The 57,671-nt window shown below is 70.9% G+C and carries 44 protein-coding genes (2 of these 44 cut by a window edge); 23 read left to right on the forward strand and 21 right to left on the reverse strand.

The genetic code is table 11. From position 1 onward, the window contains the following. Together OG965_RS27925 and OG965_RS27930 are read left to right on the forward strand one after the other, a co-directional pair. A protein-coding gene (locus OG965_RS27925; RefSeq protein WP_371654802.1) for a DUF3817 domain-containing protein crosses the window boundary here: on the forward strand, positions 1-210 show its 3' portion. 129 nt of this gene lie to the left of the window's left edge; 210 of the gene's 339 nt are visible here — the last part of the coding sequence; its start codon lies off the left edge, out of view; its stop codon occupies positions 208-210. Between the two features lie 73 nt (positions 211-283). Further along, positions 284-1,984 carry a methylmalonyl-CoA mutase gene (locus OG965_RS27930; protein ID WP_371654803.1) on the forward strand — a complete coding sequence of 567 codons (1,701 nt, stop codon included), beginning with the start codon at positions 284-286 and terminating at the stop codon, positions 1,982-1,984. A gap of 191 nt (positions 1,985-2,175) precedes the next feature. Here the strand turns inward: OG965_RS27930 and OG965_RS27935 are convergent, their stop codons facing one another. Both OG965_RS27935 and OG965_RS27940 read right to left on the reverse strand, forming a co-directional pair. Next, on the reverse strand, positions 2,176-3,552 hold the full coding sequence (locus OG965_RS27935; protein WP_371654804.1) for a sensor histidine kinase: 1,377 nt from the start codon (positions 3,550-3,552) through the stop codon (positions 2,176-2,178). Next, positions 3,549-4,256: a response regulator transcription factor gene (locus OG965_RS27940; protein ID WP_371654805.1), complete on the reverse strand. Its 708-nt coding sequence runs from the start codon at positions 4,254-4,256 to the stop codon at positions 3,549-3,551. The genes OG965_RS27935 and OG965_RS27940 overlap by 4 nt, the downstream gene beginning before the upstream one ends. A 63-nt stretch (positions 4,257-4,319) precedes the next feature. Between OG965_RS27940 and OG965_RS27945 the strand changes: the two genes are divergently transcribed. After that, positions 4,320-5,468: a glycosyltransferase gene (locus OG965_RS27945; RefSeq protein ID WP_371654806.1), complete on the forward strand. Its 1,149-nt coding sequence runs from the start codon at positions 4,320-4,322 to the stop codon at positions 5,466-5,468. Continuing rightward, a complete protein-coding gene (locus tag OG965_RS27950) occupies positions 5,465-6,448 on the forward strand; it encodes a GDP-mannose 4,6-dehydratase (protein ID WP_371654807.1) in 984 nt (327 codons plus the stop codon). Before OG965_RS27945 ends, OG965_RS27950 begins: the two co-directional genes overlap by 4 nt. Positions 6,449-6,825: 377 nt before the next feature. On the opposite strand, the gene OG965_RS27955 is transcribed toward OG965_RS27950, so the two are convergent. Beyond that, on the reverse strand, positions 6,826-7,452 hold the full coding sequence (locus OG965_RS27955) for a TetR/AcrR family transcriptional regulator (protein WP_371654808.1): 627 nt from the start codon (positions 7,450-7,452) through the stop codon (positions 6,826-6,828). Between the two features lie 276 nt (positions 7,453-7,728). On the opposite strand from OG965_RS27955, the gene OG965_RS27960 reads away from it, so the two are divergent. The 4 genes from OG965_RS27960 to OG965_RS27975 all read left to right on the forward strand — a co-directional run bounded on the left by OG965_RS27960 (position 7,729) and on the right by OG965_RS27975 (position 11,971). Next, the gene (locus tag OG965_RS27960) at positions 7,729-8,703 is read left to right on the forward strand and encodes a tetratricopeptide repeat protein (RefSeq protein WP_371654809.1); all 975 of its coding nucleotides are present in this window, start codon (positions 7,729-7,731) and stop codon (positions 8,701-8,703) included. Positions 8,704-9,341: 638 nt separating this feature from the next. Next, complete coding sequence (locus OG965_RS27965) at positions 9,342-10,013, forward strand: DUF6230 family protein (RefSeq protein WP_371654810.1); 672 nt, start codon at positions 9,342-9,344, stop codon at positions 10,011-10,013. 97 nt (positions 10,014-10,110) lie between these two features. Continuing rightward, entirely contained in the window at positions 10,111-10,665 is a 555-nt protein-coding gene (locus tag OG965_RS27970; protein ID WP_371654811.1) for a DUF6114 domain-containing protein, read from the forward strand. After that, positions 10,655-11,971, forward strand: coding sequence for a hypothetical protein (locus tag OG965_RS27975; protein WP_371657082.1), 1,317 nt, complete (start codon positions 10,655-10,657; stop codon positions 11,969-11,971). The genes OG965_RS27970 and OG965_RS27975 overlap by 11 nt, the downstream gene beginning before the upstream one ends. Positions 11,972-12,908: 937 nt before the next feature. On the opposite strand, the gene OG965_RS27980 is transcribed toward OG965_RS27975, so the two are convergent. Then, positions 12,909-13,130: a DUF397 domain-containing protein gene (locus OG965_RS27980; RefSeq protein ID WP_371654812.1), complete on the reverse strand. Its 222-nt coding sequence runs from the start codon at positions 13,128-13,130 to the stop codon at positions 12,909-12,911. Beyond that, the gene (locus tag OG965_RS27985; protein WP_371654813.1) at positions 13,127-13,996 is read right to left on the reverse strand and encodes a helix-turn-helix domain-containing protein; all 870 of its coding nucleotides are present in this window, start codon (positions 13,994-13,996) and stop codon (positions 13,127-13,129) included. The genes OG965_RS27980 and OG965_RS27985 overlap by 4 nt, the downstream gene beginning before the upstream one ends. A 29-nt stretch (positions 13,997-14,025) precedes the next feature. Here OG965_RS27985 and OG965_RS27990 point away from each other — a divergent pair, with 29 nt between their 5' ends. Next, complete coding sequence (locus OG965_RS27990; protein WP_371654814.1) at positions 14,026-14,466, forward strand: ATP-binding protein; 441 nt, start codon at positions 14,026-14,028, stop codon at positions 14,464-14,466. Between the two features lie 179 nt (positions 14,467-14,645). Further along, positions 14,646-15,215, forward strand: a complete 570-nt coding sequence (locus OG965_RS27995; RefSeq protein WP_371654815.1) for a Uma2 family endonuclease — start codon at positions 14,646-14,648, stop codon at positions 15,213-15,215. A gap of 11 nt (positions 15,216-15,226) precedes the next feature. Here OG965_RS27995 and OG965_RS28000 read toward each other — a convergent pair whose 3' ends face one another. From OG965_RS28000 to pta, 4 genes are all read right to left on the reverse strand, one after another. Next, the gene (locus tag OG965_RS28000) at positions 15,227-16,450 is read right to left on the reverse strand and encodes a D-alanyl-D-alanine carboxypeptidase family protein (RefSeq protein WP_371654816.1); all 1,224 of its coding nucleotides are present in this window, start codon (positions 16,448-16,450) and stop codon (positions 15,227-15,229) included. Positions 16,451-16,611: 161 nt separating this feature from the next. Beyond that, entirely contained in the window at positions 16,612-18,042 is a 1,431-nt protein-coding gene (gene pyk / locus OG965_RS28005; RefSeq protein WP_371654817.1) for a pyruvate kinase, read from the reverse strand. 101 nt (positions 18,043-18,143) lie between these two features. Next, positions 18,144-19,388, reverse strand: coding sequence for an acetate kinase (locus OG965_RS28010; RefSeq protein WP_371654818.1), 1,245 nt, complete (start codon positions 19,386-19,388; stop codon positions 18,144-18,146). After that, positions 19,385-21,478 carry a phosphate acetyltransferase gene (pta, locus tag OG965_RS28015; protein ID WP_371654819.1) on the reverse strand — a complete coding sequence of 698 codons (2,094 nt, stop codon included), beginning with the start codon at positions 21,476-21,478 and terminating at the stop codon, positions 19,385-19,387. Before pta ends, OG965_RS28010 begins: the two co-directional genes overlap by 4 nt. Positions 21,479-21,817: 339 nt before the next feature. On the opposite strand from pta, the gene OG965_RS28020 reads away from it, so the two are divergent. Further along, positions 21,818-22,843, forward strand: a complete 1,026-nt coding sequence (locus OG965_RS28020) for an ATP-dependent 6-phosphofructokinase (RefSeq protein WP_371654820.1) — start codon at positions 21,818-21,820, stop codon at positions 22,841-22,843. Between the two features lie 57 nt (positions 22,844-22,900). Here OG965_RS28020 and OG965_RS28025 read toward each other — a convergent pair whose 3' ends face one another. The 6 genes from OG965_RS28025 to OG965_RS28050 form a co-directional block, all read right to left on the reverse strand. Continuing rightward, entirely contained in the window at positions 22,901-23,551 is a 651-nt protein-coding gene (locus OG965_RS28025) for a helix-turn-helix domain-containing protein (RefSeq protein WP_371657083.1), read from the reverse strand. A gap of 143 nt (positions 23,552-23,694) precedes the next feature. Next, positions 23,695-24,573 (reverse strand): carbohydrate ABC transporter permease, encoded by an 879-nt coding sequence (locus tag OG965_RS28030; RefSeq protein WP_371654821.1) that lies wholly within the window; start codon positions 24,571-24,573, stop codon positions 23,695-23,697. Between the two features lie 2 nt (positions 24,574-24,575). Continuing rightward, entirely contained in the window at positions 24,576-25,433 is an 858-nt protein-coding gene (locus OG965_RS28035) for a carbohydrate ABC transporter permease (protein ID WP_371654822.1), read from the reverse strand. Next, complete coding sequence (locus tag OG965_RS28040; RefSeq protein WP_371654823.1) at positions 25,430-26,782, reverse strand: extracellular solute-binding protein; 1,353 nt, start codon at positions 26,780-26,782, stop codon at positions 25,430-25,432. Before OG965_RS28040 ends, OG965_RS28035 begins: the two co-directional genes overlap by 4 nt. 115 nt (positions 26,783-26,897) lie before the next feature. Next, entirely contained in the window at positions 26,898-27,602 is a 705-nt protein-coding gene (locus OG965_RS28045) for a response regulator (RefSeq protein ID WP_371654824.1), read from the reverse strand. Beyond that, positions 27,599-29,191, reverse strand: coding sequence for an ATP-binding protein (locus OG965_RS28050; protein WP_371654825.1), 1,593 nt, complete (start codon positions 29,189-29,191; stop codon positions 27,599-27,601). The genes OG965_RS28045 and OG965_RS28050 overlap by 4 nt, the downstream gene beginning before the upstream one ends. Before the next feature lie 170 nt (positions 29,192-29,361). Between OG965_RS28050 and OG965_RS28055 the strand changes: the two genes are divergently transcribed. The 3 genes from OG965_RS28055 (at position 29,362) to OG965_RS28065 (ending at position 31,968) form a co-directional block, all read left to right on the forward strand. Then, complete coding sequence (locus tag OG965_RS28055) at positions 29,362-30,768, forward strand: cation:dicarboxylate symporter family transporter (RefSeq protein WP_371654826.1); 1,407 nt, start codon at positions 29,362-29,364, stop codon at positions 30,766-30,768. Between the two features lie 73 nt (positions 30,769-30,841). Next, positions 30,842-31,615: a DUF2127 domain-containing protein gene (locus OG965_RS28060; RefSeq protein ID WP_371654827.1), complete on the forward strand. Its 774-nt coding sequence runs from the start codon at positions 30,842-30,844 to the stop codon at positions 31,613-31,615. Between the two features lie 14 nt (positions 31,616-31,629). Continuing rightward, on the forward strand, positions 31,630-31,968 hold the full coding sequence (locus OG965_RS28065) for a hypothetical protein (RefSeq protein ID WP_371654828.1): 339 nt from the start codon (positions 31,630-31,632) through the stop codon (positions 31,966-31,968). A gap of 12 nt (positions 31,969-31,980) precedes the next feature. Here the strand turns inward: OG965_RS28065 and OG965_RS28070 are convergent, their stop codons facing one another. Next, on the reverse strand, positions 31,981-32,856 hold the full coding sequence (locus OG965_RS28070) for an aldo/keto reductase (RefSeq protein ID WP_371654829.1): 876 nt from the start codon (positions 32,854-32,856) through the stop codon (positions 31,981-31,983). Between the two features lies 1 nt (position 32,857). Continuing rightward, a complete protein-coding gene (locus OG965_RS28075) occupies positions 32,858-33,772 on the reverse strand; it encodes an NAD-dependent epimerase/dehydratase family protein (protein ID WP_371654830.1) in 915 nt (304 codons plus the stop codon). A 44-nt stretch (positions 33,773-33,816) separates the two neighbouring features. On the opposite strand from OG965_RS28075, the gene OG965_RS28080 reads away from it, so the two are divergent. From OG965_RS28080 to OG965_RS28100, 5 genes are all read left to right on the forward strand, one after another. Next, the gene (locus OG965_RS28080) at positions 33,817-34,335 is read left to right on the forward strand and encodes an Lrp/AsnC family transcriptional regulator (protein WP_371654831.1); all 519 of its coding nucleotides are present in this window, start codon (positions 33,817-33,819) and stop codon (positions 34,333-34,335) included. Positions 34,336-34,477: 142 nt separating this feature from the next. Further along, complete coding sequence (locus OG965_RS28085) at positions 34,478-35,338, forward strand: NAD(P)-dependent oxidoreductase (RefSeq protein WP_371654832.1); 861 nt, start codon at positions 34,478-34,480, stop codon at positions 35,336-35,338. A 339-nt stretch (positions 35,339-35,677) separates the two neighbouring features. Further along, positions 35,678-36,109, forward strand: a complete 432-nt coding sequence (locus OG965_RS28090) for a MerR family transcriptional regulator (RefSeq protein ID WP_371654833.1) — start codon at positions 35,678-35,680, stop codon at positions 36,107-36,109. Next, a complete protein-coding gene (trxA, locus tag OG965_RS28095; RefSeq protein ID WP_371654834.1) occupies positions 36,106-36,441 on the forward strand; it encodes a thioredoxin in 336 nt (111 codons plus the stop codon). The genes OG965_RS28090 and trxA overlap by 4 nt, the downstream gene beginning before the upstream one ends. A 160-nt stretch (positions 36,442-36,601) precedes the next feature. After that, positions 36,602-38,833 carry a helicase gene (locus OG965_RS28100; protein WP_371654835.1) on the forward strand — a complete coding sequence of 744 codons (2,232 nt, stop codon included), beginning with the start codon at positions 36,602-36,604 and terminating at the stop codon, positions 38,831-38,833. 1 nt (position 38,834) lies between these two features. Here the strand turns inward: OG965_RS28100 and glgB are convergent, their stop codons facing one another. From glgB to OG965_RS28120, 4 genes are all read right to left on the reverse strand, one after another. Next, the gene (gene glgB / locus OG965_RS28105; protein WP_371654836.1) at positions 38,835-41,129 is read right to left on the reverse strand and encodes a 1,4-alpha-glucan branching enzyme; all 2,295 of its coding nucleotides are present in this window, start codon (positions 41,127-41,129) and stop codon (positions 38,835-38,837) included. 37 nt (positions 41,130-41,166) lie between these two features. Beyond that, positions 41,167-42,504, reverse strand: coding sequence for a maltokinase (locus OG965_RS28110; protein ID WP_371654837.1), 1,338 nt, complete (start codon positions 42,502-42,504; stop codon positions 41,167-41,169). Between the two features lie 201 nt (positions 42,505-42,705). Beyond that, positions 42,706-44,433 carry a maltose alpha-D-glucosyltransferase gene (gene treS, locus OG965_RS28115; RefSeq protein WP_371654838.1) on the reverse strand — a complete coding sequence of 576 codons (1,728 nt, stop codon included), beginning with the start codon at positions 44,431-44,433 and terminating at the stop codon, positions 42,706-42,708. After that, positions 44,430-46,427, reverse strand: coding sequence for an alpha-1,4-glucan--maltose-1-phosphate maltosyltransferase (locus OG965_RS28120; protein ID WP_371654839.1), 1,998 nt, complete (start codon positions 46,425-46,427; stop codon positions 44,430-44,432). The genes treS and OG965_RS28120 overlap by 4 nt, the downstream gene beginning before the upstream one ends. A 506-nt stretch (positions 46,428-46,933) precedes the next feature. On the opposite strand from OG965_RS28120, the gene glgP reads away from it, so the two are divergent. From glgP to OG965_RS28140, 4 genes are all read left to right on the forward strand, one after another. Continuing rightward, positions 46,934-49,570: an alpha-glucan family phosphorylase gene (glgP, locus tag OG965_RS28125; RefSeq protein WP_371654840.1), complete on the forward strand. Its 2,637-nt coding sequence runs from the start codon at positions 46,934-46,936 to the stop codon at positions 49,568-49,570. A gap of 67 nt (positions 49,571-49,637) precedes the next feature. After that, positions 49,638-49,994, forward strand: coding sequence for a hypothetical protein (locus OG965_RS28130; protein ID WP_371654841.1), 357 nt, complete (start codon positions 49,638-49,640; stop codon positions 49,992-49,994). Further along, positions 49,991-50,623: a BMP family ABC transporter substrate-binding protein gene (locus OG965_RS28135; protein ID WP_371654842.1), complete on the forward strand. Its 633-nt coding sequence runs from the start codon at positions 49,991-49,993 to the stop codon at positions 50,621-50,623. The genes OG965_RS28130 and OG965_RS28135 overlap by 4 nt, the downstream gene beginning before the upstream one ends. 305 nt (positions 50,624-50,928) lie before the next feature. Further along, a protein-coding gene (locus OG965_RS28140) for a LamG-like jellyroll fold domain-containing protein (RefSeq protein ID WP_371654843.1) crosses the window boundary here: on the forward strand, positions 50,929-57,671 show its 5' portion. 3,829 nt of this gene lie beyond the right edge of the window; 6,743 of the gene's 10,572 nt are visible here — the first part of the coding sequence; its start codon is at positions 50,929-50,931; its stop codon lies beyond the right edge, outside the window.

The following is a 57,671-nucleotide window of genomic DNA, read 5'->3' on the forward strand; positions in this document are numbered from 1 at the left end:
ATCGTGGGCATCGCGCACGGCTGGCTGTACGTCCTGTACCTCGTCTGCGCCTTCGACCTCGGCTCCAAGGCGAAGTGGCCGGTCGGCAAGCAGCTCTGGGTCCTGCTCGCGGGCACCATTCCCACCGCCGCGTTCTTCGTCGAGCGCAAGGTCTCCCGCGAGGTCGAGGCCCTGGTCACGGACCCGGAGCCGGCCGCGGCCCAGGCGTAACCCCACCGCCCGCGGAGAACCGTGGGCGGCTGGCCATCGACATTTACTAGGACGTCCTAGTAAATTCGAAGGTATGGACGCTGACGCCATCGAGGAAGGCCGCCGACGCTGGCAGGCCCGTTACGACAAGGCCCGCAAGCGGGACGCGGACTTCACCACGCTCTCCGGGGACCCGGTCGACCCGGTCTACGGGCCCCGCCCCGGCGACACCTACGAGGGCTTCGAGCGGATCGGATGGCCCGGCGAGTACCCGTACACCCGCGGTCTCCACGCGACCGGCTACCGGGGCCGGACCTGGACCATCCGGCAGTTCGCCGGGTTCGGCAACGCCGAGCAGACCAACGAGCGCTACAAGATGATCCTCGCGGCGGGCGGCGGCGGCCTCTCCGTCGCCTTCGACATGCCGACCCTGATGGGCCGCGACTCCGACGACCCGCGCGCGCTGGGCGAGGTCGGCCACTGCGGTGTCGCCATCGACTCGGCCGCCGACATGGAGGTCCTGTTCAAGGACATCCCGCTCGGTGACGTCACGACGTCGATGACGATCAGCGGTCCCGCCGTGCCGGTGTTCTGCATGTACCTGGTCGCCGCCGAGCGGCAGGGCGTCGACCCGGGCATCCTCAACGGCACGCTCCAGACCGACATCTTCAAGGAGTACATCGCGCAGAAGGAGTGGCTCTTCCAGCCCGAGCCGCACCTGCGCCTCATCGGCGACCTGATGGAGCACTGCGCGGCCGGCATTCCCGCCTACAAGCCGCTGTCCGTCTCCGGGTACCACATCCGCGAGGCCGGGGCGACGGCCGCGCAGGAGCTGGCGTACACCCTGGCCGACGGCTTCGGATACGTGGAGCTCGGCCTCTCGCGCGGTATGGACGTGGACGTCTTCGCGCCCGGCCTCTCCTTCTTCTTCGACGCGCACCTCGACTTCTTCGAGGAGATCGCCAAGTTCCGCGCCGCGCGCCGGATCTGGGCCCGCTGGATGAAGGAGGTGTACGGGGCGAAGTCCGACAAGGCGCAGTGGCTGCGCTTCCACACCCAGACGGCCGGTGTCTCGCTGACCGCCCAGCAGCCGTACAACAACGTGGTGCGCACGGCCGTGGAGGCGCTCTCCGCGATCCTCGGCGGCACCAACTCGCTGCACACCAACGCCCTGGACGAGACGCTCGCCCTGCCCAGCGAGCAGGCGGCCGAGATCGCGCTGCGCACCCAGCAGGTGCTGATGGAGGAGACGGGTGTGGCCAATGTGGCCGACCCGCTCGGCGGTGCCTGGTACGTGGAGCAGCTCACCGACCGCATCGAGGCCGAGGCCGAGAAGATCTTCGACCAGATCAAGGAGCGCGGGACGCGGGCGCACCCCGACGGCAAGCACCCGATCGGCCCGATCACCTCCGGCATCCTGCGCGGCATCGAGGACGGCTGGTTCACCGGCGAGATCGCCGAGTCGGCGTTCGAGTACCAGCGGTCCCTGGAGAAGGGTGACAAGCGGGTCGTGGGCGTCAATGTGCACCACGGGTCCGTCACCGGTGACCTGGAGATCCTGCGGGTCAGCCATGAGGTGGAGCGGGAGCAGGTGCGGGTTCTGGCGGACCGCAAGGGTGCGCGCGACTCGGCGCGCGTGAAGGCCGCTCTGGACGCGATGCTCTCCGCCGCGCGCGACGGTTCGAACATGATCGCGCCGATGCTGGACGCGGTGCGGGCCGAGGCGACCCTGGGTGAGATCTGCGGGGTGCTGCGGGACGAGTGGGGCATCTACACGGAGCCGGCGGGGTTCTGAGCGCGGTACCGGGTTGTTGTTCGGGTGCGGGTGGACTGCGGCTGGTCGCGCAGTTCCCCGCGCCCCTGAATGCGCCCCTTCGGAGCGCCCAAGGGATTGCCGCGCAGCGGCATTTAAGGGGCGCGGGGAACTGCGCGACCAGCCCCCACCGGCCCGCAGCCGAGATCCGTGAACTCCCCGCGAAAGCGGGGCTACGTGGACCACGTCACGCGGAACTCCGCACCCCCGCCCGCCGCGTTCCGGACCGACAGTTCCGCCCCGTGCGCCCGGGCGATCTGGCGGGCCATCGCCAGGCCCAGGCCCGAACCCGGTAGGGCTCGGGCGCGGTCGGCCCGGTAGAAGCGGTCGAAGACGTACGGGAGGTCCTCCTCCGCGATGCCGGGGCCGTGGTCCCGTACCGTCAACTCGCGGGCCGAGAGCGTCACTTCGATCTCCGCGCCCGGTGGGCTGAACTTCGCCGCGTTGTCCAGGAGGTTGGACAGCAGCCGGGCCAGGCGGGCCGGGACGCCCGGGAGCGTGGCGGACGCGTCCGCCAGGTCCAGGCGGAACGGGGTGGACGGCCAGTGCGCGCGGGCCGTGTCCACCGTGTGCGCCACCAGCGGGGCGAGGCGCACCTCCTCCAGGAGCGGGGTGGGCTCCTCGTCCCTGGCCAGGTCGATCAGGTCGTTCACCATGACCGTGACCTCCCGGATCTGGCGGCCCAGTGCTGAGGACGCCCGAGTGCGCTGAGCCTCCGTCAGGCGATCGGCGCGGGCGAGGAGTTCGGCGTTGGTGCGCAGTGCGGTGAGCGGGGTGCGCAGCTCGTGGGAGGCGTCCGCGACCAGCCTGCGCTGGGCGGTCACCGACTGCTCCAGCTCGCCCAGCATGGTGTTGAAGGACGCGGCGAGCCGGGTCACCTCGTCCTCCTTGCCCGACGGGCCCGGCGGCAGCTCGATGCGGTGGCTGGGGTCCCGGGTGGCCGCGATGTGCTCGGCGGTCGCGGTGAGCCGGGCGACCGGGGCGAGGCCGGTGCGCGAGACCCAGTAGCCGAGTCCGGCGGCGAGCAGCACCCCGGCCGCGCCGACCCCGGTGAGCAGCTGGGCCGCCTGCCGTACGCCCTCTTCCACCGTGTCGGCGCGCAGGGCGACCTGGAGCGCCTCGCCGTGCGGCAGCGTGGTGGTGAGCATGCGGGCCGGGTGGCCGGAGATCCTGATGTTGGTGAAGTACGGGCGGCGCTGCCCGGCCGCCACCTGGCGGGCCTGGGGCGGGACCGGCAGCAGATACGGCTTGGCCGGGTCCTTCGCCGGGTCCTTCGGGACGATCTGGGCGCAGGCCGGGGAGGAGAGGAAACGGCACTCGCCGTTGAGCACGCCGGGTGCCTCGCCCCGGTTCCGCTGGGCGGCCAGGGTCGCGGACTGGGTGAGGTTCAGATTGAGCTGGTGGAACAGCTCGTAGCGGATCACGAAGAACGCGGCCGCGCAGACGCCGAGCGCGACCAGCGCCACCGCCGCCGAGGCGGCCACGGCGAGCCGGGTGCGCAGCGGACGGCGGCGCCGCCAGCGGGCGCCGAGGCGGTGGCGGGCGCTCACGCGGTGTCCAGCCGGTAGCCGACGCCGTGGACGGTGTGGACGAGCCGGGGCTCGCCGCCCGCCTCCAGCTTGCGGCGCAGATAACCCACGTACACCGCGAGGGAGTTGGAGTCCGGACCGAAGTCGCGGCCCCAGACGAGCTCCAGGATCATCTCGCGCGGCAGGACCTGGCCGGGGTGGCGCATGAGCAGTTCGAGCAGGGCGGACTCGGTGCGGCTGAACTCCAGCGGGCGTCCGGCGCGGTGGCCGGTCCTGGTGGCGGGGTCGAGGACCAGGTCCGCGAAGACCAGCCGCTCCGGATCCGGCTCCTCGGGCGCCGCCCTGCGCAGCAACGCCCTTACCCGCGCGATGAGTTCGTCCAGTGCGAACGGCTTGACGAGGTAGTCGTCGGCGCCCGCCTCCAGGCCGTCGACGCGTTCGCTCACCGAGTCGAGCGCGGTCAGTACGAGGACGGGGGTGCGGTCACCGAGCGCCCGCAGCTGACGGCAGACCGCCAGCCCGTCCAGGACCGGCATCATCACATCGAGGACCACCGCGTCCGGCTGCCAGGCGGCGATCTCGGCGAGCGCCGCGAGCCCGTCGGCGGCGCCCCGCACCTCGTACCCCTCGACGGCGAGGCCGTCCTCCACGGCGGCCCGCACCTCCGGCTCGTCGTCGACGACGAGGATGCGGGCCGGGGGCCGGGTGTGTGCGCTGCTGCTCATGGGCAAAGAGTGCCAAACACCGCTCTTAGAAGCCTCTTAAGCCACCCCGCGAACCTTCGGGGCATGCGCACACCACTCTCTGTCGTGATCGGTGCGGGCGGCACCGGCGGCCACATCTACCCCGGGCTCGCGCTCGCCGAGGCGCTGCGCCGGGCCGTCCCGGACGCGGTGATCTCTTTCGTCGGTACGGAGCGGGGCCTGGAGGGCGAGCTCATCCCCGCCGCCGGGTACCGGCTGCACACCGTCGACATGATCCCCTTCGACCCGGCGCTCGGCGCCCGCCGCTATCTGCTGCCCGCCGCGCTGCTGAAGTCCGGCGCGCAGTGCCGGGCGATCCTGCGGGCGCAGGGCGCGCAGGTCGCCGTGGGGATGGGCGGCTATCCCAGCGCGCCCGTCATCGTCGGCGCCAGACTCGCCGGACTGCCCAGCCTGATCCACGAGTCCAACGCGGTGCCGGGCCGGGCCAACCAGTTCGCGGCCCGGCTCACCCGGAACATCGCGGTCGCCTTCGACCGCAGCCGGGCGCACCTGGCGGGCGGCGCCGACGCCGTCACCACCGGGATGCCGATCTCCTCGGCGCTGGCCCGGCTCGACCGGCCGTCGCTGCGGGCCGAGGCCCGGCGGGCGCTGGACGTGCCGCCCGGGGCGCGGCTCGTGCTCGTCAACGGCGGCAGTCTGGGCGCGGCCCGGCTCACCGAGGCGGCGGTCGGACTGGCCCGGCGCTGGCAGGGGCGCGACGACGTCCACCTGCTGATCAAGACCGGTCCCGCGGCGCTCGACGAGACCCGGCGGCGGCTGACCGGGCTGTGGGGCGCGCGGGCCGTGCCGTACCTCGACCGGATGGACCTCGCGTACGCGGCCGCCGATCTGGTGGTGTGCCGGGCCGGTTCGGCGACGGTCGCGGAACTGGCCAGCACGGGCGTACCGGCGGTCCTCGTCCCGTATCCGCACGCGCCCGGCGACCACCAGACGCACAACGCGCGGGTGCTCTCGGACGCCGGGGCGGGGCTGCTGCTCCCGGACGCCGAGACCACCGCCGACCGGCTGGCCGAGCTCGTCGAGCCGCTGCTCGCCGACCCGGCGCGGCTCGCCGCGATGGCGGGGGCGGCGGATCCCGGGTGCCATGCGCGGGCGGCGGAGCTGCTGGCGGCGCGGGTGCTCGAACTGGCCGCACACACGACGATTTCTTCCATGAAGGAGCACGCAGTATGAGCTGGAACAACCGGACCGTCCTGGTCACCGGAGCCGAGGGCTTCATCGGCTCGACCCTCGTCGACCTGCTGGTCGAACAGGGCGCGCGGGTGCGGGCGTTGGTGCACTACAAGCCGTACGCGGAGAAGGGCTACCTCGCGCATCTGCTCGACCACCCGGCGGTCGAGATGATCGCGGGCGACGTGCGCGACGCCGGGCGGGTCTCGGACGCGGTCGCCGGATGCGACACCGTCTTCCACCTCGCCGCGCTGATCGGCATCCCGTACAGCTACGACTCGCCGGGCGCGTACGTCCAGACGAACGTCGTCGGCACGGAGAACATCGCGGAGGCCTGCCGCCGGCACTCGGTGCGGCGGCTTGTGCACACCTCGACGAGTGAGGTGTACGGGACGGCGCGGACGGTGCCGATCGCGGAGGACCACCCGCTCCAGCCGCAGTCGCCGTACTCCGCGTCGAAGATAGGCGCGGACATGATGGCGCTGTCCCACTGGCACGCCTTCGAGCTGCCGGTGACGGTGGTGCGGCCGTTCAACACGTACGGCCCCCGGCAGTCGGCGCGGGCGGTGATCCCGACGATCCTGTCCCAACTCCACGCGGGGGTGAAGGAGATCCGGCTCGGCTCGCTCACTCCGACGCGTGACTTCACGTACGTGACGGACACCGCGCGGGGGTTCCTGGCGGTGGCGTCGTGCGACCGGGCGGTGGGGGAGGTGGTGAACCTGGGGTCGGGCCGGGAGATCTCGATCGGGGACCTGGCGGAGTCCCTCATCGCGGCGTCCGGCCGGTCCGCGCGGATCGTGGTCGACCCGGCGCGGCTGCGGCCCTCGGGCAGCGAGGTGGAACGCCTGCTGTCCGACAACTCGCGGGCGCGGGAGTGGGCGGGGTGGGAGCCGGAGGTGTCCCTGGGGGAGGGGCTGAAGCGGACGTCCGAGTGGGTGGAGGCGAATCTGGGGGCGTTTGGGGGCGGGTACGCGGTGTGACCCCCACCCCGCCCGTTCCCGCTGAGACATTTGCGGCTCCGCCGCGTGGCCTCCGGGGGTGGGTGGGGGTGGAGGTGGGTTTCCCGGGGGCTACGCCCCCGGACCCCCTGGCGGGGCCTGCGGCCCCTGCACCCCGCTTCGGGGCTCCGCCCCGGACCCCGCTCCTCAAACGCCGGAGGGGCTGAATTTTCCCGGGCCCCGCTCCTCGTACACCGGAGCGGCTGGAGTTACCTAAGGGGCGCGGGGAACTGCGCGAGCAACCACAGCCGACCCGCAGACGAACACCGGGCCGAAAAGGGGCGCGGGGAACTGCGCGACCAGCCCCCACCGGCCCGCAGGTGAACAGGGGTTCGGGGGCGTAGCCACCGAGGGTGGGATCAGGCCGTCGCCTGCAAGCCCGTGCAGATCAGCAGCGTGAACTCCCGCGCCCACTCCCGATCCACCGGCTCCGCGCTCACCAGCGCCCGATGCACCACCGCCCCCGCCACCACATCGAAGATGAGGTCGGCATGGCGCGCGGAGGTCGCCGGGTCGTCCTCGTACGGGAGTTCCCCCCGCACCTGCGCCCGCTCGCGGCCGATCAGTACGAGCCGTTTCTGGCGGTCCACGATCGCCGAGCGGATCCGGCCGCGCAGGGCGTCGTCGCGGGTGGATTCGGCGACCACGGCCATCAGGGCCGTCTGGGTCTCGGGGCGCTCCAGGATGGACGCGAACTGGAGCACCACGCCCTCCACGTCCGCCGCGAGGCTGCCGAGGTCGGGGAGTTCGAGCTCGTCGAAGAGGACCGCCACCGCGTCCACGACCAGCTCGTTCTTGCCCGCCCAGCGCCGGTACAACGTCGTCTTGGCGACGCCCGCGCGGGTCGCCACATCCCCCATCGTCAGTTTCGACCAGCCCAGCTCGACCAGCGCCTGCCGGGTCGCCAGCAGGATCGCCGCGTCCGCCTCGGGGCTGCGGGGGCGGCCGGGGCGCGCGGTTCTGCCGGGGCTGGATTCGGAACACATGACGTACGACCATACCGGCCGGTAAGGAATGCGCTGTGGGAGAGATCACGGCGCGTTCGGGGCCGTCCCGTACCGACTCCAGTTACGCTACGACTCGTAGCGAAAGGCTCCAGCGGCCTTTGAGCGACGACCACGAAGCAGTGACAAAACAACAGGAGACGCAGCAGCGGACGCAGCTGCGCACGCAGGGCCGCAGGCGCCGGGTGGGGACCCGGGTGCGCCGGGATCCTGCCACCGGTTGACCACACACGCGCGCGGAAGGGGGAGGATGTACGCATGCAGCCTAGGAACATGTCCATGAGCGGCGTCGTCGACCTCGCCGCGGTGAAGGCGGCCGGTGAGGCCAAGGCCAAGGCGGAGCAGGCCCGAGTCGAGGCCGCCCGCCAGGGCGGGGGCGCGGCCGTACCGCCGTCGGCCCTCGTGATCGATGTCGACGAGGCCGGATTCGAGCGCGACATCATCCAGCGTTCGGCCGAGGTGCCGGTCGTCATCGACTTCTGGGCCGAGTGGTGCGAGCCGTGCAAGCAGCTCGGCCCGCTGCTTGAGCGCCTCGCGGTGGAGTACAGCGGCCGCTTCCTTCTGGCCAAGATCGATGTCGACGCCAACCAGATGCTGATGCAGCAGTTCGGGATCCAGGGGATCCCGGCGGTCTTCGCGGTGGTCGCCGGGCAGGCGCTGCCCCTGTTCCAGGGCGCGGCCCCCGAGGCGCAGATCCGCGAGACCCTCGACCAGCTGATCCAGGTCGCCGAGGAGCGCTTCGGTCTCACCGGCATCGCCGTCGACGCGGACGCGAACGAGGACTCCGCGCAGGCCCCCGCCGCGGTCGCGGCCGGTCCTTATGACGCCCTGCTCGAAGCGGCCGTGACGGCCCTGGACTCCGGCGACCTGGCCGGCGCGGTCCAGGCGTACAAGAACGTGCTCGCCGACGACCCCGGCCACCCCGAGGCCAAGCTCGGCCTCGCCCAGGCCGAACTGCTGCGGCGCGTCCAGGACATGGACCCGCAGCAGGTCCGCAAGGACGCGGCGGAGAAGCCGGCGGACGTCACCGCCCAGATCGCCGCGGCGGATCTGGACCTGGTGGGCGGACACGTCGAGGACGCGTTCGGCCGGCTCGTCGAGGCCGCCCGGGTCACCTCGGGCGACGACCGCGACGCGGCGCGGATGCGCCTGCTCGAACTCTTCGAAGTGGTCGGTTCCGACGACCCGCGGGTGACCAAGGCGCGGAGCGCGCTGGCGCGAGTTCTTTACTGAACCAGGGGCCCGAGTGCGGGCCGCTCCAGGGCCGCTGAGCTGTCATCGCGTGCATGTGCACCGCTGACGATTTGGCGACACGGAGACAAGCGGCGACCGCGCTTTACCAAAACTTGGTAAACGCGGTCGCTGTTACTGGCAGTAAATTGAACCGCTTCTTACGTCCGTATTGAGACGTCTAAATCCCCTTCTGTCCAGTGACTTGGGGGTACCAAGTGTGGCGGCCCGATGCCGGGCTGTCGCGCCACGGTTATCCCTCCGTTACTGGCAAGTAACGAACCCCCTTGCGCCCCTCCTCCGAATGGACCACGATCGGCCACGCTCGGTCCAATAACGAACCAGCCCGACAGCCACTCGGGGCTGGGCGTTTCCTGGGTCCCCACCGAGCCGGTCGACGGCCCTGCCGTCGACTGTGGACAGGGGGGTCTCCGCTCATCGGCGGGGCCTGTCCAGCAGGTTGTGCGTGATACGCGTCAGGCGCGACCAGTGGTTGTCGCTCGGGGGTGATCGCCGGTGATTCGGACGCGGTACGCGCCTGAGACTCGGGCGCTCCTTCCCGAGGGCGTAGCACTTCTCCCATCCCTGGACAGCCTGCGAGGGTCCGTCCCGGAGATGTACGTCCGAGAAGGAGGAAAGTCATGGAGTCCCAAGTTCGTGGCGGGACCAGATGGAAGCGGTTCGCGCTGGTCATGGTGCCCAGCGTGGCTGCCACGGCGGCGATAGGCATCGGGCTCGCCCAGGGTGCGCTGGCGGCGTCGTTCAGTGTGTCCGGGGTCGACTTCAAGGTCACGGCGGACCAGCTGGTCGGCCACAACATGCTTCAGTACGGGTCGATCGACAGCGGCGCGGGCAAGAACCACCCAGTGGTCGTGTCCGGCTTCAACCACGCCGAGATCACCAACATGTGCCAGTCCGTTGTGACGCCGCTCCCGTTCGATATCCCGGGCATCGGCAAGGCCGTCACGATGAAGATCGAGGCGGGCACGGAGGCGGGCAAGCCCGTCGTAGCGGACAACATCTACCTTGATGTGACCCAGCTCGACACCGACGCGACGTTCAAGAACATCGACATCGGTGTCGCGGCGGGCGAGGGTCAGGGCACGGGCGACGAACGCGTCGAGATCCAGCCCGGCAAGAAGGGCACGCCGGGCGAGAGCCCCAGCCAGTACGGCTTCGCGCAGCGCGCCAAGGAGGTCGTTCTGGACAAGGTGCAGCAGCGTGCGTGGGCAACCACAGCGGCCAGCTTCAAGCTCAATGGCCTCAAGCTGCGGCTGTCCGGTGGCTCCAACGAGTGCGAGTTGAAGCACTAGCAGGCACCTCACCCGGTGGCCGACGGAGTATGGCTCTCTCGGCCGCCGGGAAACTCTTTCTTCTTACAGCAACAGCGGTACCAGGGAGCTGTTTTCCATGAGCGCCGAGACCACAGGTTCCCGAGGGTTCACCTACTGGCGGCTTCGTTACCGGGCCTGGCGGGGCAGCCGGCCGTTCTGGGCAGGGCTGTTCACCATCGCGGGCGGCGTGCCCATCATGTACTTCCCGTACGCCAACATGCACCTGGGCAACATCACGCTGGCCATGTCGACCACGGCCGGGGCGGGTTCGCTGATCATCGGCGTACTTCTGGTGACGCTGGGCGTGACGATGTGGTTCCACCACATTGTCCGGGTGTTCGCCGGTATCGCGTCCATCCTGCTGGCGCTGATCTCCCTGCCCGTCGCGAACTTCGGCGGCTTCGTCATCGGCTTCCTGTTTGCTCTGTTCGGCGGGGCGCTCGCAGTTGCGTGGGTGCCCGCAAAGCCCAAACGGCGTGATCTCCGCGGCAAGGCCGCCGAGCCCTCGGGCGATGAGCCGGACGCACTCCCGGAAGAGGGAAGCGTCCCCGGCCCGCGCGAGGAGGGGCACGGAACCGCCATCACCGAAACGACAGTCGACGCCAATGGCGGGAGGAACAGTGCGGGGTGACGAGACGCGGCTGGACTCGACCGGAGGCGGCGACTCCCGTGAGAGAGGCGGGCCGCGCCACGCGGCTCCGAGGAAGTCGCTGCTGACCAAGCTGCACATGCCCGCGGGGAAGGCGATGGCGCTGGCCGCCATGCCGACGGCCATGTTCGTCGGGATGAGCCTCACGCCCAAGTTGGCGATGGCGGACGACAAGACGGACATCCCGTTCGCGCCGGGCCCCTGTGTGACGCGCTCCGACCAGCCGAGCGAGTCGCCCAGCCCGTCGTCGAGCAAGTCGACCACGCCGACGCCGAGCCCGTCGTCTTCTGCTTCTCCCTCGTCCTCGGACAAGGCCAAGGAGCCGACCCCGACGACCATTCCGTCGGCGGACAAGGCGCAGCAGCAGTCCGGCTCCTCGGGGAAGACCTCCACGCAGGCGCCCACGACGAAGCCGTCCACGACGCCTCCGGCACCGGCACCCACCAAGTCCACGAACCCGCTGGACCCGTTGGGCCTGGGGGACGTACTGGGCGACATCCTGGGCGTGAACCCGAGCAAGTCGTCGACACCGGTGACCCCGAAGCCGTCCTCGACCGCGACGTCCACGCCGACGGCGAAGCCGACCACCAAGGCTCCGACACCGAAGACGACGCCGAGCAAGACGGCGACGAAGTCGGCCACGAAGCCCGTGGACAAGACGGCCGACGCGATCCGTGACGCGGCCAAGCAGGCGGGCCAGAAGGTCGAGGACCTGGCGGACAACGCGAAGGGCCTGGACGCCAAGAAGGACACCAACGTCCCCGACGGCGCCAAGCAGCCCTTCCCGTGCCCCACGGCGGACCCGAAGGCCCTGGCCAACGCCAAGCTGGCCGCGGACGTCCCGCTGCTGCCGGACCAGCCGTGGATCCTGAAGACTTCCAAGCTGACCCTCGGCGGCCTGAACTACGAGGGCATCGTTGAGGTCAAGACGGGCAGCGGCAAGGTCAAGAAGGTCCTGAAGTTCACGGCGAAGACGGTGGACATCGACAACCTGCACCAGCTGGTGTACGGCCCGGAGGTGAACGGCAAGCCGACCACCGCCCACGTCAAGGCGCGCGCGGGCTCGACGTCGGAGATCCGCAACGGCACGGTGACGATGTACACGGAGGAGCTGAAGGGCAACCTCTTCGGCCTCATCCCGATCACGTTCAGCCCGCAGACCCCGCCGCCCCTGAACATCCCGTACGTGTTCTTCACGAATGCGACGGTCCATCAGGCGGGCCAGTTCGGCGGCACGCTGACGGTCCCGGGTCTGCAGAACTACTACACGGACGGCAGCCCCGAGTAGCTGCACCGTCTCAAGATCCCTTCCGGGAGCCGCAGTTAGGCAGTGGGCCCACACCGATGGCCGGTGTGGGCCCACGGCTGTTTGATGGCCAGGGAGAAGTTCACAACTGGCTCAAAAGGCAGCCGACGAGGCGATTTCGGTCGGATCCCCTTACCAGGACCTCGATGCCTCGGCCGCCTTTGCCGTCCTCGTCGGCCAGAGTTCCAAGACGCTGGCCGAACAGCAGGCATCGGCAGCCGAGGCCAAGAGCAAGGAGGCTGCGAAGGCCGCTGCAGATGCCAAGGCTCTTGCGGAGAAGGCTGTTGGAGATGCCAAGATCGCAGCCCAGGCAGCAGCGACAGCAGCAGCCGATGCGGCTAGGGCAGTGGCGGCGGCAGCTGCCCGCGTATCGGCAGCGGAAGCCGATACGGCGGCCAAAGCCGCTAAGAAGGCCGATGACAAGGCCCAGAACTATGCCGTGCAGGCTGGCACCGACGCACTGTATGCGGGTATGGCCGCGAATGACGCGAGCAAGGCCGCAGTTCAGGCAGACCGTGACGCCACAGACGCCGAGAAGGACGCCGCCAGCGCCAACTCGGCTGCCACGGCCGCTGAGTCCGACGCGGCCAGTGCCCGCGACAGGGGTCGGTCTCCGAGATTTGGTTGTGGTTTTGGAGGCCGACGTCGGAATTTGGGGATGGCGCCGAACGTCGATGCGTCCGGCCGTGGGCTTCCGCGGTTCCCGGATGAGTGGGGCACGGTCGATGGCCGGGCGCGGGCCCGTTTACAGCTTCAACTATGCGGGGCTGCCCACGTCGACCAGGTCAATTCCGGTCGGACGTCATCCCTGTGCCAACTGTGGAGGTACCTGGGAACGACTGTCGCCCGTACCCCGTACCCTGTGGCGCGTTGTTGGTCCCGAAAGCTCTCGCTCGAAGGGGACAGCCAGGGCTGGCCCTCACCTGTGGCTGCGGTGTTCCGCCCGTATACCAGTGAGAAACGCGCCCCAACCCCCAGCCGCGAACAGCAGAGCCGGTCCGGTCGGCCGCTTCGAGTCGCGTACCGCGAAGCGGCCGTCGTCGAGTGTGGCGGCTTGGACGCAGTCGTTGCCCCCGCCGCTGTACGAGGAAGTGACCCATCGGGCCCGCAGGGTCTCGGCGTTGGGGACGTGCGTCGTCATGAGAGTTCCTTTGCCGCCTTCTTGAGCAGGGTCACGGAGGCGCGAGGTGAGGCCGCGATCGCTGTGAGTTGGTTGAAGGCCCACTGGTAGCGGCGTAGTTCGCGCTTGTCCTCGAAGTAGAGGCTACTCGTGAGGTTCTCCGTGAGCACCACGTCCGGATCGTCATCGCCGGCGAAGCCGAGGATGGTGAAGGGGCCGTTGAGGCCAGGGTGCGCGCCGGCGGCGTTCGGGAGTACTTGCAGAGTGACGTTGGGCTTGCGGGCGACCTCGACCAAGCGGTTCAGCTGTGCCTCCATGGTCTTCTGGCTGCCGATGCGCTGTTGGAGGACCGCCTCGCACAGGATGACCTTCAAGCCGACCGGTTCGTCCCGGGTGATCAACTCCTGGCGGAGCGTGCGGACCTCGACGAGGCGCTCCACCTGCTCCGGTCCCTCTGTGTCCCAGGCCTCCGTGATGACCGCGCGTGCGTAATCCGGAGTCTGAAGCAGGCCGGGAACCAGGATGGTCTGGAAGCTGTTCAGTCGGGCCGCGTCCGCTTCCAGGCCGATGAAGTCCGCGTACGCCGGTGGAATCACGCCTGTGTAGGACTGCCACCAGCCTTGGGTCTTGGCGCTGCGAGAGAGTTTGATCAGCGCGGCTCGGCGCTGTTCGTCCTGGAGTCCGTACAGGTCGAGCATCGCCTCCAGATCTAGGCGCTTTATGGGGGACTGGCCCAGTTCGATGCGGCTGATCTTCGAGATGTGGCAGTCGAGCCGCTCGGCCACCTGCTCGGCGGTCACCTTGCTCTCATCCCGCAGTCGTCGCAGTTCAGAACCCAGGCGCCGCTGTCGGACAGTCGGCTGGAGTGCGTACCGTGAGCGAGGCAAGGGAACCGTAAGCGCCCTCCGAGGTCGCCATGCCAGAGCAAACCCCCCACCGCGAAGAGGAGTTCACCCGACTCTTCACCTCCACGCGCAGAGGCGCTCACCTCGCCCGTGCCAGCGCTACCCAGCACCTGGCCACCTGGGGATACTCGACCGACGCAGCCACGCTCGTCGTAGCCGAACTCGCGGCCAACGCGGTCGCCCACGGCAGCGCCTCCAGCCAGGACTTCCTTCTCCATGTCGCGGTACATCCCGATCGCCCAGCCACCGTCCGGGGCGAGGTATCCGACGCTTGCGCCGACCAGCACCCGCAGCCGCATCCGTGCCTCCCGGACAACGATGCCGAGAGTGGCCGAGGCTTGGTGCTCGTCGAGGCTCTTGCCCTCGCGTGGGGCGTCGCCTCCCGTCCGTACGGCAAGACGGTCTGGGCCGTCGTCGCGCTCGGGTGGGGCTTCGATGTCGAGGATCGGTGAGACGGCTGGATCCTGTGGCAGCTTCCCGACGGCCGCTACCCTGGACGACCTGCGCCGCCGGCGCACCCGCAGCCGTCAAGACGGCTGAACAGGGCCTCGACCCGGCAGTCGGGACCGCCCCAAGACAGCAGCCGCCTGGCAGGCCACACTGGTCAGTGCCACGCGAGGAGGAGGAAGGAATGAGTGTTGCCAGCTTTACGCACCACAACGGGCCCTGGACCGTCGTCGACGTCCTGGCCCTGCCCGAAGACCGCAAAGTGCGCTACGAACTGGTCGGGGAGTCGCTCGTGATGTCTCCCGCCCCCGGGCTGCGCCACCAGAGGGCCAGCCGCCGGCTCGCGAACCTCCTGGAGGCTGCGGCTCACGCTTCCGGCGCACCGGTCGAGGTCCTCGAAGCCATCAACGTCACCCTGCCCAGCGGCCTCGTGGTCCCCGACATCGTCGTCGCCGACCAGGGCGCGACCATCGAGGACGCCGTCAGCATCGACGCGGAAGCGGTCCAGCTCGTCATCGAGCTGGTCTCACCCGGCAACAAGACCATGGACCGCAAACTCAAGCCGCTGCTGTACGCGGAGGCCGCGATCCCGCACTACTGGCGCCTGGAATTCGACCCGGCCCCCCGGCTGATCGTCAGCGAGCTCGATGCCGGCCGGTACACCGAGACCACCATCGCGCTCCCCGGGGTCGTCACCCGGATCGAGGCGCCGTTCCTCCTTGAGATCGACCCTGCCGGGCTCGCCCGGCAGTAGTGCCCGGCCCCCTAGACGCGCCTCCGCTTAACCGGCCGCCTCTTCAGCACCACATAAGCCACCCCCGCCGCGACCGCCGCTCCCGCGCCCAGCCCCGTCCAGCCCAGGACGCCCATCCCGGACGAGTCCGTGGTCGCCGCCGCCGTGCCCTTCGGCTGGGACGGGGTGGTCGGCTTCGGCGCGTCCAGCGTGCCCACCGGCTTTGCCTTGCCGACCGCCGCGAACCCCCAGTCCAGCAGCGCGCGCGTCTCCGTGTAGACCTTGTCGTGCTTGTTCTCCTGGGGGTTCATCACCGTCACCAGGATGGTGTGGCCGTCGCGGGTGGCGGCCTCCGCGAGGGTGTTGCCCGCGTGGGTCGTGTAGCCGTTCTTGCCGCCGATCAGGCCGGGGTACTTGGCCACGCCGCCGATGCCGGACAGCATGCGGTTGGTGTTGGAGATGCCGAACGGCTTGCCCTTGGTGTTCGGGCCGCCCGGGAACTTCGCGTCCGCCGTCGCGCAGTACTCCTTGAAGTCCTTGTTCTTCAGGCCCGAGCGGAGGAACAAGGACAAGTCGTACGCGGACGACACCTGGCCCTCCGCGTCGTAGCCGTCGGGGCTGCGGACGTGGGTGTCCTTCGCGCCCAGCGCGTCCGCCTTCGCCTGCATGTCCGTCACGGTCTTCGGTACGCCGCCGTTCATCGACGCCAGCACGTGCACCGCGTCGTTGCCCGAGCGCAGGAACACGCCCCGCCACAGGTCCGCGCCCAGATATGTCTGGCCCGGGACGATGCCCACCGCGCTGCTGCCGTCGCCCATGCCGGTGAGCTCCGCCGGCTCCACCTTGTGGCTCGCCGTGCCCGGCACCACGGGCAGCACCGTGTCCGCGAAGAGCATCTTCAGGGTGGAGGCGGGCGGCAGCGGCCAGTGGGCGTTGCTGGCGGCAAGGACCTGGCCGGTGTCCGCGTCCGCGACCATCCAGGCGAGGGCGGACAGGCCCGCGGGCAGCGCGGGGGCGCCCTCGCCGGTCTGCGGGCCCGGGAGGCCCAACCGCGCGCCGCCGAGCGTGGACATGGACGCCGGGGGCTGCTTGGGGGCTCCGGCGCGCGGTACCCCGGGGCTCGGCTTCCCGGGCGACGGCGTGCCCGGCTTCACTGGGTGGGCCGCCGCGGGGGCGACACCGGAGACCACCGCCGCCGCGGTGAGGGCCGCGATGGCCAGCGGGCGGCTGAACTGCACAGTTATCGGGGCACGCATGAACGCGAACGTACCCCACGGAATGTGTAGATCCTGTTGCGGGCACTCCGCGACTGGGCAACGGACTTCGGACGACGGTCCCCGGTTGCCCATACGCGAGGGCGGCACCTCGGAGGAATCCGTGGTGCCGCCCTTTACCCTCACGTACTGCTGAGGACGCGTCAGCCCTGCTGGCCGCCACCCAGGTGGTGCACCCGCACCATGTTCGTGGTGCCGGGGACGCCGGGGGGCGAGCCCGCCGTGATGACCATCGTGTCGCCCTCGTTGTACCGCTTGAGCTTCAGCAGCTCCGCGTCCACGAGGTCGACCATCGCGTCCGTGTTGTCCACGTGCGGGACGACGAAGGACTCGACGCCCCAGCTCAGCGCCAGCTGGTTGCGGGTGCCGGCGTCCGTGGTGAAGGCCAGGATCGGCTGGGCCGCGCGGTAGCGCGAGAGGCGGCGGGCCGTGTCACCCGACTTGGTGAACGCGACCAGCGCCTTGCCGTCCAGGAAGTCCGCGATCTCGCAGGCCGCGCGGGCCACCGAACCGCCCTGCGTACGCGGCTTCTTGCCCGGGACGAGCGGCTGGAGGCCCTTGGAGAGGAGCTCCTCCTCGGCGGCCTCGACGATGCGGGACATCGTCTTGACCGTCTCGATCGGATAGGCGCCGACCGAGGACTCGGCGGAGAGCATGACCGCGTCCGCGCCGTCCAGGATGGCGTTGGCCACGTCGGAGGCCTCGGCGCGGGTCGGGCGCGAGTTGGTGATCATCGATTCCATCATCTGGGTCGCCACGATCACCGGCTTGGCGTTGCGGCGGCACAGCTCGATGAGGCGCTTCTGCACCATCGGGACCCGCTCCAGCGGATACTCGACGGCGAGGTCGCCACGGGCCACCATCACACCGTCGAACGCCATGACGACGCCCTCCATGTGCTCGACGGCCTGCGGCTTCTCGACCTTGGCGATGACCGGCACGCGGCGGCCGACCTCGTCCATGACCTTGTGGACGTCCTTGACGTCGTCGGCGTCCCGGACGAAGGAGAGGGCGACCAGGTCGCAGCCCATCCGCAGGGCGAACCGCAGGTCCTCGATGTCCTTCTCGGACAGGGCCGGGACGTTCACCGCCGCGCCGGGCAGGTTGATGCCCTTGTGGTCGGAGATGACACCGCCCTCGATGACGATGGTCTTGACCTGGGGGCCCTCTACCGAGGTCACCTTGAGCTCGACGTTGCCGTCGTTGATCAGGATCGGGTCGCCCTTGGAGACGTCGCCCGGCAGCCCCTTGTAGGTGGTGCCGCAGATCGACTTGTCGCCCGGGACGTCCTCGGTGGTGATGACGAACTCGTCACCGCGCACCAGCTCGACGGGGCCCTCGGCGAAGGTCTCCAGGCGGATCTTCGGTCCCTGGAGGTCGGCGAGCACGCCCACCGCGCGACCGGTGTCCGCGGCGGCCTTGCGGACACGGTCGTACCGTTCCTGGTGCTCTGCCTGGGATCCGTGGCTGAAGTTGAAGCGGGCCACGTTCATACCGGCCTCGATCAGAGCAGTCAGCTGCTCGTAGGAGTCGACGGCGGGGCCCAGTGTGCAGACGATTTTGGAACGGCGCATGAGGCGATCCTATCGGTTTGTTTCGCTCCGGAATATTCCGTCTGGTGGAATGTACAAATGGGCGGAGGGGCGCTCAGGCGTGGCCCGGGAACCGGTCCTTTTCAGGCGCCCGCACCGCTCGCGCCGTCACCGGACCGGACCAGCGCGTACGTCTGCGTCGCGATCTCCAGCTCCTCGTCCGTGGGTACCACCGCCACGGCCACCCGCGCGTATTCCGGCGAGATCAGCCGCGGCGCGTCGGACCGTACGGCGTTGAGCTCGCCGTCGACCGCGAGCCCCAGCTCCTCCAGACCCGTCACGGCGGCCTCGCGCACCGGCGCCGCGTTCTCGCCCACCCCGGCGGTGAAGGCGACGGCGTCCACCTTGCCGAGCACCGCGTAGTAGGCGCCGATGTACTTCTTCAGCCGGTGGATGTAGATGTCGAAGGCGAGCGCCGCGCGCTGGTCGCCCTCGTCGATCCGGCGGCGGATCTCGCGCATGTCGTTGTCGCCGCAGAGCCCGACCAGACCGCTCTTCTTGTTGAGCAGGGTGTCGATCTCGTCCGTGGACATCCCGGCGACCCGCTCCAGGTGGAAGGTCACCGCCGGGTCGATGTCGCCCGAGCGGGTGCCCATGACCAGGCCTTCGAGCGGGGTGAGCCCCATCGAGGTGTCCACGCACGTCCCGCCCCGGACCGCCGACGCCGAGGCGCCGTTGCCCAGGTGCAGCACGATGACGTTGACCTCGGAGGGGTCCTTGCCGAGCAGCTTGGCGGTCTCGCGCGAGACGTACGCGTGCGAGGTGCCGTGGAAGCCGTAGCGGCGGATGCGGTGCGCGTCGGCGGTCTCCACGTCGATCGCGTACCGGGCCGCGTGCTCCGGCATCGTGGTGTGGAACGCGGTGTCGAAGACGGCCACCTGCGGCAGGTCCGGGCGCAGGGACTGCGCGGTGCGGATGCCGGTGATGTTCGCCGGGTTGTGCAGCGGGGCGACCGGGACGAGCCGCTCGATCTCCGCCATGACCTCCTCGGTGATGACGGTCGGCGCGCAGAACTTCAGCCCGCCGTGCACCACCCGGTGGCCGATCGCGGCGAGCTGCGGCGAGTCCAGGCCGAGCCCGTCCTTGGCGAGCTCCTCGGAGACCGCCTTCAGGGCGGCCCCGTGGTCCGCGATCGGGCCGGTCAGCTCGCGCTTGTCGCCGCCGGTCAGCGGGGTGTGCACCAGGCGGGAGGTCTCCTCGCCGATCCGCTCGACCAGGCCCACCGCGAGACGCGCTGAGTCCGCCATGTCGAGCAGCTGGTACTTCACCGACGACGAGCCGGAGTTGAGTACGAGGACGCGCGACGGAGTCGGGTCGGTGCTGGTCATGCGGAGGTCTCCTGCCCCTTTGCCTGCGCCTGGGCCTGGATGGCCGTGATGGCGACGGTGTTGACGATGTCCTGGACGAGGGCGCCGCGCGAGAGGTCGTTGACCGGCTTGCGCAGACCCTGGAGCACCGGGCCCACGGCCACGGCGCCGGCCGAGCGCTGCACGGCCTTGTAGGTGTTGTTGCCGGTGTTGAGGTCCGGGAAGATCAGGACGGTGGCCTGCCCGGCCACCTCCGAGCCCGGCAGCTTGGTCGCGGCCACCGACGGCTCCACGGCCGCGTCGTACTGGATCGGGCCCTCGATCCGCAGGTCGTCGCGTGCCTCGCGGACCAGCTTGGTGGCCTCGCGGACCTTGTCGACGTCGGCGCCCGAGCCGGAGGTGCCGGTCGAGTACGAGAGCATCGCGATCCGGGGGTCCACGCCGAACTGGGCGGCGGTGGCGGCCGCCTGGACCGCGATGTCGGCCAGCTGCTCGGCGTTCGGGTCCGGGTTGACCGCGCAGTCGCCGTACACGAGCACCTTGTCGGCGAGGCACATGAAGAAGACGGACGACACGATCGAGGCGTCCGGCTTGGTCTTGATGATCTCGAAGGCGGGGCGGATGGTGGCGGCGGTGGAGTGCACCGAGCCGGAGACCATGCCGTCGGCCAGGCCCTCCTGGACCATCAGGGTGCCGAAGTAGTTGACGTCCGCGACCACGTCGTACGCGAGCTCCACCGTCACGCCCTTGTGCGCGCGCAACTCGGCGTAGCGCTCGGCGAAGCGCTGGCGCAGCTCCGAGGTGTGCGGGTCGATGATCTCGCACTTGGTGACGTCGATGCCGAGGTCGGCGGCCTTCTTGCGGATGACCTCGACGTCGCCGAGCAGGGTGAGCTCGCAGACGTCGCGGCGCAGCAGGACGTCGGCGGCGCGCAGCACGCGCTCCTCGGCGCCCTCGGGGAGCACGACCCGGCGGCGGTTCGCCCGGGCCTGCTCGATGAGCTCGTGCTCGAACATCATCGGGGTGACGCGGCCGCTGCGGGCCACCGACATCCGGGCCAGCAGGTCGGCGGTGTCGGTGTGCCGCTCGAAGAGGCCGAGCGCGGTCTCCGCCTTGCGCGGCGTCGAGGCGCTCAGCTTGCCTTCGAGGGCGAAGAGTTCACCGGCCGTCGGGAAGGAGCCGCCGGTCACGGCGACCACCGGGGTGCCGGGCGCGAGCCGGTCGGCGAGCTTGAGGATGGCCTCGCCGGGCCGCTCGTCCAGGGTCAGCAGGATGCCCGCTATCGGGGGCGTCCCGGCGCTGTGCGCGGCCAGCGAGCCCACCACCAGGTCGGCGCGGTCGCCCGGGGTCACCACCAGGCAGCCCGGGGTCAGGGCGTTGAGGAAGTTCGGCAGCATCGCGCCGCCGAAGACGAAGGCGAGCGCGTCCCTGGCGAGCCCGGCGTCGTCGCCGAGCAGCACCGTTCCGCCGAGCGCCGAGGTGATCTGGGCGACGGTGGGCGCGGCGAGCGCGGGCTCGTCGGGCAGTACGTAGCAGGGCACCGGGAGACGGGCCTTGAGCCGCTCCGCGATGGCCTCGCGGTCCTGCGGGTTCACCCGGTTGACGACCATCGCGAGCACGTCGCAGCCCAGTGCCTCGTAGGCGCGGTGGGCGTTGCGCGCCTCGGCCCGCACCGACTCGGCCGGCTGGCCCTTGCCGCCGACCACCGGGATCACGGACGCGCCGAACTCGTTGGCCAGGCGCGCGTTGAGCGCCAGCTCGTCGGGGAGCTGGGTGTCGGCGAAGTCGGTGCCGAGGACCAGGACGACCTCGTAGTCGCGGGCGACCTTGTGGAAGCGCTCGACCAGCTGGGAGACCAGCTCGTCGGTGCCGCGCTCGGCCTGGAGCGCGGAGGCCTCGTGGTAGTCCATGCCGTACACGGTCGCGGCGTCCTGGGACAGCCGGTAGCGGGCGCGGAGCAGGTCGAAGAGGCGGTCCGGGCCGTCGTGCACGAGGGGACGGAAGACGCCCACCCGGTCCACTTGGCGGGTCAGGAGCTCCATGACTCCCAGCTCGACGACCTGTCGGCCGTCTCCCCGGTCGATCCCGGTCACGTACACGCTGCGCGTCACGCGTGCTCTCCCCTGTCTGTGTCGTCGTAGCTGGTGGGCGGCTCGGGTGGGGCCTGCGGGGGGCGGCTCCGGCGGGCGAAAAAAATCGCGACGGGGCAGCCTCGCCCTCTTGACAATACCTCTGTGGGTGGTTAGAGCGCCCGCCGGGCGGAGGTGTGGACGAAGGTCCCGGACCAAGGGACACGAAGGTCCCGGACCCAAGGGGCGAAAGGCCTCCGGCCGGAGCAGCGCGGCGGCGCTGGGAGGGCGGGGGCCGTGAGGTGCGTGTGACAATCGGGACGTCGGCCCGGTTCCTCGCGCCGGCGGGCACGGCACCACAGAGCAGGAGACTGAGTCACGATGCGCATCGGAGTCCTCACCGCGGGCGGCGACTGCCCCGGCCTGAACGCAGTGATCCGGTCGGTCGTGCACCGGGCCATGACCGGCCACGGCGACGAGGTCATCGGCTTCGAGGACGGGTTCAAGGGCCTGCTCGACGGCCACTTCCGCCCGCTCGACCTGGACTCGGTCAGCGGCATCCTCGCGCGCGGCGGCACCATCCTCGGCTCGGCCCGCCTGGAGCGCGCCCGGCTGCGCGAGGCCGCCGAGAACTGCGCGGAGCTGGCCCGCCGTTACGGCATCGACGCGCTCATCCCGATCGGCGGCGAGGGCACGCTGACGGCGGCCCGGATGCTCTCCGACGCCGGGATGCCGGTGGTCGGCGTGCCGAAGACCATCGACAACGACATCTCCGCGACCGACCGCACCTTCGGCTTCGACACGGCCGTCATGGTCGCCACCGAAGCCATCGACCGGCTGAAGACCACCGCCGAGTCGCACCAGCGCGTGATGGTCGTCGAGGTCATGGGGCGGCACGCGGGCTGGATCGCGCTGGAGTCCGGCATGGCGGGCGGCGCCCACGGCATCTGTCTGCCCGAGCGGCCCTTCGAGGTCGAGGACCTGGTCAAGATGGTCGAGGAGCGCTTCGCGCGCGGCAAGAAGTTCGCGGTGATCTGCGTCGCCGAGGGCGCGCACCCCGCCGAGGGCGCCATGCCGTACGAGAAGGGCGCGATCGACCAGTACGGTCACGAGCGGTTCGCCGGCATCGGCAACCGGCTGGCCATCGAGCTGGAGCGGCGGCTCGGCAAGGAGGCCCGCCCGGTCATCCTCGGCCACGTCCAGCGCGGCGGCGTGCCCACCGCGTACGACCGTGTCCTCGCCACCCGGTTCGGCTGGCACGCGGTGGAGGCGGTGCACCGGGGCGACTTCGGCAACATGACGGCGCTGCGGGGTACGGACGTGGTGATGGCGCCGCTGGCGTCGGCGGTCACCGAGCTGAAGACGGTCCCGGCGGACCGGATGTTCGAGGCGGAGTCGGTGTTCTGAGGGTTTCCCGGGGGCTGCGCCCCCGGACCCCCTGGCGGGGCTGCGCCCCTGCACCCCCTACACCTGCGCCAGCGCCCAGAAGTGATCCACGATCCGGTCCAGGAACTCGCGGCCCGCGTCGCCCGCCGTCGACTCGGTGGTGGAGCCGCTCGTCCCCCAGCTCATCGTCGACACCATCCGGCCCTGGTAGTCGGTGTGCAGCTGCTCCAGGACGTCCTGGAGGTGGTGGCGCGGGAGCGGCAGCAGTTTGGACGCCGGGCGGACGTACGCCTGCCAGCGCGTGGTGACCGCGCTGCGCAGCAGCTCCGCCAGGTCCTCGTGCTGCCCGGTCGCCGTGACGTACTCGCGCAGCGACAGGCCGAGCGCCTCGGCCAGCGCCTCGGACTGGCGCTCGTTGCCGCGCCACCGGCCCGCCTCCTCCATCCGGAGGTACGCCCCCGCGTCGAGTCCCACGCGCCGGGCCAGGTCCTCCGGGCTGAGCCCGCGCGCCATCCGGTGCTCGCGGAGTGTGGCGGCCGCGGCCATCAGATCGCCGGGCGAGCACCACAGCACTCCCGCCAGCGCGGTCAGCTCACGGGCGTCGGGCGTTTCGAAGCCCCGTTCCCAGGAGGAGACGGTCTCGGGGGAGACCCGCAGCCCGTACTGGGCGTACAGGCCGTAGGCGACATGGCCGGGCGCCATGCCCAGCGCCTCGCGCAGACGGCGCATGGCGGGGGCGTTGAACGGCGGGGTGGGGTGCACGCGCACACCGTAGATGCACAGGGTGACGGCTGACCACGGTGTGTTCACCCAAATCTGTCAGTCCGTAGGAAGGTACGGCTCCATTTATCGGGTGCATCACAAACCTCTCCTTACCCCTTGACCGCCCCGCCCAGCGCGAAACCGCCGCCGAGGCGCTGGGCGATGACCACGTAGAGCAGCAGTACCGGCGTCGAATAGAGGATGGAGAACGCCGCCAGCTCGCCGTAGACCACCGAGCCGTAGTTGCCGAAGAAGGTGAAGATCGAGACCGAGGCGGGCAGCCGGTCCGGCGAGAGCAGCAGCATGAAGGGGACGAAGAAGTTCCCCCACAGCATGATGAAGGTGTAGATCGTCACCACCGCCACGCCGGGACCCATCAGCGGCAGCACCACCCGCCACAGCGTCTGCGGCATCGACGCCCCGTCCGTCCACGCCGCCTCCTCCAGGACCCTGGGCACGCCGTCCATGAAGTTCTTCATCAGCCAGATGGCGAACGGGAGCTGTGCGGTGGCCAGGAACAGGGCCGTGCCGTACACCGTGTCGATCAGGTCGACCTGCACGAAGAGCCCGTACACCGGGACCATCACCGCGGTGATCGGCAGACACGTGGTGAAGAGGATGGTGAGCAAGTAGGGGCGGGTCAGGCGGGAGCGGTAGCGCGAGAGCGGATACGCGGCGAGCACCGCGCACACCACCGTCAGGACCGTCGCGCCGCCGCACAGCACCAGGCTGTTGAGCATCGGTGTGAAGGTGATCTCGTCGGTCCACACGGCGGAGAAGTTGTCCAGGGCGGGGTTGCCCGGCACCCGCACCCGCAGGTCCGCGTCCGTGTCGAGCGAGGAGAGCAGCAGCCACAGCAGCGGCAGCGCGAACGCGGCGGCGACCGCGAGCAGCGCGGCGTCGGCGGCCAGCCGCTCCCGGGTCCGGCGGCGCGGCCCGCGGCGGGGCACGGGGCGGGGCACGCGTCCGGGCACCGTGCGTCGGGGCACCCTCACACCTCCACCTTCATCAGCCGCAGATAGACGACCGAGAACAGCGCCCCCACCAGGAGCAGCAGCAGCGCCACCGCCGTCCCGTACCCGATCAGGCTCTTCAGGAACGCCTGGTCGTACATGAACACCGGGAGCGTCTGGCTGCGCCGGCCCGGGCCGCCCCGGGTCATCGCCCAGATCAGCCCGAACACGGAGAGCGTCTGGAGGGTGTTGAGCATCAGATTGGTGCCGATGGAGCGGCGGATCATCGGCAGCGTGATGTGCCACAGGCGGCGGAGGCCGCTCGCGCCGTCCACCTCTGCCGCCTCGGTGATCTCCTGCGGGATCTCGGCGAGCGCGGCCGAGTAGATCAGCATGGAGAAGGCGGTGCCGCGCCAGACGTTGGCGAAGGAGACGGCCAGGATGGGGAGGCTGAACAGCCAGTTCTGGGTGGGCAGATGGAGCCAGTGGAGGATGGCGTTGAGGGTGCCCTCGCGGCGGAAGAAGGCGTACAGCAGGAACGCTGCGACGATCTCCGGCAGCACCCAGGCCGCGATCACCAGCGTCCCGGTGAGCGTGCGCACCGGCCGCGAGGCGCGCCGCATCAGGGCGGCCAGGGCGAGGCCCAGGGTGTTCTGCCCGAGGATCGAGGAGAGGACGGTGAACACCACCGTCAGCCACACCGCGTTGCGGAAGCCGGGGTCGGCGAACGCCCGCCGGAAGTTGTCGAACCCGACGAAGCTGGTGCCGGACGAGCCGGTCAGCTGCATGTCGGTGAAGGCGATGTAGACGCAGTAGCCGATGGGTCCGGCGAGGAAGATCAGCAGGAGGAGGGTGGCGGGGGCGAGGGGGAGCCAGCGGGCCGGCCGGGCCCTCACCGGGTCACCGCCCCCTCGGCGATCGTCCGCAGCTGCCCGTCGTACGCCTTGGCCGCCTTCTCCGTCGACGAGTCGCCCGTGGTCACCGCCTCCATCGCCTCCCCGATCGCGGAGGAGACCTGCGGGTAGACCGGCAGCGCCGGGCGGTAGTGGGTGTACTTCACCAGGCCGGTGAAGAAGTCGATGCCCGGCATGGACTTCAGATACGCGGGGTCCTTCGCCACGTCGTCGCGCACCGCGATCTGCGCGTCCACCACGTCCCACTTCACCGCGTTGGCCGGGGTCTGCATCTGCTTGAGGAACTCCCAGGCCAGCTCCGGGTTCCCGGCCTTCTGCGGGATCGCCCAGGTCCAGCCGCCGGAGAGGGAGACCCGGCCGGGCGCCTGCCCGTTCTGGGTCGGCATCGCGGCCTGCCCGAGCACGGCCGGCCAGTCGGGCCACTCCTTCGCGCCCTTGGCTCCCCAGAACTGGCCCAGCCACGAGCCGTCCAGCGCGATCGCGAGCTTGCCCTCGGGCAGCCACTCGGTGGCGACGCGGGTGTTCACATTGGGGTCGAGCGCGTCGGAGACGTCCGGGCCGAGCTTCTCCCCGTACACCGTCCGTACGAAGTCCAGCGCGTCCTTGAAGCCCTGCGAGCCGGTGACCCACTTCTTGGCGGCCGGGTCGTACAGCGGGTTCTCGCCGGTTCCGTACAGCAGCATCTCGAAGCCCTGCATCACCGCCGCCTCGCCGACCGCCTTGCCGGTCAGGACGTTGAGCGGGATGACGCCGGGGACCTTCTTCTTGACCGTACGGGCCGCGTCGAGGATGTCCGCCCAGTTCCGGGGCTGCCAGTCGACGGGCAGGCCCGCCTTGGCGAAGAGCTGCTTGTTGAACCACAGGCCCCGGGTGTCGGTGCCGTCCGGGACGCCGTAGGTCCTGCCGTCCTCCGCCTTGGCGGCCGCCTTCGCCGTGGGGACGAAGCGGCTCCAGGCGTCCCACTTGGCCAACCGGTCGTCCAGTGGTCTCAAGTACCCGGCCTTGATGTCGGAGTTGATGCGGAAGGTGTCCTCGTAGACCAGGTCCGGCGCGGTCTTCGCCGAGCGCATCATCTGCTGGGCCTTGGTGGCGTAGTCGTTGTCCGGGGCCTGGATGGGGACGAGCTTGACCTTCTTGCCGGGGTGGTCCTTCTCGAACTGCTCCTTCACCGACTCCAGGAAGGCGTCCTTGAAGCGCACCTTGCTGTCGGTGGAGCGGTTGTAGGCGATCTTGACGGTGGCGGAGTCGCCGCCGGAGCCGCCGCAGGCGGCGAGCGAACCGGCGGCGAGCGCGGTGGCGAGGACCAGCGGGGCAACGGCGGTGGGGCGCACGGCACGACCTCCTCGGGCCACGAACGGCTGCCCGGTGAACGTAAAGCCGCCCCGGGGCATGGTCAATGGGGCCCGTCGGCCGCCGTGATTGCCTGACGGATCGTCAAGTCACTTGTCAGCGGCGGGAGTCGACCCAGCGGTACTGGAGCTCGGGGCGGCCGATCTGCCCGTACTGCGGGGTCCGCTCGGCGCGGCCCGTGGTGACCAGGTGCTCCAGATAGCGGCGTGCGGTGATGCGCGAGATGCCGACGGTCTCGGCGGCGGCCGACGCGGTGACGCCCGTCGGCGAGGACCGCAGGGTGCGGGTCACCGCCTGGAGCGTGGGCGCGCTGAGCCCCTTCGGCAGGGCCGTGGGCTGCGGGGCGCGCAGGGTGGACAGGGCCCGGTCGACCTCCTCCTGCCCGCTGGCCTCCCCGGCGGTCGCGCGGAACTCGGCGTACCGCACCAGCCGGTCGCGCAGGGTGGCGAAGGTGAAGGGCTTCAGGACGTACTGGACGACGCCGAGCGAGACGCCCTCGCGCACCATCGTCAGATCGCGGGCCGAGGTCACCGCGATGACGTCCGCGCCGTGCCCGGCGGCCCGCAGTGAGCGCACCAGCTGGAGGCCGTGCCCGTCCGGCAGATAGAGGTCGAGCAGCAGCAGGTCGACCTCGACGCGCTCAAGCACCCGCAGCGCCTCGGCCCGCGAGTGGGCGGCTCCGGCCACCGCGAAGCCGGGCACCCGGCCGACGTACAGCTGGTGCGCGTCGGCGGCGACCGGGTCGTCCTCGACGACCAGCACTCTGATGGGCCCGTCGGCGGACCCTCCGGCGGCCGTCATACCGCGACCGCCTCGCTGCGCAGCGGCAGCCGTACGGTGAACTCGGCGCCCCCGTAAGGCCCTTGCGCCAGCTCCACGCTTCCGCCGTGCCGCGCCACCGTCATCCGCACGAGCGCCAGGCCGATGCCGCGCCCCGGGCTCTTGGTCGACCAGCCGCGCTCGAAGACGGCGTCCACGGCGGCCGGGTCGACCCCGTGCCCGCTGTCCGCGACCCGCACCACCAGCTCCTGGCCCTCGGTGGTGAGGGTGACCGCGACCCGGGCGCCGACGCTGCCCTGCGCGGCGTCCACCGCGTTGTCCACCAGGTTGCCCAGGACCGTGACCAGGTCGCGGGGTGGCACGGTGGGCGGCAGCAGCCCGTCCTCGATGGCGCTGCCCTCGGTCAGTGTCAGCTCGACGCCGTGCTCGTGGGCCTGGGCGGCCTTGCCGAGCAGCAGCGCGGCGAGCACCGGCTCGCCGACGGCGGTGACGACCTGGTCGGTGAGGGCCTGGGCGAGCTCCAGCTCGGCGGTCGCGAACTCCACGGCCTCCTCGACCCGGCCCAGTTCGATCAGCGAGACCACCGCGTGCAGCCGGTTCGCCGCCTCGTGCGCCTGCGCCCGCAGCGCCTGGGTGAACCCGCGCTCGGAGTCCAGCTCGCCCGCCAGCGACTGGAGTTCGGTGTGGTCGCGCAGGGTCACCACGGTGCCCCGGCGGCCGCCGCTGGAGACCGGGCGGGTGTTGACCACCACGATCCGGTCGGCCGTCATATGGACCTCGTCCGCCCTCGGCTCGCTCGCGAGCAGCGCCCCCGCGAGCGGCGCGGGCAGGCCGAGCCCGGCCACCGACCGGCCCACCGCGTCCTCGCCGAGCCCGAGCAGCTCCCGGCCGCCGTCGTTGATCAGCGCGATGCGGCGCTGCCCGTCCAGCATCAGCAGCCCCTCGCGCACCGCGTGCAGCGCGGCCTGGTGGTAGTCGTGCATCCGGCTGAGCTCGGCCGCGTTCATCCCGTGGGTGTGCCGCCGCAGCCGTGCGTTGATCACGTATGTGCCGAGCCCGCCGAACGCCAGCACCCCGGAGGCGACCGCGAGCAGCGCCGCCACCTGCTTGCGCACCTGCTCGCTGATCTTGTCGATGGTGATGCCCGCGCTGACCAGGGCGGTGATCCGGCCGTGGTCGCGCACCGGCGAGACGACCCGCACGGACGGTCCGAGCACGCCCATGTGCGTCTCGCTGAACGTCTCGCCGCGCAGCGCGGGCCGGATGTCGCCGAGGTACTTGCGGCCGATCTCGCCGGGCACCGGATGCGTCCAGCGGGTCCCGTCCGGCGCGAGGATCACCACGAAGTCGACGCCGGAGGTGTGCCGCAGGGTCTCCGCGTACGGCTGGAGGACCGCCGTCGGATCCGCGGAGCGCACCGCCTCCACCACCGCGGGCGAGGTGGCGACGGCGGTCGCGATCGCGGTGGTCTGGCGCCGGGCGGTCTCCTCGGCCTGGGCCCGGTCCTGGACGTACGAGTAGAGCGCGCAGCCCGCAACGATCGCCGCGACCAGCACCACCTGCATGGCGAAGAGCTGGCCCGCGAGGCTGCGGGGACGGGGTATGCGCATGCCGGACAGTGTGCACCCGCGCAGGTCACCGTTCGGACAAGCGGCGTGAACGAAATGCACGCAAGGGTGACCGGCGTCACAGCCTGATGGATAGTCGCGGAGATCCATCGAGCCATCGGGACACAGACGCACGTGCGCGGGACGCGTACGGAATCAGTAGGAGGCACCCCGTGACCGCAGCAGCCGCCCGGCGGGACCGTACGCACTATCTCTATCTCGCCGTGATCGCCGCGGTGCTCATCGGCATCACCGTCGGCTTCGCCGCCCCCGGGGTGGCCGTCGAGCTCAAGCCCATCGGCACCGGCTTCGTGAACCTGATCAAGATGATGATCTCGCCGATCATCTTCTGCACGATCGTGCTCGGCGTCGGATCGGTCCGCAAGGCCGCCAAGGTCGGCGCGGTCGGCGGCCTCGCGCTCGGCTACTTCATGGTGATGTCGACCGTGGCGCTCGCCATCGGCCTGGTCGTCGGCAACATCCTGGAGCCCGGCTCCGGCCTGCACCTCACCGAGGCGGCCCGGCACGCGGGCGCCAAGCAGGCGGCGGGGGCCAGCGAGTCCACCGCCGACTTCCTGCTCGGGATCATCCCCAAGACGATGGTCTCCGCCTTCACCGAGGGCCAGGTCCTGCAGACCCTGCTGATCGCCCTGCTCGTCGGCTTCGCGCTCCAGGCCATGGGCTCCGCCGGTGAGCCCGTGCTGCGCGGCATCGGCCACATCCAGAAGCTGGTCTTCCGGATCCTGTCGATGGTGATGTGGGCGGCGCCGGTGGGCGCGTTCGGCGCCATCGCGGCGGTGGTCGGCGAGACCGGTACGGACGCGCTGAAGTCACTGGCCGTCATCATGATCGGCTTCTACATCACCTGTGCGCTCTTCGTCTTCGTGGTCCTCGGTACGCTGCTGCGCCTGCTGGCCGGGGTGAACATCTTCCGGCTGCTGAAGTACCTGGGCCGCGAGTTCCTGCTGATCCTCTCCACCTCGTCCTCCGAGACGGCGCTGCCGCGGCTGATCGCCAAGATGGAGCACCTGGGCGTGAGCCGGTCGGTGGCGGGCATCACCGTGCCCACGGGCTACTCGTTCAACCTGGACGGCACCGCGATCTACCTCACGATGTCCTCGCTCTTCATCGCCAACGCGATGGGCAGCCCGCTCAGCGCAGGCCAGCAGGTCTCGCTGCTCCTGTTCATGATCGTCGCCTCCAAGGGGGCGGCCGGAGTGACCGGCGCGGGCCTGGCGACCCTGGCCGGCGGCCTCCAGTCGCACCGCCCCGAACTCGTCGACGGCGTCGGCCTGATCGTCGGCATCGACCGCTTCATGAGCGAGGCGCGGGCGCTGACCAACTTCGCGGGCAACGCCGTCGCCACGATCCTGGTGGGCACCTGGACCAAGGAGATCGACATGGCGCGGGTCGAGGAGGTCCTGGCGGGGCGGGTCCCGTTCGACGAGGTGACGTTCGCGGCGAGCGACGCGCACGGACCGGCCGACCCGGCGCCCGCGCCGCAGAAGCAGGAGGTCACGCTCGCCAAGGGCGCCCCCACCTCGGAAGTCCCCGAGGCGCGGGAACCCGCCACCCCCTGAACGCCGTCCGGACAGGTGTCCACTACCGTGCGGGGCGTCCGTCCGGAAGCGGGTGGCGGGGAAAGCGAGCGGAATGAAGATCGACTGGGACCGGCGCACCTGTGCGCGCCGGGGGCATGTGACGTACGAGCCGAGCGAGGCGGAGCTGCGCCAGCGGCTGCGCGCCCACACCGGGCTCGGCGAGGCCTGGCGCTGTCTGCGCTGCGGCGACTTCGCCCTCGGCACCCCGCACGGCTCGGGGCCCGCCGAGGACGCGCCGCTGGTGCCGCGCGGCAAGGTGCTGCGGGACCTGTTCATCCTGCGGTTCCTGGCCGTGGAGCGGCTGGTGCGCGGGGTGTTCATCGTCCTGGTGGCGGCCGCGGTGTGGAAGTTCAGCAACAGCCAGGACTCGGTGCGCCGGCTCTTCGACGAGAACCTGGACGTCCTGCGCCCGGTGTTCCAGCACTTCCACTACGACCTCGACCACTCGCCCGTCGTGGGCACCATCCAGAAGTCCTTCGGCTACAAGCACTCCACGCTGGTGGCGGTGGCGGCGGCGCTGCTCGTGTACGCGGTGATCGAGATCGTCGAGGCCGTCGGGCTGTGGCGGGCCGAGCGCTGGGCGGAGTACCTGACCGTCGTCGCCACGGCGGCGTTCCTGCCGCTGGAGATCTACGAGCTCACCGAGAAGATCAGCTACCTCAAGATCGTCACGCTGGGGCTCAACGTCCTCGCCGTGCTCTACATCCTGCTCTCCAAGCGCCTGTTCGGCCTTCGCGGCGGGCGGGCAGCCTTTGAGGCGGAGAGGCACAGCGCGTCGCTGATGGAAGTCGAGGCGACGGCCGGTCTCGCGGTGGGGACGACGTGAAGGGAACCGGAACGATGAGCAAGAAGTTCGCAGTGGTACTCGCCCTCCTCCTGGGCACGGCCCTGGTGGCCCCGGCGGCGGCCGAGGCGGCGCCGAACGCGGTGGTGCGGACGGTGTCGGCGCAGCCGGCGTCCGACGCGCTCGCGCCCGCCGCCGCACAGGCGGCGGCGCACCAGACGGCCGGCCACGCTTCCCATGTGACGCTCGCCAAGCCGAAGAAGAAGAAAAAGAAGAAGAGCTTCCTCAAGAAGCTGGGCATCCTCCTCCTGGTGATCTTCCTGCTCTTCGTGGCGCTGATCGTCCTGGTGATCTGGCTGATCGTCCGCAAGATCCGCAGGCGGCGCACGGCCTGACGTACGCGCCCCTCACGGCAGCAGCGCCCGCTCCTCGTCGGTGAGGACCAGATCGGCGGCCGCCGCCGAGTCCCGTACGGACTCGGGGCGGCTGCCGCCCGGAATGGGGATCACGTTCGGGAAGCGGTCGAGCAGCCAGGCCAGGGCGATCTGCTGCGGACTGACGCCACGGACGCGAGCGACGGCGTGGAACCCGTCGTACGAGGAGTCGGCGGCGATCGCCGAAGCCCCGTCCAGCGAGCTCCGCGAGATCCCGCCGAGCGGACTCCACGGCAGGAACGCGATCCCCAGCTCGGCGGTGAGTCGCAGCTCGGGCTCGGCGTCGCGGACGGCGGGGGAGTAGCGGTTCTGCACCGCCACCAGCCGGTCCCCGAGGATCTCCCTGGCCTGCCGGATCTGACCGGCGTCGGCGTTGGAGATCCCGGCGAGCCGGACCGTACCGTCGTCGAGGAGCTCGCGCAGGGCGCCGAGCGAGTCCGCGTACGGGACCGCCGGGTCCGGCTTGTGCAGCTGGTAGAGGCCGATGGCTTCGGTGCCGAGCCGCCGCAGCGACTCCTTCGCTGCCCGCTTCAGATGCTCCGGCCGCCCGTCGACGCTCCAGTCCCCGTCGTCGGTGCGCCCGCGCCCGCCCTTGGTGGCGACGAGGACGCCGTCCGTGTCACCGCCGTACGAGGCGAGGGCGCGGGCGAGGAGCAGCTCGTTGTGACCGGGCTCGCCGCCGGGGGCGTAGTACGAGTCGGCGGTGTCGAGCAGGGTCATCCCCGCGTCGAGCGCCGCGTGGACGGTGGCGAGGGCGCGCGCCTCGTCGGGCCGCCCTTCGATGGACAGGGGCATGGCGCCGTACCCGATGGCGCCGACCTTCACGTCTCCAAGTGTGCGGTACCGCATGTCAGTTGCTCCCCTTGAGCGTCTCGGCCACGGCGTCCGTGAGCCAGTCCCCGGTGTGCGAGAAGGTGAACCCGAGCCGCTCGGCGCGGGTGTTGTCCATGCCGTACGAGCGCCGGAAGGAGAACGGCGAGACCTCTCCGACCTCCACCGCCCGGTACCGCGCGGGCCCGCCGCCGATCGCGGCCACGATGTCCTCGGTGGTGAGCGGCCCGTGCGAGGCGGCGTTCACGGGCCCGGTGAAGTCCTGCCCCGCCGTCCAGAAGAGGAAGTCGGCGATCTCGTCGACGTTGATGTAGGTGGCGGGGTGGTTGGGAGCCGGGACGGCGATGGGCTCGCCGTCGCGGAGGCGCTCCGCGTAGTGGGTGACGCGCCCGGTGAAGTCGTCGGCGCCGCCGAGGACATGGGCGACGCGGACGGAGACGTACGGGAAGTCGGGCGCGGCGGCGAACACGGCTTCGGCCTGCCGCTTGCCTTCCCCGTAATGGGAGGCGAGGAAGTCGTTCTCCTCCCACGGGAGTTCAAGGTCGAAGGCGATGCCGAGGGGGTCGACGGCGGCTTCCCGCACCGGCTGGGCCGAGTCCTCGTACTCGTACACCTCCACCGTCGACGTCATCACGTACCGACGGGTGCGGTGGGCGAAGACGCGGCGGGCGGCGGCGGCCTGGCGCGGGGTGTAGCAGACCTGGTCGAGGACGACGTCGAACGTCCGGTCACCGAGGGCGGCTTCGAGGGCGGCCTCGTCGTCGCGGTCGGCGACGAGGTGTTCCGTGCCGGGAGGGGGCGGCGAGGACCCCCGGTTCAGTACGGTGACGTGGTCACCGGCGGTGACGAGCCGGGCGATGAGCCGCTTGCCGAAGTAGCGATTACCACCGATGACCAGCACGTTTCGCGTGTTCTCTGCCATGTCGTTTGCCATGTACACAGTGTTACGTTGGCGGGTGGAATCCTGAAGGGGGAAACATGGGAGAACTGTCCGCTGTACCGAAGGAACCACGGAGTTCAAGGGCGTTGGCCCACGATTCCTCATCGGCCTTGGATCAGGTGGACCGGCAGCTCCTCGAACTGGTCCAGTCGGAGGGCCGGATCAAGCTGAGCGAGCTGGGCCGGAGGGTGCGGCTGAGCCCCGCCGCCGTCACGGAACGGCTGCGGCGGCTGGAGGCGAGCGGGGCGATCACGGGGTACGGGGCACGGGTCGACCCGGCGCGGCTCGGCTACGGCATCCAGGCGTTCATCCGGGTCAACCCGCACGGCGGCTACACCCTGAAGCACCCCAGGACGCTGGAGCTGATGGAGCGCGAGGAGATCCGGGAGGTCCACCACGTGGTGGGCGAGGACTGCTGGATCATCAAGGTCGCGGTCGCGGACACGGTCCACTTGGAGGAGGTGCTGGGGGAGGTGTCGGCGCTGGGGCGTACGACGACGTCGATCGTGCTGTCGTCACCGGTGATCGGGAAGCCGCTGCTGCCGCCGGGCCGCTGACCTGCACGCTTACCTCGTAGTGCGTATCTGACAAATAAGTCCGTACTTGTGGGGAGTTGGGGCGGGGCGAAAGATCGTCTGCATGACGACACAGCGCAACGACCTGGATTCCCCTCATACCCCCCTTACCCCTCTTACCCCTGTGACCGTTCTCGGCCTCGGCAACATGGGCCGCGCGCTGGCCGGCGCGTTGCTCGCGGCCGGGCATCCGACCACCGTCTGGAACCGTTCGGCCGGGCGCGGCGACGACCTCGTGGCCCGGGGCGCGGTCCACGCCACGAGCGCCGAGGACGCGGTGCGGGCGAGCGTGCTGACGGTGGTGTGCGTGGTCGACTACGACGCGGCCGAGGCGATCCTGGCGCCGGTGGCGGAGGCCGGGGCGTTCGAGGGCGGCCGGGTCCTGGTGAACCTCACCTCGGACACGCCCGAGCGGTCCCGTTCGGCGGCGGCGTGGGCGGCCGAACACGGCATCGCGTATCTCGACGGCTCGGTGATGGTGCCGACGACCGTGGTCGGCGGGCCCGAGGCGTTGATCTTCTACAGCGGGGACCGCGAGGCGTTCGCCACGCACGAGGGTGTGCTGCGAGCACTGGGCGGCAAGGCCACGTTCCTGGGCGAGGATCCGGGCCTGGCGGCGGTGTACGACCTGGCGATGCTCGACTTCTTCTATACGGCGATGTCGGGGCTGGTGCACGCGTACGCCCTGGCGGGGGCGGACGGGGTGGGGGCGGCGCGGCTGGCCCCGTACCTGGACACGATCTCGTCGATCCTGCCGCCCATCTCCGCGGTGATGGCCGGGCACATCGACGCGGGCGCGCACCCCGGCGACCTGGGCACCCTCGCGATGGAGGTCGCGGGCATCGACCACATCCTGCACATGGCCAGGACCCGGGGCCTGGATGTCACGGTCCTGGAGGCGGTCCGGGCGATCGCGGGGCGGGCAGTGGAGAAGGGGCATGGGGGTGACGACTGGTCGCGGACGGTGGAGGAGGTGCGGGGGTAGGGGTGGGGCGGTTTTTCCCCACCCCACCCCTTCCCGAAAGCCCTCTGGCGGGCGGCCGGGGGGCTTCGCCCCCTGGACCCGTGTTCGTCTGCGGGCCGGTGGTGGGCTGGCCGCGCAGTTCCCCGCGCCCCTTAAATGCCGCTGCGCGGAATCCGCATTTTTAGGGGCGCGGGGAACTGCGCGAGCAACCACGGACGGCCTGCAGACGAACGGGGTCCGGGGGCGCAGCCCCCGGGAAACCACCTCCACCCCCCCACCCACCCCCGGAGGGTCTAGGCGAAGGGGCGGGGTGGGGCTTCCCCTTGCCTTGACGTCCGCGTCAAGGATTACCGTCGCAGCATGCGAATCGGCGAGTTGGCCGCGCGGGCCGGGACCACCACCCGGGCGCTGCGCTACTACGAGTCGCGCGGCCTGCTGACCGCGCGCCGGGCGGAGAACGGGTACCGCGCGTACGACGAGGACGACCTGCGACTGCTCACCCAGATCCGGACCCTCCAGGACTTCGGGTTCGAGCTGGAGGAGACGAGGCCGTTCGTGGAGTGCCTGCGGGCGGGCCACCCGGCGGGGGACACCTGCCCCGCGTCGCTCGCCGTCTACCGGCGCAAGCTGGCCGAGCTCGACGGGCTCATCGGGCAGCTCCAGTCCGTACGCGACCAGGTCGGCGCGCAGCTGGCCCGGGCGGAGACGGCCCGCGCCGAGCTGGAGGCCGGTTCGCTGGTGCCCGGGGCCCCCGGGTGCGAAATGACGGGTATCGAGGAGGGGTTGGGATGAGCGTGCAGGCCGTGGGTGTGGACGTCGTGACGGATGCGACCTTCGACGCGGAGGTGCTGGCGGCGGATCTGCCGGTGCTGGTGGAGTTCACCGCCGAGTGGTGCGGGCCGTGCCGGCAGCTCGCGCCGGTGCTGAGCCAGATCGCCTTCGAGGAGGGCGACCGGCTCAAGGTCGTGCAGCTGGACGTGGACAAGGACCCGGAGACGACGGTGAAGTACGGCGTGCTGTCGATGCCGACGCTGATGGTGTTCCGCGCGGGCGAGCCGGTGAAGTCGATGGTGGGCGCGCGCCCGAAGCGTCGCCTGATGCAGGAGCTCGAAGACGTGCTGTAGTGCCGGTCGCAGTTCCCGTAAGTGCTGGAGAAACAAAAATGCCCCGGTCCGATATTGCGGCCGGGGTTTTTCTCTGCCTATAGTGGATTCTTCGTGTGCGACCATTCGGAAACACACGAAAAGCCCTTACAGAAAGCACTGTATCGCGTCAGGAGCGGAATTGTCAACCGAGGAAATTCGGAAAGAACAGCAATTCATCGACGGGCTCTACGCACGCCTCGAAGACCTGCGCGAGCAGGCCGAGGTGTCGGTGCGGCGCGCTCTGGCGCAGGTCGGGACCGGTCTCCAGGCGCGGTTTGAGCGCGATGTGCTGGTGGCCGAGCAGTCCGGGCTGCTCAGCGCGCTCGACGGCGGCGAGAACGGGCTCTGCTTCGGCCGCCTCGACTTTTCCGACGGGCGCGCCCACCACATCGGCCGCATCGGAATCCGTCGCGACGACACGGAACGCACGCCCCTCGTCGTCGACTGGCGGGCCGATGTGGCGCGGCCGTTCTATCTCGCCACCGGGTACACCCCGATGGGGCTGCGCCGCAGGCGGTACCTCACCACCCAGGGGCGTACGGTCACCGCGCTGCACGACGAGATCCTCGACCTCGCGGACGCGGCCCGCACCGGGCACGAGGGCGCGGACGCCGACGCCGTGCTGCTCGCGGCGCTGGACGCGGCCCGCACCGGCCGGATGCACGACATCGTGCAGACCATCCAGGCCGAGCAGGACAAAATCATCCGGGCCCCGCAGCGCGGCGTCCTCGTCGTCGAGGGCGGGCCCGGCACCGGCAAGACGGCGGTCGCGCTGCACCGGGCGGCGTATCTGCTCTATGCGTACCGCGAGCAGCTGGCCCGGCGCGCCGTGCTGATCGTCGGCCCCAACCCGGCGTTCCTCGGCTATATCGGGGAGGTGCTGCCCGCGCTCGGCGAGACCGGCGTGCTGCTCGCCACCATGGGCGAGCTCTTCCCCGGAGTGCACGCCAACGGCACCGACACCCCGGCCGCCGCCGAGGTCAAGGGGCGGAGTGCGATGGCCGAGGTGCTGGCCGAGGCCGTGCGCGACCGGCAGACCGTTCCGCACATCGCCGCCGAGATCGACCACGAGGGGTACGGGACGCTCAGCCTCGACCGGGCCATGGCCGAGGACGCCCGCTGGCGCGCCCGCGAGAGCGGGCTTCCGCACAATCTGGCCCGCCCGCACTTCGCCTTCCACATCATCGACGCGCTCACCGCACAGCTCGCCGAGCGGATCGGCGCGGATCCCTTCGGCGGCGAGAACCTGCTCGGCCCCGACGACCTCGCCCAGCTCGGCAAGGAGATCGCCACCAGCCACGAGGTGCACGCCGCCATCGACGAGTTCTGGCCCGCGCTCACCCCGGAGCGGTTCGTCGCCGACTTCCTGGCCGATCCGTCCCATCTGGCGGACATCGACGCGGAGTTGATCCGCCGCGAGGGCGGTGACTGGACGGCGGCCGACGTGCCGCTGCTCGACGAGGCCGCCGAAATCCTCGGCGAGGACGACTCGGCGGCCCGCGCCGCCGCCGAGGCCGAGCGCCAGGACCGGATCGCGTACGCGCAGGGCGTCCTCGACCTCTCCGCGGGCTCGGAGAGCTTCGAGTTCGAGGACGAGGAGTCCGAGGTGCTCGCGGCGCACAACATCATCGACGCCGAGCGGTTCGCGGACCGCCACGAGGAGGCCGACCACCGCAGCGCCGCCGAGCGCGCCGCCGCCGACCGCACCTGGGCGTTCGGCCACATCATCGTGGACGAGGCGCAGGAGCTCTCCGCGATGGCCTGGCGGCTGCTGATGCGCCGCTGCCCGACCCGCTCGCTCACCCTGGTCGGGGACCCCGCCCAGACCGCCGACGCGGCGGGCGTCGGTTCCTGGCGGCGGATCCTGGAGCCGTACGTGGAGGACCGCTGGGAGCATGTGCGCCTCGGGGTCAACTACCGTACGCCCGCCGAGATCATGGAGGTGGCGGCGCAGGTCTGCCGCGCGGTGGACCCGTCGTTCGAGCCGCCGAGCTCGGTACGGGCCACGGGGGTGCGGCCCTGGGCGCGCGAGGCGGCGCCGCACGCCCTCGCGCAGGCCGTCGCCGAGGCGGTGAAGGCGGAGACCCCCGGGGCGGGCCGCCTCGCGGTCGTCGCGCCCCGCACCCTCCACCCCGCGCTGCACGCCGCGCTCCCGGACGTCCCGCCGGGCGAGCCCGATCTGACCCGCCCGGTCGTCCTGCTCGACCCGCGTCAGGCCAAGGGGCTTGAGTTCGACACGGTCCTGGTGGTGGAGCCGGCCGAGTACGGGGTCAGCGACCTGTACGTGGCGCTGACCCGGGCCACCCAGCGGCTCGGCGTGCTGCACTCGGCGCCCCTGCCGAAGGCGCTGGCCGAGGCGTTGGAGGGCTGACTCACACCGGCCGCAGCCACACCGTGGCCAGCGGCGGCAGGGTCAGCTGGATGCTGACCGGCTGCCCGTGGGTCGGTGTGGAGTCCGGCTTGAGGGGGTCCTCGTTGCGGATGTCGCCGCCGCCGTAGCGCGCGGCGTCCGTGTTGAGGACCTCCGCCCAGGCGGGGACGGTGTCGGGGACGCCGAGCCGGTAGTCGTGGCGGACCACCGGGGAGAAGTGGGAGACGGCCAGCAGCGGGGCGCCGGAGGCGTCGTGGCGCAGGAAGGCGAAGACGTTGTCCTCCGCCGCGTCGCCCGCCACCCAGGCGAAGCCGGCCGGGTCGGTGTCCCGCTGCCACAGCGGCGGGGCGTCGCGGTAGACCGTGTTGAGGTCGCGGACCAGGTCCCGTACGCCCCGGTGGTCCGGCTCGGCCGAGTACGACGGGTCGAGCAGCCACCAGTCGGGGCCGTGCGTCTCCGACCACTCCGCCCCCTGGGCGAACTCCTGTCCCATGAAGAGGAGTTGCTTGCCCGGGTGCGCCCACATGAAGCCCAGATAGGCGCGGTGGGTGGCGCGTTGCTGCCACCAGTCGCCGGGCATCTTGGAGACCAGCGAGCGCTTGCCGTGGACGACCTCGTCGTGGGAGATCGGCAGGACGTAGTTCTCGCTGTACGCGTACACCATCGAGAACGTCATCTCGTGGTGGTGGTACTTGCGGTGGACCGGCTCGTGGGCCGCGTAGCCCAGCGAGTCGTGCATCCAGCCCATGTTCCACTTCAGGCCGAAGCCGAGCCCGCCGAAGCCGCCGGGGCCCACGTGGTGGGTCGCGCGCGTCACGCCGTCCCACGCCGTGGACTCCTCGGCGATGGTGATCGCGCCCGGGCAGCGGCGGTAGACCGTGGCGTTCATCTCCTGGAGGAAGGCCACCGCGTCCAGGTTCTCCCGGCCGCCGTGCTCGTTGGGCGCCCACTCGCCCTCCTCGCGCGAGTAGTCCAGATAGAGCATCGAGGCGACCGCGTCCACCCGCAGCCCGTCGATGTGGAACTCCTCGCACCAGTACGTGGCGTTGGCCACCAGGAAGTTGCGGACCTCCTTGCGGCCGTAGTCGAATTCGAGGGTGCCCCAGTCGGGGTGCTCGGAGCGCGCCGGGTCCTCGTGCTCGTACAGGGTGCGCCCGTCGAAGTGGGCCAGCGCCCAGTCGTCCTTCGGGAAGTGCGCGGGCACCCAGTCGACGATCACCCCGATCCCGGCCCGGTGCAGCGCGTCCACCAGGAAGCGGAAGTCGTCCGGGGTGCCCATCCGGGCGGTGGGGGCGTAGAAGCCGGTCACCTGGTAGCCCCAGGAGCCCCCGAAGGGGTGCTCGGCCACCGGCAGGAACTCGACGTGGGTGAAGCCCAGGTCGCGTACGTACGCCGGGAGCTGCTCGGCGAGTTGATGATACGTCAGGCGTGGTCGCCAGGACGGCAGGTGCACCTCGTACACCGAGAACGGGGACTCGTGGACCGGCCGGTCGCCCCGCGCCGCCATCCACAGGTCGTCCTGCCACACGTGGTGCGACTCGGTCACGATCGACGCGGTCGCCGGCGGTACCTCGGTGCGCCGGGCCATCGGGTCGGCCCGCAGGGTGTGCGAGCCGTCGGGGCGGGTGATGTCGAACTTGTAGAGCGCGCCGTCGCCGACGCCCGGCAGGAACAGCTCCCACACGCCGGTGGAGCCGAGCGAGCGCATCGGGTACGCCGTGCCGTCCCAGTAGCAGAAGTCGCCGGTGACACGGACGCCGAGGGCGTTGGGGGCCCAGACGGTGAACCGGGTGCCTGGCACGCCCTGGTGGGTCATCGGGCGCGCGCCGAGCGCCGTCCACAGCTCCTCGTGGCGGCCCTCGCCGATCAGGTGCAGATCGAGGTCGCCGAGCGCCGGCAGGAAGCGGTACGGGTCCTCGGCCTCGATCTCGCTGTCGTCGTAGGCGATGAGCAGCGAGTACTCGGGGACCTCGGGCAGCGGCAGCACCCCGCAGAACAGGCCGTCGCCCTCGTCGTGCAACTCGGCGCGGAGCCCCTTGGCCAGCACGGTCACGGCCTGCGCGTACGGCCGCAGCACCCGGAACGCGACGCCGCCGCGCACCAAGTGGGCGCCGAGCAGCGCGTGCGGGTCGTGGTGCGCCCCGGCGAGCAGCCGGGCGCGGTCGTCCGCGGCGAGCGGCCGCGCGGCCCGTACGCCGTGGCTCCCGCCGCGCTTCGGCTTCGACGGCGCTTCCGTCGTCGACGACTCGGGGGAGCCGGGCCGGGAGGGATCGGGGTTCTGCGGGCGGGCGGTCACGGGTACGGCCTCCTCGGGGGCGGTGCGGGGGTCGGGGTCAGTCCTGGGCCAGTCGGCGGACCGCCGCCATCGGGACGGCGAGCCAGTCGGGGCGGTGGCGGGCCTCGTAGAGCACCTCGTACACCGCCTTGTCGGTCTCGTACGCCCGCAGCAGCTCGGGCTCGTCGCGCGGGTCGGTGCCCGCGGTCGCCGCGTAGCCCGTGCAGTACGCGTCGCGGCAGGACTCGGCCCACTCGGGGCGCCACGGGAGCTGGGTGCGGGCGGCGTAGTCGAAGGAGCGCAGCATCCCGGCGACATCGCGGACCGGTGGCTGCGGGCGGCGGCGCTCGGCCAGCGGCCGGGCGGGCTCGCCCTCGAAGTCGATGACCGCCCAGCCGCCGCCGTCGGTCCGCAGGGTCTGGCCCAGGTGCAGATCGCCGTGGACGCGCTGGGCGGGCCGGGACCCGGCCACCTGGGTCACCGCGTCGAACGCGGCCCGCAGCCCGGGCACATGGGGCAGCAGCGTCGGCACCGCCCGCGCGGTCGCCTCCAGGCGCTCGCGCATCGCGGCCGCGAGCAGCTCGGTCTGGGCGCGGCCGAGCGTGACCACCGGCAGTGCGGCGGCGAGCGCGGTGTGCACCTCGGCGGTGGCCCGGCCGAGCGCGTGGGCCTCCCGGGTGAAGTCGCGCCGGTCGGCGAGCGCGCGCAGCGCCAGCTGCCAGCCGTCCTGGGAGCCGCGCAGGAACGGCTGGAGCACGGCGAGCGTGGCGTGCTCGGGCCGCTCGGTCTGGATCCAGGCGGCGGGCGCGGGCACCCGGGGGCACCCGTGCCGGGCCAGGACCAGCGGAAGCTCCAGGTCGGGGTTGACCCCGAAGTGGATCCGGCGGAATACCTTGAGGATGAACGTATCTCCGTACACCAGCGAGGAGTTGGACTGCTCGGTGGCGAGGAGGCGGGGCGCGAGCCCGGCGGGGACGGGGATGCCCGCGTCGCAGCCGAAGCGCAGCGGGCCGAGCCGCCCCGGGGTGCGCAGCCGTTCCAGGAGCAGCGCGGCGACCTGCGGGTCCTGGAGCGCGTCGTACACGGTGAGCCCGGTCAGCGGTCCGGCGGTGGCGTGGCCGACGAGCGCGGGGGCGAGCGGCGGCGGCAGCATCTTCCGTACGCCGAGCAGCAGCTGGTAGACGTCGCCGGGCTCGGGAGCGGCGCCGGACTGCTCGGCCCGTACGAGCAGATGCAGACAGCCCGGGAGCAGCTCGGTGACCGAGGCCAGCGAGAAGCCGGTGACCGGGCGGCCCTTGCCCGCGAACCAGCGCTGTCTGGGGAGCCATTCGTGCAGCAGCGGCGCCAGCGAGGGCAGTAGCGCGACAGGAGTCAGGGTGGGTGCGGCCTTGGGCATGGCAGCGCGTCCTTTCCCCGGGCTCACAGCAGGATGTGCGCAGAGTGTCCCGGATTGCGGCATTGGCTGTCCGGCGGCGCGCGGAGCGTCCGGTGTGCCACTGGGAGCGGTCCGGAGCGTCGCTGAGGAGAGTGCCCCGGGCGGGCCGGAGGAAACCGGCCCGCCCGGGGCCGCCCGGAGGCGCCCCTCGGCGGGGTGGAACTAGCCGATCACGATGCAGTCCTTGCGCAGCCGGAACCAGTAGAAGCCGTGACCCGCCAGAGTCAGCAAGTACGGCCACTGGCCGATGGCCGGGAAGCGCACCCCGCCGATCAGCTCCACCGGATGGCGTCCGGCGAAGGCCCGCAGATCGAGCTCGGTGGGCTGGGCGAACCGCGAGAAGTTGTTCACGCAGAGCACCAGGTCGTCGCCCTCTCCGCCGGAAGCGGGTACTTCCCGCAGGAAGGCGAGGACCGCCGGGTTCGAGGACGGGAGTTCGGTGTACGAGCCGAGCCCGAAGGCCGGATTCTGCTTGCGGATCTCGATCATGCGCCGGGTCCAGTGCAGCAGCGACGACGGCGAGGCCATGGCGGCCTCGACGTTGGTCACCTGGTAGCCGTAGACCGGGTCCATGATCGTGGGCAGGAACAGCCGTCCCGGATCACAGGACGAGAAGCCCGCGTTGCGGTCGGGAGTCCACTGCATGGGGGTGCGCACCGCGTCCCGGTCGCCCAGCCAGATGTTGTCGCCCATCCCGATCTCGTCCCCGTAGTAGAGGATCGGCGAGCCGGGCAGCGAGAACAGCAGCGCGGTGAACAGCTCGATCTGGTTGCGGTCGTTGTCCAGCAGGGAGGCGAGCCGGCGCCGGATGCCGATGTTGGCGCGCATCCGGGGGTCCTTGGCGTACTCCGCGTACATGTAGTCGCGCTCTTCGTCCGTGACCATTTCGAGGGTCAGCTCGTCGTGGTTGCGCAGGAAGATGCCCCACTGGCAGGTCTTGGGGATGGCCGGGGTCTTGGCGAGCACCTCGGAGACCGGGTAACGGCTCTCGCGGCGCACGGCCATGAAGATGCGCGGCATCACGGGGAAGTGGAACGCCATGTGGCACTCGTCGCCGCCCGCCGCGTAGTCGCCGAAGTAGTCGACGACGTCCTCCGGCCACTGGTTGGCCTCGGCGAGCAGCACGGTGTCCGGGTAGCTCGCGTCGATCTCGGCGCGCACCCGCTTGAGGAACTCATGGGTGGCCGGCAGGTTCTCGCAGTTGGTGCCCTCCTCCTGGTAGAGGTACGGGACGGCGTCGAGGCGGAAGCCGTCGATTCCCAGGTCCAGCCAGAACCGCAGCGCGGCCAGGATCTCGTCCTGGACGGCCGGGTTCTCGTAGTTGAGGTCGGGCTGGTGGGAGAAGAAGCGGTGCCAGTAGTACTGCTTGCGGATGGGGTCGAAGGTCCAGTTGGAGGTCTCGGTGTCGACGAAGATGATCCGGGCGTCCTGGAACTGCTTGTCGTTGTCGGCCCAGACGTAGTAGTCGCCGTACGGGCCCGCGGGGTCCTTGCGCGACTCCTGGAACCACGGGTGCTGGTCGCTGGTGTGGTTCATCACGAAGTCGATGATCACGCGCATGCCGCGTTGGTGGGCGGCGTCCACGAACTCCACGAAGTCGGCGAGGTCGCCGAACTCCGGGAGTACCGCGGTGTAGTCCGAGACGTCGTAACCGCCGTCCCGCAGTGGGGACTTGAAGAAGGGCGGCAGCCAGAGGCAGTCCACCCCCAGCCACTGCAGGTAGTCGAGTTTGGCGGTGATGCCCTTCAGATCCCCTACGCCGTCGCCGTTGCTGTCCTGGAAGGACCGCACGAGCACCTCGTAGAAGACGGCCCGCTTGAACCATTCGGGGTCGCGGTCCTTGGCGGGAGTGTCCTCGAAGGTGTCGTGGACGGGCTCGTTGACGATCATGGTGTGGGTGACCCTCCGATCGGCGGGGACGGTCGCAGGACCAGCACGTGCGCGGGCGCGCGGCCCGGCTCTAGGCGCACGTAGTTGGTCCTGCCCCAGTGGTAGGTCTCACCGGTGAGCTCGTCGCGCACCGGGACGGACTCGTGCCACGAAAGGCCGAGTTCCGGCATGTCCAACGAGACCGTGGCCTCCTGGGTGTGGTGGGGGTCGAGGTTGGCGACCACCAGAACGGTGTTCGATCCCGAGCGCTTGCTGTACGCGAGCACCGCGTCGTTGTCGGTGTGGTGGAAGCGCAGCGAGCGCAGCTGCCGCAGCGCCGGGTGGCGGCGGCGGATCCGGTTCAGCGAGGTCAGCAGTGGGGCCAGCGAACGGCCCTCGCGCTCGGCCGCCTCCCAGTCCCGGGGCCGCAGCTCGTACTTCTCCGAGTTCAGGTACTCCTCGCTGCCGCCGTGCAGCGCCGCGTTCTCGCACAGCTCGTAGCCCGCGTACACGCCCCAGCTGGGCGCGAGCGTCGCGGCGAGCACCGCGCGCAGCTCGAAGGCGGGGCGGCCGCCGTGCTGGAGGTAGGCGTGCAGGATGTCCGGCGTGTTCACGAAGAAGTTGGGGCGCATGTACGCGGCCGCCTCGCCGGTCAGCTCGGTGAGGTAGTCGGTCAGCTCCTGCTTGGTGGTGCGCCAGGTGAAGTACGTGTACGACTGCTGGAAGCCGATCCGGGCCAGCGTGTGCATCATCGCGGGCCGGGTGAACGCCTCGGCCAGGAACACCACGTCCGGGTCGGTCCCGTTGACCTCGGCGAGCACCTGCTCCCAGAACACCGCCGGCTTGGTGTGCGGATTGTCGACGCGGAAGATCCGCACCCCGTGGTCCATCCAGAACCGCAGGATCCGCACGGTCTCGGCGACCAGGCCCGGCATGTCCCGGTCGAAGGCGAGCGGGTAGATGTCCTGGTACTTCTTGGGCGGGTTCTCGGCGTACGCGATGGTGCCGTCCGCACGGTGGTGGAACCAGTCGGGGTGCTTGTCCACCCAGGGGTGGTCCGGCGAGCACTGGAGCGCGAAGTCGAGGGCGACCTCCATACGCAGATCGCGGGCCGTGCGCACGAAGTCGTCGAAGTCGTCGAGGGTGCCCAGGTCGGGGTGGATCGCGTCGTGCCCGCCGTCCGGCGAGCCGATGGCCCAGGGCACGCCCACGTCGCCGGGCGCGGCCGCCAGGCTGTTGTTGGGGCCCTTGCGGAACGTGGTGCCGATGGGGTGCACGGGCGGCAGATAGACCACGTCGAAGCCCATCGCGGCGACCGCGGGCAGCCGCTCGGCGGCGGTCCGGAACGTGCCGCTCACCGGCGGCTTCCCGGCCTGGACCACCGCGCCCTCGGAGCGCGGGAACAGCTCGTACCAGGAACCGAAGAGCGCCCGCTCGCGCTCGACCAGGAGCGACAGCGGCTCCGAGGCGCTGAGCAGTTCGCGCAGCGGGTACCGGGCGAGGGCCGCGTCGGCCTCGGGGGTGAGGGCCGCGGCCAGCCGGGCGGCCGGCGGGCGGGAGCCGTCGCGCAGCGCGTCCACCGCGGCGAGCACCGCCTCGCGGCCCTTGGTCTTCGGCACCCCGCGCGCGGCCCGCTCGTACAGCGCCGCGCCCTCGGCGAGGACGAGGTCGGTGTCCAGACCCGCCGGGATCTTGATCCCGGCGTACCGGCGCCAGGTGGCCACCGGGTCGCTCCACGCCTCGACCGTATACGACCAGCGCCCTTCGGCCGCCGGAGTGACCTCGGCGCCCCAGCGGTCGCTGCCGGGCGCCAGCTCGCGCATCGGCGTCCACGGTCCGGGCCGCCCGCGCGGGTCGCGCAGGACCACGTTGGCGGCCACCGAGTCATGGCCCTCGCGGAAGACGGTGGCGGTGACCATGAAGGTCTCGCCCGCCACCGCCTTCGCCGGCCTTCTGCCGCAGTCGACGGCGGGGCGGACGTCCAGGACGGGGATACGGCCGATGGGCAGATTCACGGGCTCACCTGGTGGCTGGTGGGTGCGGGGCGTGGCGGGGTCTGCTCTTTGTAACTGCTCCGTTGACGTTTGACGGGCTGCGGGCATGGCCGCTCCTGTCCGCGTTCACTCGGGTGGCGGTTAGCGGTTGCACAGACGGCGTCCTACCGATGGAGCCTTCCACAGGCTCCGAGTGGGCATTCCGGTGGTTTGTTAACTACCTGGGCGTAACGGTTCAGACAAGGAAACGGCCCCGTCTTTCGGCGGGACCGCCCCAGAATTTGCCTACCCACAAGTTCAGTTGGTGCCCGGATCGCCGCCCGCCCGCCGTGGTACGGCGCGGCCGACCGCGCCCTTCGCAGCCTCCCGCCCCCGGGGGGACGCCCACAAGGGCGCACGCCGGGGGCGGTCGCCTCCGTGCGCCGTGGTAGTGCGGGGCGCCCGCCCACTACCTTCGAGGGTGAAGGACAGTCGAACAGAGCTGTACGTCCACCCTGTTGCGTACATCCCCTGCGAAGGTGGAACACGTGAAGGCAATCCGTCGATTCACCGTCCGCCCCGTCCTCCCCGAGCCCCTGCGGCCGCTGAGCGAGCTGGCCCGCAATCTGCGCTGGTCCTGGCATCCCGAGACCCGCGAACTCTTCCAGTCCGTCGACCCCGAGGGATGGCGGGCGGCCGGAGAGGATCCCGTGCGCCTGCTGGGGTCGGTCTCCGCCGCCCGGCTCGCCGCGCTGGCCGAGGACCGCCGCTTCGTCCGTTCCCTTACCGCCTGCGCCGACGACCTCGCCGACTATCTGGGCGGGCGGCGGTGGTACCAGGAGCAGCCCGAGGGGCTGCCCCGTGCCATCGCCTACTTCTCGCCGGAGTTCGGGATCACCGCCGCCCTGCCGCAGTACTCGGGCGGGCTCGGCATCCTCGCCGGCGACCATCTGAAGTCCGCGAGCGACCTCGGCGTACCGCTGATCGGCGTCGGGCTCCTCTACCGGCACGGCTACTTCCGCCAGTCGCTCTCGCGCGACGGCTGGCAGCAGGAGCACTATCCCGTGCTCGACCCCAACGAGCTGCCGCTCGCGCTGCTGAGGGAGGCCGACGGCGAGCCCGCCCGGATCTCGCTGCACCTGCCCGGCGGCCGCGCGCTGCACGCGGTGGTCTGGATCGCCCGGGTCGGCCGGGTCCCGCTGTTGATGCTCGACTCGGACGTGGAGGGGAACGGCCCGGGCGAACGCGACGTCACCGACCGGCTGTACGGGGGCGGCAGCGAGCACCGGCTGCTCCAGGAGATGCTGCTCGGCATCGGCGGGGTGCGGGCGGTGCGCGCGTACTGCCGGATCACCGGGCACCCCGCGCCCGAGGTCTTCCACACCAACGAGGGCCACGCGGGCTTCCTCGGTCTGGAGCGCATCCGCGAACTCGCCGGTGAGGGGCTTGAGTTCGACGCGGCCCTGGAGTCGGTGCGGGCCGGGACCGTCTTCACCACCCACACCCCGGTCCCCGCCGGGATCGACCGCTTCGACCGCGAGCTGGTCGCCCACCACCTCGGCGACGACGGCGAGCTGCCGGGCGTGGAGGTCTCGAAGATCCTCCAGCTCGGCATGGAGACCTACCCCGGCGGTGAGCCCAACCTGTTCAACATGGCCGTGATGGGGCTGCGCCTGGCCCAGCGCGCCAACGGCGTCTCCACCCTGCACGGGGAGGTCAGCCGGGAGATGTTCGCGGGCCTGTGGCCCGGGTTCGACCCCTCGGAGGTGCCGATCACCTCCATCACCAACGGAGTGCACGCGCCGACCTGGGTGGCGCCCGAAGTGTTCCGGCTCGGCGCCAGACAGATCGGCGCCGGGCGCGCCGAGGACGCGCTGAGCGTGGGCGGCTCGGCGCGCTGGGACGCGGTCGCCGACATCCCCGACACGGAGATCTGGGAGCTCAGGCGAGAGCTGCGCGAACAGCTGGTCCTCGAAGTGCGCGAGCGGCTGCACGCGTCGTGGCGCACCCGCGGGGCCGGCACGGCCGAGCTCGGCTGGGTGGACGGGGTGCTCGACCCCGACGTCCTCACCATCGGCTTCGCCCGCCGCGTCCCCTCGTACAAGCGGCTGACCCTGATGCTCCGCGACCGGGACCGGCTGATGGAGCTGCTGCTCCATCCGACCCGGCCGGTGCAGATCGTGGTGGCGGGCAAGGCGCACCCCGCCGACGACAGCGGCAAGCGGCTGGTCCAGGAGCTGGTGCGGTTCGCCGACGACCCCCGGGTGCGCCACCGCATCGTCTTCCTGCCCGACTACGGGATGGCGATGGCCAAGAAGCTCTACCCGGGCTGCGACGTGTGGCTCAACAATCCGCTGCGGCCCCTTGAGGCGTGCGGGACCAGCGGGATGAAGGCCGCGCTGAACGGGTGCCTCAACCTGTCGGTCCTGGACGGCTGGTGGGACGAGTGGTTCGAGCCGGACTTCGGCTGGGCCATCCCGACCGCCGACGGCTCCGCCACCGACGAGGACCGCAGGGACCAGCTGGAGTCGGCCGCCCTGTACGACCTGATCGAGGACCGGGTGGCGCCGCGCTTCTACGACCGGGGCGCGGGCGGGCTGCCCGGCCGCTGGATCGAGATGGTCCGCGAGACCCTCACCTCGCTCGGCCCGAAGGTGTTGGCGGGGCGGATGGTGCGTGAGTACGTGGAGCGGCTGTACGCGCCCGCCGCCCACGCCCACCGTGACCTCGATCCGGACACGGCCCGGGAGCTGGCGGCCTGGAAGGCCCGGGTGCGGGCGGCCTGGCCGCAGGTGGCCGTCGACCACGTGGAGGCGGTGGCCGCGACCGCGCCGAACGGTCACGCGGAGCTCGGTTCCACGCTCGCCCTGCGGGTGCGGGCGGGGCTCGGCGGGCTCCAGCCGGACGATGTGGAGGTGCAGGCGGTCGCGGGGCGGGTGGACGCCGCCGACACGCTCGCGGAGGCCCGTACGGTCGCCCTGAAGCCCGCGGGCGGCCCGGACCTGGAGGGACGCTGGGTGTACGAGGGCCCGCTGGCCCTGGACCGGACCGGCCCCTACGGCTACACGGTCCGCGTCCTGCCGGCCCACCGGCTCCTGGCCGACGGCGCCGGCGGCACCGACATCGGACTGGTCGCGCTGCCGACCGAGGCGACGGGGGAGGGGGCGGGGGTGTTGATGCGCTGAGGGCGAATGGGTTGTACCGTACGTCGGCCGCTGCCATGCACCCCGTACGGAACTGCGAGGTCCGATTGTGAATCCTGCCGAGAATGTCGCCGCTCGTCCCATACGTCCGTATGGGACCTGGGCGGCGCGCACGGGCCTCGCGCTGCTGCCCTTCGCGACCCTGGGGCTGCTGTGCCCGGTGCCGTCGCTGGTGATCGCCATCAAGCGGCACCGGAGCGCGGACTGGGTCGCCTTCGCGGTCTTCTGCGCGGTGTGGGTGTCCTGGGTGCTCCAGCTGGCGACCACTCCGGACACCACGCACGGCATGAGGTTCGCGGCCGACGTGCTGCTCATCGGGCTGTCGACGGCCGGGGCGGCCGCGCACGCCTGGAAGGCGTGGCCGGCGACCCGGCAGTCCCCGAACGAGAACGGCAAGAGCGCGTGAAGCAGGTCAAGCAGGTACGTCAGGCCCGGGCGGCGAAGGCCGCCCGGGAGGAGCAGGACAAGAAGGACAGATACGCGCGCTACCGGGTGCGCTTCGCCCGGCTCACGGCGTTGGCGCGGGTGCACCGGCGCCGGATCTGGATCGCCGCGGGCGCGGCGGCGGCCGTCGCCGTCGCCGCGGTGCTCGTCTCGGTGCTGGGCGGGGACGACAAGCCGGGGCCGCCGGATCCGCGGGCCCGGCAGTACAAGAACGTCGACGCCTGTCTGCTGACCGGGGACAAGGGCGTCACCGAGGGCACGGAGGGCGCGCCGGTGTGGGCGGGAATGCAGGACGCCTCGAAGGCCACCCACGCGCGCGTCAACTTCGTCCCCGTGACGGGCGAGCAGACCGCCGCCAACGCCACCCCGTTCGTCAACAGCCTCCTCCAGCGCTCCTGCGACGTGGTCGTGGCGGTCGGCAAGGCTCCGGTGGCGGCGGCCGAGGCGGCGGCGAAGGCCCACCCCAAGGTCCGTTTCGTGGTGGTCGGTTCAGAGGCCGCGGCGGCCAATGTGACGGCTGTGAAGCCGGGTGACGGAGTGCGGGCGGATGTCGCCCGGGCTGTCGAGCAGGGGGTCAATACACCCGGTTAGCCCGGAATTTGTTGTTCCGCACCGCATGAACATGGCAAAGGAATGTCAAAGGATCATGGGGTGGAAGCAACCTCCGGAAACGCGTGGGGCACGATCGCTGGGCTTTGTCTTCTGTAAGCCTCGCGTAAGTAAAGGCTGTCTCAATGCGCGCTCGATGGGCCCGAACGTCCCGTCTTCTGTTTCCACCCGGTAGAACCGGACACCGCAGGGCCAGGAGGATCGCCCTCCTGGTCCTGCTGGCTTTCTCCTTCATGCTGACGACGGAGACAGCGGAAGCCACCGGGGCCACGCTGCCCCGTCTGTCCATGCCCAAGTGGTCCCTGTCGGGTATGTGGGAGTGGGCCAACAAGTCCCCGCTCGACACCCCGGACCAGCGAAGCGGCACCGCCCGCGGCAAGAGCCACACCGCCGCCGCCAAGCAGACCCGGGCCAAGGGCGGCAACGGCCACCGGCCCGGCAAGGGCAAGGGCGAACTCGGCGCGTACGAGCGGCCGCAGGACAAGACCGAGCCGGTGAAGACCGGCAAGGCGGCCGGGAGCGCCAAGAGCTTCGACGCCCGCACCAGCCGGCGCGACGCCAAGAAGTCGACGGCGACCTCGGACTTCTACACCAACGCCGACGGCTCCACGACGGTGCGCCACTACACCGGCCGCTCCAACTTCAAGGGCGCCGACGGCAGCTGGAAGCAGATCGACACCAAGCTGCGCGAGGAGAAGGGCGGCCGGCTGGTCGAGAACGCCAACTCGCTCGGCGTCGCCTTCGCCCCCGACGCGGTCACCCCCGACCTCGCCTCGGTCGACTTCGGTTCCGGGCGCGCGCTGTCGTACGGGCTGCACGGCGCCGCCAAGAGCGAGCCGGTGGTCGACGGCGACTCCACCGCCACGTACGACAACGTTCTCAAGGACACCGACCTCAAGCTGTCGCCGCTGACCGAGGGCTTCAAGGAGCGCATCGTCCTGCGCTCCAAGGCGGCGCCCAACACCTGGCTCTTCCCGCTGAAGGCGAAGGGGCTCACCCCGAGGATCGCGGCCAACGGCGACGTGGTGTTCACCGACGCCGACGGCAAGGTGACCGCGACCGTCCCGCACGCCTTCATGGAGGACTCGAAGATCGACCCGCGCTCGGGCGACGCCGCCCAGTCCCGCGCGGTCACCTATGAGCTCACCACCCTGGACGGCGCCCCCGCGCTGCGGATGACCGCCGACCGGGCCTGGCTGGACGACCCGAAGCGGGTCTTCCCGGTCACCGTCGACCCGACGGTGACGGCCAGCAACTCGACGTACACCCAGAACACCATCGGCGGGGACCACTCCACCGAGAACATGATCAAGGTGGGGTCGTACGACTCCGGTACCAACAAGGCGAACTCGTTCCTCCAGTTCTCCTCGCTCGGCACCACACTGGCCGGCCAGAAGGTCACCGCGGCGACCCTGAACGTCTACGCGGTCTGGTCCTCGACCTGCACCGCCGAGCCGTTCAACGTCCACCCGGTCACCAAGGCCTGGACGCCCTCCACGGTCACCAGCTACCCCGGCCCGACCTACGGCTCGGCGATCGGCTCGGCGACGCCGGCGCCCGGCGCGTCCTGCACCAACTCCTCCAGCTCCACGAGCGTCGGCGTGAAGATGCCCGTCCCGCTCAACACCGGCTGGTTCAACACGGTCGCGGGCGGCGGTGCCAACTACGGCCTCGCGATGACCGCGATCACCAGTGACATGCTGCACTGGAAGAAGTTCCACTCGGACAACTCCACCACCGCGGGCTTCCGCCCGGCGCTCGACCTCACCTACACGGCCAATGTGGCCCCGCAGGTCAACGCCCAGTACCCGCCGGAGAACCACCAGGCCAACACGCTCCGCCCGGAGCTCACGGTCTACGCGACCGACGCCGACCACGGCCCGAGCGCCCTGTCGTACTCCTTCGACGTCTTCGACGCGGACTCCACCAGCCAGACCCCGGTGGTCAGCTCCGGCACCCTCACCCAGGGCGCCTGGGCGATCCCGGCCGGCAAGCTGAAGTGGAGCAAGAACTACCTCTGGTTCGCCACCGTCAGCGACGGCACCAACTCGGTGTCGTACGACAGCCGGTTCACCACCGCCGTGCCGCAGCCGCCGGTGACCTCGGGGCTCAGCCAGAACACCGACGGCCACGAGTTCGACCCGAGCGACGGCAACTACACCACCGACGACACCGACGCGGACGTCGAGGTCACCGGGCCCTCGCTCTCCATCGAGCGCTCCTACAACAGCCTCGACCCGCGCCAGGACAGCGCGTTCGGCGCGGGCTGGGCGACCATCGCGGACATGAAGGCCGCCGAGGTCAAGGACGGCTCCGGCGCGGTCACCAGCGTGGTCATCACCTACCCCGGCGGTGAGCAGGTCGCCTTCGGCCGCAACAGCGACGGCACCTTCGTCCCGCCGCTGGGCCGGTACGCCCGCTTCCAGGCGGTCACCGGCGGCTACACGCTGGTCGACAAGGACTTCACCACCTACAGCTTCACCCAGACCACGGCCAGGGTCGGGGTCTACGCGATCAAGACCATCACGGACTTCGCGAACCGTGGGGAAACGTTCCTCTACACCAACAACCAGCTGACCAAGATCACGAACACCACGTCCAACCGTTCGCTGACCCTCAGCTGGCAGACCCCCGCGGGCGCCACCGCCGCGCACGTCAACACGGTCGCCACCGACCCGTCGACGGCGGGCGACTCGGCCACCGCGCAGACCTGGCAGTACAGCTACACCGGTGACCAGCTCACCAAGGTCTGCCCGCCCGCCGACTGGTCCAAGTGCATCACCTACGGGTACGCCACCGGCAACCACTACCGCACCACGGTCCTCGACGAGGACCCGTTCGCGTACTGGCGGCTCGGCGAGGCGGCCGGTGACGGCGTCGCCAAGGACGCGGTCGACCTCAACCAGGGCAAGTACAACGGCATCTACCACAACGTGACCACCGGTGGCACCGGCGTGCTCGCCGGGTCCACCCAGCCGGCCGCCACGTTCAACGGCACCAGCAGCTACGTGGAGATACCCAGCGCCCCGGGCGCGACCCCCTCGTACGCGACGGTCTCGCTCTGGTTCAAGACCTCCCAGGCGGGCGGTGTCCTCTTCTACTACGGCGACAAGCCGCTGAGCGACCCCGACCCGGTGGGCACCACGACCCACAACACCCCGGCGGTCTACGTCGGTACCGACGGCAAGCTGCACGGCTGCTTCGCCTCGTCGCCCGGCTGCAACACGACGATCGTCTCCGCCGCCGCCGTCAACGACAACAAGTGGCACCAGGCAGTCCTCACCGGCGCCGCCACCACCATGTCGCTCTACCTCGACGGCGTCGCCCAGGGCACCAAGGCCGGCACCATCAACGACTGGGCGCAGCCCTACCTCACCCTCGGCGCCGGGGTGAACACCGACGGCTGGCCGAACATGAACGCGGCCGACCCGCTCGGCCACTTCAGCGGCCAGCTCGCCGAGGCGGCGATCTACTCCGAGCCGCTGAGCCAGGACGTCATCACCGCCCAGTACCAGGCGGCGACCCGGCCCGCCGGACTGCTCAACAAGATCACCACGCCGAACGGCAAGAGCCAGAGCGCCGTCACCTACTCCACCGCCGACGACATGGTCACCCAGGCCGTCGACGGCGACGGCGGCACCTGGAAGCTCAACCCGGCCACCGTGACCGGCTCCTCGCAGGTCTACCGCTCGGCCGTGATGGGCGACGCGCCCTCCGGGTACTGGCGCCTCGGTGACGTCCAGGGCGCGCCGCAGGCCGCCAACGAGGTGCACACCGGCTTCGGCACGTACAACACGGTCACCCAGGGCGCCGAGGGTCCGTTCGGTCCCGACGACGCGACGGCGGTCGACTTCGACGGCGCGACCTCCTTCGCCGAGCTGCCGTACGCCCCGCTGCACCGCTCCGGCAACCGGGCGATCGAGCTGTGGTTCCGCACCGCGAAGCCCGGTGTGATCGCCGCCGACCAGGCCCGGGTCCCCAATGACCCGGCGGGCGCGGGCGCGGCCTACTCGCCGCTGATGTACGTGGGCGCGGACGGCAAGCTGCGCGGCCACTGGTGGAGCGCCACCGGCAGCGGCACGACCGACTTCGGCTCCAAGACGGCGGTCACCGACAACACCTGGCACCACGCGGTCCTCTCCGCCTCCGGCACCACCCAGACGCTCTACCTGGACGGCGAGAAGCAGGCCGACTACACCGGCGCCGCCGGTGACCAGACGACCACCCGCACCTTCATCGGCGCGGGCTTCACCAAGGGCTGGATCAGCTCGCCCTCCGACGTCAGCTACTTCGACGGCTCCATCGCCGAAGTCGGCTTCTACGCGCAGCCGCTGACCGCGGACGAGGTCGGCCGCCACTACTCGGCCGCCAAGGCGTCCTCGGGCACCGCCCCGGTCCGCACGGTCAAGCTGACCGACCCGACCGACAAGACGCTGACCTACGTGTACGACGCGGAGCTGGGCAACCGGCTGCTCGCCGCGTACGACACCGCGGGCAACCGGACGACGTACGGGTACGACACCTCCGGCTTCCTGCACACCGTCACGGACGCCAACGGGAACCGCTCGGTGACCGGCCACGACGTGCGCGGCAACACGGTCTCCACGACCACCTGCCAGAACACGGCCGCCAACACCTGTGCCACCGAGTACTACACGTTCTACCCGGACGCGACCACGCTGTTCCCGGCGATGGACCCGCGCAACGACCTGGTGCTCACCGAGCGCGACGGCCGTTCCTCGGGCCCCACCGACAACACGTACCTCACCAGCTACACCTATGACACGGGCGGAAACGTCACTTCGGTGACCACCCCGCCGGTGCCGGGCTCGCCCGCGGGCCGTACGGGCTCCACGGTGTACACCACCGCGACCACCGTCGCGGCCGAGGGCGGCACCAACTACGCCCCGGCCGGACTCGTCGCCGAGGTGCGCACGCCCGGTGGCCGCAGCACCAAGTACACCTACTTCAAGAACGGCGACCTGGCGCAGATCACCGACGCCAACGGCGCCTCGGGGAAGTACACGTACGACAACCTGGGCCGCCAGATCACCAAGACGGAGGTCTCCGACTCCTATCCGGCGGGTCTGACGACCACGCTGGCGTACGACAAGGACGACCAGGTCGTCTCGGAGATCAGCCCCAAGGTCACCAACCGGGTCACCGGCGCCGTCCACCAGGCGAAGTCGACGACCGTCTTCGACCCGGACGGCAACGTCCAGTCCCAGACGGTCGCGGACACCACCGGCGGCGACACCGCCCGGGTCACCTCGATGACGTACGACGCCTACAACCGGGTCGCGACCCGGACGGACCCGGGCGGCGACGTCACCGCGTTCGCGTACGACGTCTACGGCAACAAGGTCAAGGAGACGGACCCGGTCGGGAACGTCAACGAGTACACCTTCGACGCCGAGGGCCGTCCGCTCACCACCAGTCTGCTCAACTACACCGGCGACCCGAACAGCCCCTCCGCTCCCACCAAGCTGGTGCAGGAGTCGCGGGCGTACGACCCGGCGGGCCGGCTCGCGTCGATCACCGACGCGATGGGCTGGGCCACCGAGTACACGTACACCGACGACGGCCTGTCCGCGTCCGTGGTGCGCAGGGACCCGCAGAACAACAAGTCGTTCACCGAGCAGGCCAACACCTACGACGCGGCCGGGAACCTGACCAAGCAGGTGACCAACGACGGCACCACGACCACCTCGTTCACGGTGGACGCGGCCGACCGTACGACGTCGACGACGATGGACCCGGGCGGGCTCGCCCGCACCAGCAAGGTCTCATACGACCCGGACGACAACGTCGTGTCGGAGACGGACCTCGACCCCACCGGTGACACCAGCACCACCGACACGCGCTACGACGCGCTCGGCAACGTCACCGGCTCCACCGTCCACGACGGCACCACCGCGCCGGTGGGCCGCTGGAAGCTCAACGAGACCAGCGGCACCAACGCGGCGGACTCCTCCGGCGGCAACAACAAGGTCACCTTCGGCACCGGCGTCACCCGCTCCACCGAGCAGGGCGGCAGCGCGGTCTTCGACGGCACCACCAACGCGTACGGCCAGGGCAGCGGCCCTGCCGTCAACACCAACGGCGGCTTCACCGTCTCGACCTGGGTGAAGCTGGCCGACACCACCGCCAACCACACGTTCGTCTCCCAGGACGGCACCGCCGACCACGGCTTCCAGCTGTACTACTCGACGGCGTACGGCTGGTCGTTCAACCGGACCTCCGGCGACGTGGCGGCCCCGACGCTGGCCCGTGCCACCTCCGGCACGGCCGCGGTGACGGCCAACACCTGGACGCATCTGACGGGTGTCTACGACGCGGCGGCGGGCGAGATCCGCCTCTACGTCAACGGCGCACTGAAGGCGACCACCCCGTACAGCGGCTCCTGGGAGGCCACCGGCCCGCTCCAGATCGGCCGGCGTCTGTCGGGCGGCACACAGGGCGAGTACCACAAGGGCTCCCTCGCGGACGTCCAGGTCTACGGCGAGGCGCTCACCGCGTCGCAGATCTCCGGCGTCTACGGCAAGACCCTGCCCGCGGCGGGCAGTTCGGTGCGCGCCACCAGCTGGAAGCTGGACCAGCGCGGCATGCCCCTGTCGGTGACCGACGCCAACGGCGCGACCACCGACTACGGCTACGACGAGTCGGGCCAGCAGACCAGCGTCACCGAGCCGGCCGTCAACGCCGAGCAGAACGGCGGCACCCCGTCCTCCGTCCGCCCGGTCTCGCTCACCGGCTACAACACGTACGGCGAGGAGACCGAGTCCTCCGACCCGCTCGGCAACGTCACGGTCACCGCCTACGACGGCGAGGGCCAGGAGGCGTCCACGACGCTTCCCGACTACACCGCGCCGGGTGCCTCGACGCCGATCAAGGCGGTGTCCTGGAACGAGTACAACCACCTCGGCCAGGTCTCCGCGGAGACCGACGCGCTGGGCAACCGCACCGAGTACACCTACACCCAGCTGGGCGACCTGGCCTCGGTGAAGGAGCCGGGCGGCGACACCACCAG

Source organism: Streptomyces sp. NBC_00224 (assembly GCF_041435195.1).
GTDB lineage: Bacteria > Actinomycetota > Actinomycetes > Streptomycetales > Streptomycetaceae > Streptomyces.

What these genes read in the sequence shown, in the direction of transcription:
- OG965_RS27930 (WP_371654803.1), top strand. Translation starts at nt 284, where the DNA reads ATGGACGCTGACGCCATCGAGGAAGGCCGCCGACGCTGGCAGGCCCGT.
- OG965_RS27940 (WP_371654805.1), bottom strand. Translation starts at nt 4,256, where the DNA reads ATGAGCAGCAGCGCACACACCCGGCCCCCGGCCCGCATCCTCGTCGTC.
- OG965_RS27945 (WP_371654806.1), top strand. Translation starts at nt 4,320, where the DNA reads ATGCGCACACCACTCTCTGTCGTGATCGGTGCGGGCGGCACCGGCGGC.
- OG965_RS27950 (WP_371654807.1), top strand. Translation starts at nt 5,465, where the DNA reads ATGAGCTGGAACAACCGGACCGTCCTGGTCACCGGAGCCGAGGGCTTC.
- OG965_RS27955 (WP_371654808.1), bottom strand. Translation starts at nt 7,452, where the DNA reads ATGTGTTCCGAATCCAGCCCCGGCAGAACCGCGCGCCCCGGCCGCCCC.
- OG965_RS27960 (WP_371654809.1), top strand. Translation starts at nt 7,729, where the DNA reads ATGCAGCCTAGGAACATGTCCATGAGCGGCGTCGTCGACCTCGCCGCG.
- OG965_RS27965 (WP_371654810.1), top strand. Translation starts at nt 9,342, where the DNA reads ATGGAGTCCCAAGTTCGTGGCGGGACCAGATGGAAGCGGTTCGCGCTG.
- OG965_RS27970 (WP_371654811.1), top strand. Translation starts at nt 10,111, where the DNA reads ATGAGCGCCGAGACCACAGGTTCCCGAGGGTTCACCTACTGGCGGCTT.
- OG965_RS27980 (WP_371654812.1), bottom strand. Translation starts at nt 13,130, where the DNA reads ATGACGACGCACGTCCCCAACGCCGAGACCCTGCGGGCCCGATGGGTC.
- OG965_RS27990 (WP_371654814.1), top strand. Translation starts at nt 14,026, where the DNA reads ATGCCAGAGCAAACCCCCCACCGCGAAGAGGAGTTCACCCGACTCTTC.
- OG965_RS27995 (WP_371654815.1), top strand. Translation starts at nt 14,646, where the DNA reads ATGAGTGTTGCCAGCTTTACGCACCACAACGGGCCCTGGACCGTCGTC.
- OG965_RS28000 (WP_371654816.1), bottom strand. Translation starts at nt 16,450, where the DNA reads ATGCGTGCCCCGATAACTGTGCAGTTCAGCCGCCCGCTGGCCATCGCG.
- pyk (WP_371654817.1), bottom strand. Translation starts at nt 18,042, where the DNA reads ATGCGCCGTTCCAAAATCGTCTGCACACTGGGCCCCGCCGTCGACTCC.
- OG965_RS28010 (WP_371654818.1), bottom strand. Translation starts at nt 19,388, where the DNA reads ATGACCAGCACCGACCCGACTCCGTCGCGCGTCCTCGTACTCAACTCC.
- OG965_RS28020 (WP_371654820.1), top strand. Translation starts at nt 21,818, where the DNA reads ATGCGCATCGGAGTCCTCACCGCGGGCGGCGACTGCCCCGGCCTGAAC.
- OG965_RS28025 (WP_371657083.1), bottom strand. Translation starts at nt 23,551, where the DNA reads ATGCGCCGTCTGCGCGAGGCGCTGGGCATGGCGCCCGGCCATGTCGCC.
- OG965_RS28045 (WP_371654824.1), bottom strand. Translation starts at nt 27,602, where the DNA reads ATGACGGCCGCCGGAGGGTCCGCCGACGGGCCCATCAGAGTGCTGGTC.
- OG965_RS28050 (WP_371654825.1), bottom strand. Translation starts at nt 29,191, where the DNA reads ATGCGCATACCCCGTCCCCGCAGCCTCGCGGGCCAGCTCTTCGCCATG.
- OG965_RS28060 (WP_371654827.1), top strand. Translation starts at nt 30,842, where the DNA reads ATGAAGATCGACTGGGACCGGCGCACCTGTGCGCGCCGGGGGCATGTG.
- OG965_RS28065 (WP_371654828.1), top strand. Translation starts at nt 31,630, where the DNA reads ATGAGCAAGAAGTTCGCAGTGGTACTCGCCCTCCTCCTGGGCACGGCC.
- OG965_RS28070 (WP_371654829.1), bottom strand. Translation starts at nt 32,856, where the DNA reads ATGCGGTACCGCACACTTGGAGACGTGAAGGTCGGCGCCATCGGGTAC.
- OG965_RS28075 (WP_371654830.1), bottom strand. Translation starts at nt 33,772, where the DNA reads ATGGCAAACGACATGGCAGAGAACACGCGAAACGTGCTGGTCATCGGT.
- OG965_RS28080 (WP_371654831.1), top strand. Translation starts at nt 33,817, where the DNA reads ATGGGAGAACTGTCCGCTGTACCGAAGGAACCACGGAGTTCAAGGGCG.
- OG965_RS28090 (WP_371654833.1), top strand. Translation starts at nt 35,678, where the DNA reads ATGCGAATCGGCGAGTTGGCCGCGCGGGCCGGGACCACCACCCGGGCG.
- trxA (WP_371654834.1), top strand. Translation starts at nt 36,106, where the DNA reads ATGAGCGTGCAGGCCGTGGGTGTGGACGTCGTGACGGATGCGACCTTC.
- OG965_RS28110 (WP_371654837.1), bottom strand. Translation starts at nt 42,504, where the DNA reads ATGCCCAAGGCCGCACCCACCCTGACTCCTGTCGCGCTACTGCCCTCG.
- treS (WP_371654838.1), bottom strand. Translation starts at nt 44,433, where the DNA reads ATGATCGTCAACGAGCCCGTCCACGACACCTTCGAGGACACTCCCGCC.